The sequence below is a fragment of the Phenylobacterium sp. genome, from assembly GCF_035569475.1.
Classification (GTDB): domain Bacteria; phylum Pseudomonadota; class Alphaproteobacteria; order Caulobacterales; family Caulobacteraceae; genus Phenylobacterium.
In genome coordinates this window covers 1-40,454 of sequence record NZ_DATMNA010000066.1, presented here as the reverse complement: position 1 = coordinate 40,454, position 40,454 = coordinate 1, and the positions used below count along the sequence as shown (strand labels likewise).

Annotated in this window: 38 protein-coding genes and 1 pseudogene; 25 read left to right on the top strand and 14 right to left on the bottom strand. The window is 69.3% G+C overall.

Features of this window, described 5'->3' with window-relative positions:
- Positions 1 to 139, top strand: a pseudogene (locus tag VNW53_RS10255) (IS5/IS1182 family transposase); the annotation flags it as partial.
- Here the strand turns inward: VNW53_RS10255 and VNW53_RS10250 are convergent.
- A complete protein-coding gene (locus VNW53_RS10250; RefSeq protein ID WP_325555499.1) occupies positions 136 to 537 on the bottom strand; it encodes a heavy metal-binding domain-containing protein in 402 nt (133 codons plus the stop codon). The pseudogene VNW53_RS10255 and the gene VNW53_RS10250 overlap by 4 nt on opposite strands.
- A 436-nt stretch (positions 538 to 973) precedes the next feature.
- On the opposite strand from VNW53_RS10250, the gene VNW53_RS10245 reads away from it, so the two are divergent.
- From VNW53_RS10245 to VNW53_RS10225, 5 genes are all read left to right on the top strand, one after another.
- A complete protein-coding gene (locus tag VNW53_RS10245; RefSeq protein WP_325555497.1) occupies positions 974 to 2,716 on the top strand; it encodes an outer membrane beta-barrel protein in 1,743 nt (580 codons plus the stop codon).
- A 139-nt stretch (positions 2,717 to 2,855) separates the two neighbouring features.
- On the top strand, positions 2,856 to 3,509 hold the full coding sequence (locus tag VNW53_RS10240) for a TetR-like C-terminal domain-containing protein (protein ID WP_325555496.1): 654 nt from the start codon (positions 2,856 to 2,858) through the stop codon (positions 3,507 to 3,509).
- Positions 3,510 to 3,665: 156 nt separating this feature from the next.
- Positions 3,666 to 4,136, top strand: coding sequence for a hypothetical protein (locus tag VNW53_RS10235; RefSeq protein WP_325555494.1), 471 nt, complete (start codon positions 3,666 to 3,668; stop codon positions 4,134 to 4,136).
- Positions 4,137 to 4,215: 79 nt separating this feature from the next.
- Positions 4,216 to 4,437 carry a hypothetical protein gene (locus VNW53_RS10230; protein ID WP_325555493.1) on the top strand — a complete coding sequence of 74 codons (222 nt, stop codon included), beginning with the start codon at positions 4,216 to 4,218 and terminating at the stop codon, positions 4,435 to 4,437.
- A gap of 169 nt (positions 4,438 to 4,606) precedes the next feature.
- On the top strand, positions 4,607 to 5,863 hold the full coding sequence (locus VNW53_RS10225; protein WP_325555491.1) for an NADH:flavin oxidoreductase/NADH oxidase family protein: 1,257 nt from the start codon (positions 4,607 to 4,609) through the stop codon (positions 5,861 to 5,863).
- 53 nt (positions 5,864 to 5,916) lie between these two features.
- Here VNW53_RS10225 and VNW53_RS10220 read toward each other — a convergent pair whose 3' ends face one another.
- Entirely contained in the window at positions 5,917 to 6,321 is a 405-nt protein-coding gene (locus VNW53_RS10220; protein ID WP_325555490.1) for a MerR family transcriptional regulator, read from the bottom strand.
- A 189-nt stretch (positions 6,322 to 6,510) separates the two neighbouring features.
- Here VNW53_RS10220 and VNW53_RS10215 point away from each other — a divergent pair, with 189 nt between their 5' ends.
- The 4 genes from VNW53_RS10215 (at position 6,511) to VNW53_RS10200 (ending at position 12,513) form a co-directional block, all read left to right on the top strand.
- Positions 6,511 to 7,329, top strand: coding sequence for a response regulator transcription factor (locus VNW53_RS10215; protein ID WP_325555489.1), 819 nt, complete (start codon positions 6,511 to 6,513; stop codon positions 7,327 to 7,329).
- A 296-nt stretch (positions 7,330 to 7,625) separates the two neighbouring features.
- Positions 7,626 to 9,287: a ShlB/FhaC/HecB family hemolysin secretion/activation protein gene (locus VNW53_RS10210; protein ID WP_325555488.1), complete on the top strand. Its 1,662-nt coding sequence runs from the start codon at positions 7,626 to 7,628 to the stop codon at positions 9,285 to 9,287.
- Between the two features lie 149 nt (positions 9,288 to 9,436).
- Positions 9,437 to 11,830 (top strand): filamentous hemagglutinin N-terminal domain-containing protein, encoded by a 2,394-nt coding sequence (locus VNW53_RS10205; protein ID WP_325555487.1) that lies wholly within the window; start codon positions 9,437 to 9,439, stop codon positions 11,828 to 11,830.
- A 23-nt stretch (positions 11,831 to 11,853) separates the two neighbouring features.
- The gene (locus VNW53_RS10200; protein WP_325555486.1) at positions 11,854 to 12,513 is read left to right on the top strand and encodes a L,D-transpeptidase; all 660 of its coding nucleotides are present in this window, start codon (positions 11,854 to 11,856) and stop codon (positions 12,511 to 12,513) included.
- A gap of 82 nt (positions 12,514 to 12,595) precedes the next feature.
- Here the strand turns inward: VNW53_RS10200 and VNW53_RS10195 are convergent, their stop codons facing one another.
- The 4 genes from VNW53_RS10195 to VNW53_RS10180 form a co-directional block, all read right to left on the bottom strand.
- The gene (locus VNW53_RS10195; RefSeq protein WP_325555484.1) at positions 12,596 to 14,041 is read right to left on the bottom strand and encodes an efflux transporter outer membrane subunit; all 1,446 of its coding nucleotides are present in this window, start codon (positions 14,039 to 14,041) and stop codon (positions 12,596 to 12,598) included.
- A complete protein-coding gene (locus VNW53_RS10190) occupies positions 14,038 to 17,208 on the bottom strand; it encodes an efflux RND transporter permease subunit (RefSeq protein ID WP_325555483.1) in 3,171 nt (1,056 codons plus the stop codon). Before VNW53_RS10190 ends, VNW53_RS10195 begins: the two co-directional genes overlap by 4 nt.
- The gene (locus VNW53_RS10185; RefSeq protein WP_325555482.1) at positions 17,205 to 18,488 is read right to left on the bottom strand and encodes an efflux RND transporter periplasmic adaptor subunit; all 1,284 of its coding nucleotides are present in this window, start codon (positions 18,486 to 18,488) and stop codon (positions 17,205 to 17,207) included. Before VNW53_RS10185 ends, VNW53_RS10190 begins: the two co-directional genes overlap by 4 nt.
- A gap of 251 nt (positions 18,489 to 18,739) precedes the next feature.
- Positions 18,740 to 19,810, bottom strand: a complete 1,071-nt coding sequence (locus VNW53_RS10180; RefSeq protein ID WP_325555480.1) for a hypothetical protein — start codon at positions 19,808 to 19,810, stop codon at positions 18,740 to 18,742.
- 85 nt (positions 19,811 to 19,895) lie between these two features.
- Between VNW53_RS10180 and VNW53_RS10175 the strand changes: the two genes are divergently transcribed.
- The 13 genes from VNW53_RS10175 to der all read left to right on the top strand — a co-directional run bounded on the left by VNW53_RS10175 (position 19,896) and on the right by der (position 29,541).
- Positions 19,896 to 20,546, top strand: a complete 651-nt coding sequence (locus VNW53_RS10175; RefSeq protein WP_325555479.1) for a 2'-5' RNA ligase family protein — start codon at positions 19,896 to 19,898, stop codon at positions 20,544 to 20,546.
- 75 nt (positions 20,547 to 20,621) lie between these two features.
- Positions 20,622 to 21,110 carry a hypothetical protein gene (locus tag VNW53_RS10170; RefSeq protein WP_325555477.1) on the top strand — a complete coding sequence of 163 codons (489 nt, stop codon included), beginning with the start codon at positions 20,622 to 20,624 and terminating at the stop codon, positions 21,108 to 21,110.
- A 14-nt stretch (positions 21,111 to 21,124) separates the two neighbouring features.
- On the top strand, positions 21,125 to 21,505 hold the full coding sequence (locus tag VNW53_RS10165; protein WP_325555475.1) for an arsenate reductase: 381 nt from the start codon (positions 21,125 to 21,127) through the stop codon (positions 21,503 to 21,505).
- A 162-nt stretch (positions 21,506 to 21,667) separates the two neighbouring features.
- Positions 21,668 to 22,720 (top strand): nucleotidyltransferase domain-containing protein, encoded by a 1,053-nt coding sequence (locus tag VNW53_RS10160; protein WP_325555473.1) that lies wholly within the window; start codon positions 21,668 to 21,670, stop codon positions 22,718 to 22,720.
- 119 nt (positions 22,721 to 22,839) lie between these two features.
- Positions 22,840 to 23,328, top strand: a complete 489-nt coding sequence (locus VNW53_RS10155) for a hypothetical protein (RefSeq protein ID WP_325555471.1) — start codon at positions 22,840 to 22,842, stop codon at positions 23,326 to 23,328.
- A gap of 10 nt (positions 23,329 to 23,338) precedes the next feature.
- Positions 23,339 to 23,878, top strand: coding sequence for an RNA polymerase sigma factor (locus VNW53_RS10150; RefSeq protein ID WP_325555469.1), 540 nt, complete (start codon positions 23,339 to 23,341; stop codon positions 23,876 to 23,878).
- Positions 23,865 to 24,173 carry a hypothetical protein gene (locus VNW53_RS10145; protein ID WP_325555468.1) on the top strand — a complete coding sequence of 103 codons (309 nt, stop codon included), beginning with the start codon at positions 23,865 to 23,867 and terminating at the stop codon, positions 24,171 to 24,173. The genes VNW53_RS10150 and VNW53_RS10145 overlap by 14 nt, the downstream gene beginning before the upstream one ends.
- Positions 24,174 to 24,280: 107 nt before the next feature.
- The gene (locus VNW53_RS10140) at positions 24,281 to 24,661 is read left to right on the top strand and encodes a DUF6249 domain-containing protein (protein ID WP_325555466.1); all 381 of its coding nucleotides are present in this window, start codon (positions 24,281 to 24,283) and stop codon (positions 24,659 to 24,661) included.
- 27 nt (positions 24,662 to 24,688) lie between these two features.
- Positions 24,689 to 25,273, top strand: coding sequence for an RNA polymerase sigma factor (locus tag VNW53_RS10135; protein WP_325555464.1), 585 nt, complete (start codon positions 24,689 to 24,691; stop codon positions 25,271 to 25,273).
- Positions 25,266 to 25,643 carry a hypothetical protein gene (locus VNW53_RS10130; protein WP_325555463.1) on the top strand — a complete coding sequence of 126 codons (378 nt, stop codon included), beginning with the start codon at positions 25,266 to 25,268 and terminating at the stop codon, positions 25,641 to 25,643. Before VNW53_RS10135 ends, VNW53_RS10130 begins: the two co-directional genes overlap by 8 nt.
- A gap of 124 nt (positions 25,644 to 25,767) precedes the next feature.
- Positions 25,768 to 26,547 carry a tetratricopeptide repeat protein gene (locus VNW53_RS10125; RefSeq protein WP_325555462.1) on the top strand — a complete coding sequence of 260 codons (780 nt, stop codon included), beginning with the start codon at positions 25,768 to 25,770 and terminating at the stop codon, positions 26,545 to 26,547.
- Complete coding sequence (locus VNW53_RS10120; protein ID WP_325555460.1) at positions 26,544 to 27,929, top strand: PQQ-like beta-propeller repeat protein; 1,386 nt, start codon at positions 26,544 to 26,546, stop codon at positions 27,927 to 27,929. Before VNW53_RS10125 ends, VNW53_RS10120 begins: the two co-directional genes overlap by 4 nt.
- Positions 27,930 to 27,951: 22 nt before the next feature.
- A complete protein-coding gene (gene der / locus VNW53_RS10115; protein ID WP_325555459.1) occupies positions 27,952 to 29,541 on the top strand; it encodes a ribosome biogenesis GTPase Der in 1,590 nt (529 codons plus the stop codon).
- Here the strand turns inward: der and VNW53_RS10110 are convergent.
- On the bottom strand, positions 29,489 to 30,241 hold the full coding sequence (locus tag VNW53_RS10110; protein ID WP_325555458.1) for an SDR family NAD(P)-dependent oxidoreductase: 753 nt from the start codon (positions 30,239 to 30,241) through the stop codon (positions 29,489 to 29,491). The genes der and VNW53_RS10110 overlap by 53 nt on opposite strands.
- 134 nt (positions 30,242 to 30,375) lie before the next feature.
- Here VNW53_RS10110 and VNW53_RS10105 point away from each other — a divergent pair, with 134 nt between their 5' ends.
- Positions 30,376 to 31,470 carry a hypothetical protein gene (locus VNW53_RS10105; RefSeq protein WP_325555457.1) on the top strand — a complete coding sequence of 365 codons (1,095 nt, stop codon included), beginning with the start codon at positions 30,376 to 30,378 and terminating at the stop codon, positions 31,468 to 31,470.
- Here the strand turns inward: VNW53_RS10105 and VNW53_RS10100 are convergent.
- From VNW53_RS10100 to radA, 4 genes are all read right to left on the bottom strand, one after another.
- Complete coding sequence (locus tag VNW53_RS10100; RefSeq protein ID WP_325555456.1) at positions 31,467 to 32,453, bottom strand: bile acid:sodium symporter family protein; 987 nt, start codon at positions 32,451 to 32,453, stop codon at positions 31,467 to 31,469. The two genes, VNW53_RS10105 and VNW53_RS10100, sit on opposite strands and share 4 nt — an antisense overlap.
- Positions 32,454 to 32,649: 196 nt before the next feature.
- Positions 32,650 to 34,137 (bottom strand): amidophosphoribosyltransferase, encoded by a 1,488-nt coding sequence (gene purF, locus VNW53_RS10095; RefSeq protein WP_325555454.1) that lies wholly within the window; start codon positions 34,135 to 34,137, stop codon positions 32,650 to 32,652.
- Positions 34,134 to 34,766 carry a CvpA family protein gene (locus VNW53_RS10090; RefSeq protein ID WP_325555452.1) on the bottom strand — a complete coding sequence of 211 codons (633 nt, stop codon included), beginning with the start codon at positions 34,764 to 34,766 and terminating at the stop codon, positions 34,134 to 34,136. The genes purF and VNW53_RS10090 overlap by 4 nt, the downstream gene beginning before the upstream one ends.
- Complete coding sequence (gene radA / locus VNW53_RS10085) at positions 34,757 to 36,124, bottom strand: DNA repair protein RadA (protein WP_325555451.1); 1,368 nt, start codon at positions 36,122 to 36,124, stop codon at positions 34,757 to 34,759. The genes VNW53_RS10090 and radA overlap by 10 nt, the downstream gene beginning before the upstream one ends.
- A 141-nt stretch (positions 36,125 to 36,265) precedes the next feature.
- On the opposite strand from radA, the gene VNW53_RS10080 reads away from it, so the two are divergent.
- Positions 36,266 to 36,895 carry a Yip1 family protein gene (locus tag VNW53_RS10080; protein ID WP_325555450.1) on the top strand — a complete coding sequence of 210 codons (630 nt, stop codon included), beginning with the start codon at positions 36,266 to 36,268 and terminating at the stop codon, positions 36,893 to 36,895.
- A 134-nt stretch (positions 36,896 to 37,029) separates the two neighbouring features.
- On the opposite strand, the gene VNW53_RS10075 is transcribed toward VNW53_RS10080, so the two are convergent.
- The 3 genes from VNW53_RS10075 to VNW53_RS10065 all read right to left on the bottom strand — a co-directional run.
- Positions 37,030 to 37,773: a PEPxxWA-CTERM sorting domain-containing protein gene (locus tag VNW53_RS10075; RefSeq protein WP_325555448.1), complete on the bottom strand. Its 744-nt coding sequence runs from the start codon at positions 37,771 to 37,773 to the stop codon at positions 37,030 to 37,032.
- A 269-nt stretch (positions 37,774 to 38,042) separates the two neighbouring features.
- Complete coding sequence (gene alr / locus VNW53_RS10070; RefSeq protein WP_325555447.1) at positions 38,043 to 39,149, bottom strand: alanine racemase; 1,107 nt, start codon at positions 39,147 to 39,149, stop codon at positions 38,043 to 38,045.
- 7 nt (positions 39,150 to 39,156) lie between these two features.
- Positions 39,157 to 40,454, bottom strand: a 1,298-nt coding sequence (locus tag VNW53_RS10065; protein ID WP_325555446.1) for a replicative DNA helicase, incomplete at its 5' end; no start/stop codon positions are given.

Here is a 40,454-nt window from a genome sequence, read left to right as displayed (position 1 = left end):
CGTCGAGCGCTACTTCTGCAAACTCAAGCACTTCCGCCGTGTCGCCACGCGCTTCGACAAGCTCGCCAGGAACTTCCTTGCCGCCGTGCTCCTCGCCTCAACTCGACTCTGGCTCAGAGCTTATGAGTCCACGACCTAGTTCGGAGCGACTGCGACCTGAGGGGCGCCAGGCCCCGAGCCGCTCAGCACCGCAGCATCGCCCCTGGCCACCGTCTGATAGAGGCAGGGGTTGGGCATCCCGTTCTTGATGGTCCGCTGGTAAGCCTCGGCCACCTCCACCCGGACATGCACCAGTCCGTTGGCGCCCAGGGAGGACGCCTTCTGGCTCAGCCGGGCGAGCGCGGCCGAGCGCGCATCGGTGGCGTCCGTCCGGCATTCCCGCACCCGGACCTGACTGATGACCCGATCCACCGGCGGCGAGGCGGAGGCGACCTCATAGACGGGGAGGCTGCCGGCCTGCGCGGCGCTCGCTCCGAGCGGTGCGGTGACGCTGAACAGGGCAGCAATGGCGGCGCACGGCCGCATATAGAAACGCACGACCTATTTCCTTCTGGCTTGCGGAACGCCCTCGAATTTCGGGGTTCGCTTGTAACCCCATAATGGGTAACAGATACCCATATTGCAACATTTCGAAGCCGAGCTTCCGCCGCGTCGACGTGTTTGGTGCGGTTCATTAACATATTGAAATAACAGAAAAAATTGTACGACATTTATGGCATCCTTACGATGAACCCCCAAAGCCCTCATTGTTCCTTGATGGGGCGTGAACCTATCTAGCGAACACCAAAATGGGCTGAGTAATTTGGTGGCGCCTGAGCGCTCGCGGACTTCATCGCCGCAGGGCTGAGGAGACCAAGTTCAAGGGATTGGGTCCCGATCGGATGGATCAGGAAGGCGCTGGGGGATGCCCGCCCCCGGCTCAACCAACGTCGCCGGTGTCTTCGGCGGCGCAAATGCAAAGGCGTGAATCTCCATGTTGAAACTGAAGGACGAGCCGAGGTCGCGGGCGAAGATCGGCCGCGGCTATCGCGGCGCGACCAGCCTGGTCGCCTTGGCCACGGGGCTTGCTGCGGGCGCCGTTGCGCATGCCGCCTGGGCGGATCCGGCCACGCCGACCAGCGCCGGCTCCGCGGCCGTCGTCGCGGAGGCGGCCCCCGCGGCCACATCGCACGCCGTCGACTCCGACGCCGCCATGCCGTCGACCTACACGGTCGATGCGGTGAACATCGCGATCGGCTCCAATCCGCTGGAACGCTTCATCAAATACTACGCCGCCGAATGGGGTCAGGCCGCGCCCCCGGCGGATCCGAACGCGCCGTCCGCAACGCGGCCGGGTTGGACGCCCCCGCCGCAAAGCGCCCCGCCCATGCCGTTCACCGACTGGCCCTACGGGGCCGCCACCCTCCTCGGCAACAACCGCACCGCCTCCGTCGACAGCCCGCTGATGGTGGCCATCGCGCCTACAGGCCTCGGCAAGGCCATGGCGAACGCGGGCATCCAGGCCTACGGCTGGGTGGACGTCGGCGGCAACCTCAGCACCAGCACCCGCAAGTTCGGCAACGCGCCCGCGGCCTACGACTTCAATCCGAACAAAATCCAACTGGACCAAGCGGTGATCTATGTGGAGCGGACGCCTGACACCGTTCAAACCGATCACGTCGATTGGGGCTTCAGGGTCTCGGCCATCTACGGGACCGACTATCGCTACACAACGTCCTATGGTCTCGCGAGCTACCAGTTGCTCAAGAAAAACAACACGGCGGGCTATGACTTCCCGATGATCTATGGGGAGCTCTACTTTCCCCAGGTCGCCGACGGCTTGATGCTTCGGGTCGGGCGATTCATCTCCGTGCCGGACATCGAGGCGCAACTCGCGCCGAACAACTACATGTACTCGCACTCCATGGCTTACACCTTCGACAACTACACCAACGAAGGAATCCAGGGGACGCTGGCGGTCAACAAGAACGTCATGCTGCAACTCGGAGTGAATGTCGGCACCGAGTCGACGCTCTGGCACGTCGGCAAGAAGATCCCGAACCCGGATCCCAATCCGCTGTTTCCCGAGAGCACGATGCTGAAAGATCCGGGCGCGACGCCTTCGGTGACCGCCTGCGCCCGCTTGCAGAGCGACTCAGGACACGACGCCGCCTATTTCTGCGCCGACGCGATCAACAAAGCCGTCTGGGGATACAATAATCTGCAATGGTATGGGTTCACCTACTACCATAAATTCAACGACAAGTTCCACGTGTCCTTCGAGGCTTACAACACCTTCGAAGACAAAGTGCCGAACCTCAACAATCCAACGGCGGCTGCCGCCATCGCCAACGGCGGCACGCCCTTCTCGCCGCAATATGTCCCGTTCAACGCCCCCGGCGGGGCGCTCTGCAAGAGCGCGACACCCCTGACCTGCCGGTCGAACACCTATGCGGTGCTCGCCTATTGGAACTACCAGCCGACCCCCCGCGACAACATCTCGCTGCGGACGGAGTGGTTCGACGACACGGTCGGGCAGCGCACCGGGACGGCGGCCGTCTACGAAGATCTCGGGATCGGCCTGCAGCATTGGCTGAGCCCGCAGATCGAGCTGCGGCCCGAGGTCACCTACTACTGGGCGAGCAAGGCGGCGTTCAACGGCGACGCGTTCGCGGGCATCCCGGCGAACAAGAAGACCGAGGCCGTGCTCTCCGGGGACATCATTTTCCACTTCTAGTCCCGCCGCAGCCTTCCTCCGCCCACGGCCTCGCCGCGGGCGGACCTGCGGCCCGGTGGGCTTCGCCGCCAAGCGCGAGGCCGCCGGGCGATCCGAAAGGACGTCGCGGCCAGGGCGAAGACGGGCGAACGGAGGAACCATGCGCGTGGATGGACGGCGGCGGAACAGCCGCCCCGGCGGCGATCTGCTCCGCGAGCGGATCCTTGGCGTTGCGACGGAGATCGTGCGCCGGGACGGCCTTTCCGCCCTCACCCTGCCGGCGATCGGCCGCGTCCTGCACATGCGCCCGGAGACGATCCAACGCTTTGTCCGCGACCTCGACGAGGTCCGCGACGTGGTCACGGCCAGCGCCCAGGCCGAGCTGGCCGAACTGGTGGACGGCGCCATCGGCGGCCGGCGCGGCCGTCCGGCGCTCGAGGCCCTGTTCGAATCCCAGCGGCTCTACGCCCAGGCGCAGCCCGGCATGTACGAGGCCGCCCTGCTGCGTCCGCCCGGCGCGAGAGGGGCCGGCGTGTCGGAGCAGGACGCCCTGACCCGGGCGGAGTGCGCGGCCCTGCGCGCGTGCGGCGTGTCCGAGGCCCACGCGGAGGGGCTGGCCTGGTGCTGCCGCGCCGCGGTTCATGGCGCCATCAGCCTCGAGGCGAGCGACCGACGCAGCCGCCAGCAGCAGATCGACGAGAATTTCGATCGTCTGGTGAGCATCCTGGACGCGGCGGCGCGGTCGACGGCGCAAGGCGCCGCGGGCCCGCCGCCGTGGGTCGTTTCCGAGGCGCGGGCGCCTGGCCGGAACTAGGGCGGGCCGCCCCGGATCGCCAAATCCGCCGGCCAATCCGGGCAAGGTCGCCCGCGCAAGGATGCGCGCGCGCCGGGGGTGTGCGCCCTAGTCATGTCGGCAGTCGTCTGCAAGATGTCCGTGCGACTCGACGACGGTTGCCCGGCTAGGTGTGGAATGGACGACCCCAACGCAGACATCGCGGTGCTCGCGCGCCTTGAGCTGTATTTTGCAATTCGTCAGTTCACGCGGACAACCCGCCGGTTCGCCGAGATCTTCTCCTACGACTACGAGATGGTGATGATCTTCTTCGTCGTGGTGGAAGCCTGTTTCCAGGCCATCCTGAATCTCGGAGGCGCCTCGTCGGATCGGGAAGCGATCGAGCAAATCTACCTCGATTCCGCCACCATCGGCGTCTCGGTCTTCGGCATTGCAGATGCGTCGGGCATTCCGCGCGAGACCGTGCGCCGCAAGGTCAAGGCCTTGACCGATCTCGGCTATCTGGCGGTCTCCGAGAAGAGCAAGAACATCTACATTCCGATATCCGCCTTCTTCGACCTGAACATCTTCGACGCCTTCCGGCTCTACGTCGCCGACATCGACCAGTTCGTTCGAACCCTGCAGTTCTACGGCAAGGACGCGCGGTGACGCCTGGCGTGCGGATGTCTCTTGCGGCGCGGGCGCGAAGGCTCCCGCCACCCCGGTGTCACCGCGGAGGCCGCTCCTTTTGGACGCCCTGACCGCCTTCGGCCTCTTCGCCGTGACCGCAATGCTGGTCTGCTACGCCCTGGACGCGCGCTCCCACTGGTGGGGCCTGGGTTTCGCGGGGGCGTGCCTGCTGGGCTCAGCCTACGGCTTCATGCAGGGCGCATGGCCCTTCGGCCTGGTTGAAGGGATCTGGTCGGCCATCGCCCTGCGGCGATGGTGGAAGGGTCGGGCGTCGACCTGACGACGGCGATGCGGCCGTCGCGAAAGCCGCGCCGCCGGCGCCTCCAGCGCAGTCGACCCGATGGCGATCTCCTGGCGCCGAGCCGCCCTTGGCCGGCAGAGGCCGGTGCTTGACCTTAAACTCAGCTTTAACGTTAGGCCCGGCTGGACATCCTCCCGGAACCGCCGCCATGAGCCTCTTCGATCCCCTGGTGCTGCCGAATGGCGCCGTCCTTCCCAACCGCCTCGCCAAGGCGGCGATGGAAGAGAGCATGAGCGATTCCGAGCACCTGCCGTCCCCGGCGCTGCACAGGCTGTACCGGGCGTGGGCCGAAGGCGGCGCAGGCTTGCTGCTGAGCGGCAACGTGATGATCGACCGGCGGGCCCTCACCGGCCCCGGCGGCGTCGTCCTCGAATCCGACCACGGCCTCGACAGATTCCGGGAATGGGCGCGGATCGGGCGCAGCGGCGGCGCGCATTTCTGGCTGCAGATCAATCATCCCGGCCGTCAGGCGCCGGCGAGCCTCGGGCAGCAGACGGTCGCCCCGTCGGCGGTGCCGCTGAAGATGGGCGTCCTGTCGCGGATGTTTCCGATTCCCTGGGAAATGACCGAGGTGGAGATCGCCGACGTGGTGCGCCGGTTCGCGACGGCTGCGGCCCTGGCGGAGCGGGCCGGCTTCACCGGCGTGCAGGTGCACGCGGCTCACGGCTACCTGCTGAGCCAGTTCCTGTCGCCGCTGACCAATCGCCGGACCGACCGATGGGGCGGCCCTCTGGAGAATCGCGCACGGCTGTTGACGAGCATCATCGAGGCCGTGCGCGCCGAGGTGCGTCCGCAGTTCTGCGTGTCGGTCAAGCTCAACTCCGCCGATTTCCAGCGCGGAGGGTTCGACACGGCGGATGCGTTCGGCGTCCTTGAGATGCTCAACGATCTGCCGGTGGACCTCGTGGAAATCTCCGGCGGCAGCTACGAAGCGCCGGCGATGCAGGGGGACGCGCGCGATGGCCGCACGCTCGCGCGAGAGGCCTATTTTCTCGAGTTCGCCGAGGAGATGCTCGCCGGCGCCCGCATGCCGCTGATGGTGACCGGAGGCATCCGCAGGCGAGCGGTCGCCGAGCGGGTCGTCGCGAGCGGCGTCTCGGTCGCCGGGATGGCGTCCGCCCTGGCCCTGGAGCCCGCGCTGCCGGCGCTGTGGCGGCGGGGCAGGGATGTGGAGGCGAAGCTCCGGCCGATCGCCTGGGGCCACAAGCTCCTGGCGGCGAGGGCCTATATGGCCAGCATCAAGTATCAGATGGGCGCGATAAGCCGCGGACGGCCCACGAGGCCGGACGTTTCGCCCCTCCTGGCCTTCGTCATCGAGCAGATCGAGGCGGGCCGCCGCGCCGGCGAATACCGCAAATGGATCGATGCGCGCGAACAGGCGGCGGATGTCGGGTCGCTGGCTTGATCAGGCCGCTCGCGGGGCTTGGGAGGCTGCCATCCTATTCCGCGCCGGGGTCATCACTGGCGCAAGGCCTCCAGCACCTGCTCGGCGTTGTCCGCGCAAGAGAGTTCGGGCGGAACCTCTTCGGTCCGCCTGATGATGCACAGGAGCTTGGCCTTGTTCTCCCGCAACCGCCTCTGAAGCTGGTCGATCTCCACGACCTTCTGCCGGAGCGTCGCGAGAAACGCCGGGGTGTCCCAGACCCCGAGGCCGTCCTGCGGCAAGAGGTGGCGGATCTCGCCCAGCGAGAATCCGCCCTTTTGCGCGATCGTGATGATTTCCAGAATCTGCAAGGTTTCGGGCCGGTATTCGCGATAGCCGTTGGTCCGTCGCTCGACCTTGGAGATCAGCCCTTGCGCTTCGTAGAACCGGATCTTTGACGGGGCCAGACCGCTGTGTTGCGACAATTCACCGATCTTCAAAACTCGGCTCCTTTCCGCCCATTGACCTTCAAGTTTACTTTAAGGTTATGACGGGGCCTGCCCCTCGCAGGGACGCCCTTCTGCACCGATGTCGCCATCGTGGACCTCCAGGTCCCGGCTCGCCCATGGCGTCGCTGGCAGGATCGCGCCGCCGGCAGGCGAGGCCGCTGAGCAAGATCGGGAATATCTATGACGGACACGCGTTTCGGTAAAGCGGCGCGGCTCGAATTCGGGCCGATCTGGTTCGCAGGCGCCGGCTGGCGACCCGCGGGCCCGCCGTCCGCCGGGCCGCGCCAGGAGCGCAGGCCGGCCGCGGGGCCGCCGCTGCTCCAGCCCCGCGCCCCGGAAGGCGCGCCGCCGCCTCTGAGGCTCGCGGATCCGGGCTCCGCCGTCGAGGGAAAGGTTTTCGTCGTCGACGCCGACGCTTCGGCCCGGGAGGCCGTCGAGGCGCTGGTCCGCGCGGCCGGCGCGCGCGCGGTCGGCTATGCTTCGGCCGAAGCCCTTGTCGGCGCGTCGGCCGAAGCGGGCCCCTGTTGCCTGGTTCTCGAACTGACGCCGCCAGACCTCGGCGGACTGGATGTCCAGCGGCGGATCGCCCGCGAGCGGCCCGACATGCCCGTGATCTTCATCAGCGACGGCCTGGACCTGCGTGACGCCGTCGAGGCCATGAAGCGCGGCGCCATCGAGCTGCTGTCCAAGCCGGTGGACGGCGACGCCCTGCTGGCGGCGGTGCGGCGCGGCCTCGAGACCAGCCGCGAGGTCCTGGCCGAGACGGCGGAGATGCGGGCCCTGCAGGCGCGCTACGCCTCGCTCACCCCGCGCGAACGCGAGGTCATGGGGCTCGTGGTCAAGGGCCTCATGAACAAGCAGGTGGCCGGTCAGCTCGGCGTCAGCGAGGTCATGGTGAAGGTGCATAGAGGCAAGATCATGCGCAAGATGCAGGTCCGGACGCTGGCCGGCCTCGTGCTCATGTCGGTGCGGCTGCAGGAGAAGCCTTCAAAAGCGTAGAGCGCGCCGGACGGCGGGTGAGGCTGCGCGCCTGCGCCTCCTTTGCCGAGGTCGGGGCCAATTCGACGGCCGTAATACTCTGAGGAAGGATCGGAAGGCACGTATTCAGGTCGCGTCCTGACGCCGAGTTTCTAATTAACGCAATGTGAACAATCTGAACGTTCGCAAATATATTTGAAATTGATACAGATATTACTATAATTCATGGAACATAAAGCCGATGGTTGCATTGTGGTTTAGGTCAGCCGCTAGGAAATCTTTCGATCTCTGAAGGCGACCACCGGTAAAACTTCATGATGAAACTGCCCCTCCTCACGATCGCCTTGCTGGCGGTCGGCCAGGGCGCGCTCGCCCAGCCTGTCGGTGGCGGGAGCCAGCTTCAGCAGATTCCGCCGGCCCCGGCGCAGCCGAAGTCTATCCCGGACATCCGCATCGAGCGAGGCTCGCCGCCCAAGCGATCGCCCCCCGTGGGGCCCAAGATCCTGGTGCAAACCCTGCATGTGACCGGCCAGACCCGGTTCACGGAGGCCGAGTTGATCGCCGCCGCGAATTTCCGGCCAGGGACCGAGTTGGATCTCGCCGGCCTGCGGGCGATGGCGGCGAGGATTTCGGACTTCTACAACCGGCGCGGATATTTCGTGGCCCAGGCTTACCTGCCGGCGCAGGACATCCACGACGGGGCGGTCACCATCGCGGTGGTCGAGGGCCACTACGGCAAGGTGGCGCTCGCCAATCAGGCCCGGGTTTCGAGTGGCCTGGCGCGAAGCATCCTGGCCGGCCTCGACACCGGCGACATCGTCACGACCGCCCCGCTGGAGCGCCGGTTGCTGTTGCTCTCCGATCTGCCTGGCGTGACGGTGAAATCCACGCTCAGACCAGGCGAGACGGAAGGGACTTCCGACCTGCTCGTCGATCTGACGCCGGGCCGGCGGATCACCGGCAGTCTGGAAGCCGACAACGCCGGCAACCGGTACACCGGCGAGTACCGGGGCGGCGGCACGGTGAATTTCAACGAGGTCACCGGTCACGGGGATGTGGCCAGCCTGCGTCTCCTCACCGCGGGCTCGGGCCTCAACTACGTGCGCGGCGCCTACCAAGCCCAGATCCAGGACGCCACCGTGGGCGTGGCCTACGCCCATCTGGACTACCGGCTCGGGCGGGAATTCGCGCCGCTCCATGCGCGCGGCACGGTGGACATCGCCAGCGTCTACGGCAGCTATCCGCTGATACGGTCGTACGACACCAACCTCTACGCCCTGGCGGACTTCGACGTCCGGACCCTGAAGGACCGGGTGGGCGCCACCTCCGCCGTGAGCGACAGGTCGGCAAAGGTGATGAGCGTCGGCCTGTCGGGGGACCATCACGACCGCCTCTGGGGCGGCGGATGGAATTCCTACCTGGTCAACGCGTCGTTCGGCGACCTGGACATCAGGACGCCGGCGGTGCGGGCCATCGACGCGGCCACGGCTCGCGCCAACGGCTCCTATCAGAAACTCTCTTTCGAAGGCGCGCGCCTGCAGGAGCTCAGCGGGCCGTTCTCGCTGTATGGCGAGGTTCGCGGGCAACTGGCGTCCAAGAACCTCGACTCCTCGGAGAAGATGGAACTCGGAGGCGCCTATGGCGTCCGGGCCTATCCGGAAGGCGAGGCTTACGGCGACCAGGGCTACATCCTCACGGCGGAGGCCCGCATGCGGCTCGCCAAGCCCTCGGAGTGGACCGGCGGGCAGATGCAGGCGGCGGTCTTCGTGGACACCGGCTCGGTCACGCTGAACAAGTCCGCTTGGGTGGCCGGTCCCAATGACCGCACCTTGAGCGCGGTGGGCGTGGGCCTCACCTGGTCGGACGCCCACAACCTGGTCGTGAAAGCCTCCTACGCCACGAAGCTCGGCAATGAACGGGCCACTTCGGCCCCCGATCGCTCCGGGCGCGTCTGGGTCCAGATCTCGAAATTCTTCTGATGGCGGCGTCAGCACGCACCGCAGTCTCGCCTTCAGTTACAAGGATCCGTCCCATGGACATCTCCATCCGCGCCTGCGGCTCTCGCCCCCGCGGAGCGGCCCGCTCGCGGCTTGCCGCGTCGTCTGCCCTAGCCGGCTCGCTGGCCCTCATGCTGGTTTCCAGCGCCCACGCCCTGCCGTCAGCGGGCGTGGTGGCCGCCGGGCAGGCGACCATCACCGCGGGCCCCGGCGCCTTGACGATCAACCAGTCGAGCCAGAACGCGGTGCTCAACTGGCAGAGCTTCAGTATCGGACAGGGCGAGACGGTTCGCTTCGTGCAACCCGACGCCAGTTCGGTGGCGCTCAATCGGGTGCTGGGCTCCGATCCCTCCGCCATCCTCGGCAAGCTGTCGGCCAACGGACAGGTATTCCTCGTCAATCCCAACGGCGTGCTGTTTGGAACGGGCGCCCAGGTGAACGTCGGCGGCCTTGTCGCCTCGACGCTGCAGATCCAGGACGCGGACTTCATGTCCGGTCGGTACCGGTTTTCCGACGCGGGTCCGGGCTCCGTGGTCAACCAGGGCGCGATCACCGCCGACGGCGGCTCGGTGGTCCTTCTGGGCGGCAAAGTCAGCAACCAGGGCGTCATTTCGGCCCGGCTGGGCGCGGTGTCACTGGCCGCCGGCGCCGCCATGACGCTGGACGTGGCGGGCGACGGCCTGCTGAACGTGACCGTCGATACAGGCGCGGTAGGCGCCCTGGCCGAGAACGGCGGACTGATCCGCGCGGACGGGGGCAGGGTCATGCTGACCGCGCGCTCGGCCGGCGCGCTTCTGCGGACGGCGGTCAACAACACCGGCGTGATCGAGGCCCGCACGCTGGAGAGCCGCAATGGCGTGATCAGCCTTCTGGGCGACCCGCAAAGCGGCGCGGTGAACGTCAGCGGGACCCTCGACGCCAGCGCGCCGCAGGGAGGCAATGGGGGCTTCATCGAAACCTCCGCCGCCAGCGTGAACATCGCCGATGGGGCGAACATCACCACCGCGGCCTCCGCCGGGGTCACGGGCACATGGCTGATCGATCCCCAGGACTTCACCATCGGCGCGGGCGGCAACATCTCCGGCGCGACCCTCTCGGCCCAGCTTGTGACCAACAGCGTCACCATCAGCACCTCGACCGGCCCGGACGCCACCGTGGCGGGGACGCCGCCGGTGACCACCCTGCACACCGCAAGTCCCGGTAACGGCGACATCAACGTGAACGAGGCCGTCAGTTGGACGGCCACGCCCAGCACCACCACCCTGAGGCTGATCGCGAACCGGGACGTGAACGTGAACAAGGCGGTCACGGCCACCAACGGCAATTTCGTGATCTGTTGCGGACGCGATGCCAACCTCAATGCGGCCGTCACCACGACCAACGGCAGCTTCCTGGTGAGCGCCGGACACAACGTCACCCTGGCGGCCGTCGCGGCGATCACGGTGACCGACGGCAACGTCACCATCTGCGCCGGCCACGACATCGGCATCCTCGGCGCCGTGACCCTGACCCGCGGCAGCAGCATTCCTGCCCAGAGCCTCGGGCTGACGCTCGGCATGTTGCTCGTCGCCGGCTATGACGGAACCGGTCCGGGGGTTGGCGGCGGCACGCTGGTCTTCGGGGCAGGGGCCCCGCCGGTCACCGTCACCGGACCGAACGCGCCGGTCACCATCAACTACAATCCGCCGTCCTATTCCGCCCCGGCGGACTATCTGCCCAAGTTCACCTTGACCCTCGGCGCCGCGCTTACCCAGCACATGCTGCTGTTCCCCGCAGCCAACAAGAGCTTCGACGGCGGCGACACGGCCACGCTCGCGGGCTTCAACACGACGGCGGGCAGCGGCCTGCCAGTCGGCGTAACCCTGATTTCCGGACCGGGCGCCACCGCGGTCTTCGATACGGCCGGCCCCGGATCGAACATTGGCGTCACCTACAGCGGCTACAGCCTGGGCGGACCCAATGCGGCGCAATACGCCCTGGCGGTCGCGTGCTGCACTCCGGTGCTCAGGACCACAGGCACGATTTCGGCGCTTCCGACCCCGCCGACGCCCCCGCCGACGCCCACGCCCACGCCAGCGCCGACACCCACGCCGACCCCCACGCCGGTGCCGACGCCCACTCCCATTCCCACCCCGACTCCCGTTCCCGTTCCCGTTCCCGTTCCCGTCCCGACTCCGGTTCCCACCCCGACTCCGGTTCCGACACCCATTCCGGTTCCGACACCCGTTCCCGTTCCGACACCCGTTCCCGTTCCGGTTCCGGCGCCAGCTCCGACCCCCAGCGTCGCGCCGATCGCGCCGCCGCAGGTCTCGTCCTTGCCGGTCGTGGTCGCCGGGACGCCGGCGGTCTTCACCCTGGCGGTGCTGGGCGGCGGTGTGCGGATGCCGCTCATCCGCGTGGCCGAGACGCAGCCCGCGCCGATGGTCGTGACGCCGGCGGCGCCCGCGCCGGTGGCCGAGGTCCGAGCGCCCGCGCCAGTTGCCTACGTGGCCCCCGTCCACCCCCGCAAACAGGACCGGAACTAGGCCGGCGAAGTTCGGAGTTCGAAATGCGTCGTTCCGCGATAGCGAGGCTGAAGGCCGTGGCGCTTTGCCTCGCGGTGATGGGCGCGGGCCGGGCGGACGCCACGCCGTCGCCAGGCCACCGCGCGGCGGTCCACGCGAGGACGCCTTCGACGGACACCCGGCAATTCGCGGCCTGGGTGATCGCGTCGGGCGACAGCGGTGGTTTGCCCTTTGTCGTCATCGACAAGCGGAACGCCGAGGTCTCGGTCTTCTACCCGGATGGGCGGCTTCGAGGCGTGACGCCGGCGCTCCTGGGGCTGGCCCGAGGCGACGAGTCCGTGCCCGGCATCGGCCAACGCAAACTTGCGAGCATACGCCCCGAGGAGCGCACCACCCCGGCGGGCCGCTTTGTCGCCTCGCTGGGCAACGACCTCGGCCAGAAGAACGTCCTGTGGGTGGACTATGACGCCGCCATTTCCCTGCATCGGGTGGTGACCAGCAAGCCCAAGGAGCGGCGCCTGCAGCGTCTGGCGACGGCCTCTACGCGAGACAACCGCATTTCCTATGGCTGCATCAATGTCCCGACGGCCTTCTATGACACCGTGGTCGAGCCGAGTTTCACCGGCGCCAACGGGATCGTCTACATCCTGCCGGAGGTCCGTTCGCTCCGCGCGGTGTTCCCGACCTATGACGCCGACATGTGAGGCGGCGACCCTCGCGTTCGCTCCGCGATGGGGCGGCTGGGGCGAGCCCGGAGGCTCTCGGTGAAGGACCGCTTGGCGGCGCTCAACTGCGCGGCAGGTCCGCCGTCGTCCATCCGCCGCCCAGGTTCTCGACCAGCAGCACGCTGGCGTTCAGGCGGTTCTCGATCACGATCAGAACATTGAGGGAAGTGGCCAGCAGGCTGGCCTGGGCGGCGATCACGGTGGTGTAGTCGACGGTCCCTTCGCGGTATTCATCGAGGTCAAGCTTGACCGTCTGCTGGGCCGCCTGCTCGGTGAGCAGCAGCGTCGCCTGCTCCTGCTGGTAGATGCGCAGGGCCGCCAGTTCGTCCTCGACGCCCTGGAAGGCCGTAAGCACCGTCTGCCTGTAGGCGGCGACGTTCTGGTCGTAGGCGGCCCTGGCCGCGCGGACCTGGGCCCGGCGAAGCCCGAAGTCCAGGAGGGTCTCGGCCCCGTCGGCGCCGAAGGACCACAGGGTGCTGGACGCCTTGAACAGTTGGCCAAGGCTGCTGGCCGCCGACCCGTAGTCGCCCGACAGCGTCACGTTCGGGAAGTAGGACGCCACCGCCACGCCGATCAGCGCGTTGCCCGACGCCATCCGGCGTTCCGCCGCGGCGATATCGGGGCGCCGTTCGAGCAGGGTCGAAGGGACCGCGAGCGGCGGCGTCGGCACCTCGCGGCGGAAGGGGGTCGGCGCGATCGTCAGGTCCGCGGGCGCGACGCCGACCAGGATCGCGATGGCGTGCTCCATCTGGGCGCGCGTCACGCCGACCGCGGTCTGCGCGGCCTGGGCGCCATAGAGCTGGGCCTCCGCCGTCAGCACCGCCGATTGCGGCTGGGTGCCCTCGCGCACCTGGTCCTGGGTGAGCTTCAGGAGCCGCTGATAGCCGGCGACGGTGTCGCCATAGAGCCGCGTCTCCTCGTCCAGCACGCGGAGCAGGAAGTAGTCCTGGGCGAGGGCGGCCTGGGCGGAAAGCCTGGCGTTGGCCAGATCGGCGGCGCTGGCCTGGGCGAGGGCCTTGTTGCTCTCCACCGTCCGCCGGATGCGGCCCCACAGATCGGGGACCCAGGTGGCGTCCAGCGCCGCCTCGTAGCTCCTCGTGGCGCGTGTTCCGCCGCTGGCGACGCCGCCGGCCGTGGTCGCGGTGGTCGCGGCCGCGCCCTTGGACTGGCCCGCCTGGGCGACGGCGCCGATGGTCGGGAAGTAGGACGCCCGCGCCTCGGCGACGATTTCGTGGGCCTGGCGGTAGGCGGCCTCGAACTGCTTGACGGTCTGGTTGGAGACCGCGACCCGCCGCTCCAGCGCGTCCAGCTCCGGGTCGTTGAACATCGACCACCACGCGCCCTTGTCGAGCGCGTCGACCGGATGGCTGGGGGTCCAGCCCTCGGCCTCCTTGAAGGCGGCCGAGACGGGGGCGGACGGCCGGTGGTAGTTCGGCCCGACCGCGCAACCGCCGAGCGCCACCGCCAGGACGGCGGCCCTCCAGGGGCTGGTGACGCCGCGGGTCATGGCCGGCCGGCCTCCGGCTCCGGACCGCCGGGCGAGCCGGATTGGGCTTCCGGCTCCGTGGTCTTCCGATCCGGGGTCCGCCGCCAGTTCCGGAGCTTGTCGAGGTAGATGTAGATCACCGGGGTCGTGAACAGGGTGAGCACCTGGGAGACCAGGAGGCCGCCGACGATGGCGTAGCCGAGCGGCTGGCGGAACTCCGACCCCGTCCCCTTCATCAGGATCATCGGGACGCCGCTGAGGGCGGCGCAGGCGGTGGTCATCAGGATCGGCCGGAAGCGTTGGCGGGACGCCTCGCGCGCGGCCTCCTCGGCGGTGAGGTCCCTGTCGCGCTCGAGCCGCAGGGCGACGTCGACGATCATGATGCCGTTCTTCTTCACGATGCCGATCAGCAGGATGATGGCGATGATGCCGATCACATTGAGGTCCTGGCCGGCCAGCTTGAGCGCCAGCAACGCGCCGAGCCCCGCGGAGGGCAGGGTGGAGAGAATGGTCAGGGGGTGGACAAAGCTCTCGTAGAGCACCCCCAGGATCACATAGACGGCGATCAGCGCCGCGAGGATCAGGATCGGCTCGCTGGAGAGGGATTGCTGGAAGGCCTGGGCGGTGCCCTGGAACGCCCCGTTCAGGGTCGCCGGCGCGCCAAGCTTGTCACGGGCGGCCGCGATCGCCTGGGTCGCCTGGCTGAGCGAGGCGCCGGGCGACAGGTTGAAACTCAGTGTGGCCGAAGGGAACTCGCTCTGGTGGTTGACGGTGAGGCTGTTGGTTCCGAGCGGATCGACCTTCACGAACTGCGACAGCGGCACCGTCTTTCCGGTGGTCGGCGAGAGCACATAGACGGTGTTGAACAGGTCCGGCGTCGCCTGCAGGTCGGGCGGCCCTTCGACGACGACGTGGTAGCTGTTCTGCTGGGTGAAATACTGCGTGACCTCGGCCTGGCCGATCAGTTCGTAGATGGCCGTGTCCACATCGGTGGGCGCCAGTCCGAAGCGGGCGGCGGCCTGCCGGTCGATGGTGAGGTTGACGGCCCGGCCGTTGGATTGCTGGTCGGAACTCACGTCCTTCAGCACCGGCAGGGTCTTCAACTGGGCCAGCATCCTGGGCGCCCAGGCGTTGAGTTCGGCGAGGTTGGAATCCGAAAGGGTGTACTGGTACTGCGCCTGGCCGGCGCGGCCTCCGATGTTGATGTCCTGCGCCGCCTGCAGGAAGGCCTGGACGCCGATCAGGTCGGCGAGCTTGGGGCGCAGGCGGGCGATGATCTGGTCCGCATTGACCGTGCGCCCGCTGGTCTTGGGCTGGAGCGCGATGAACAGGTTCGCCTGGTTCACCCCGCCGTTGCCGACGAACATGCCCACGCCGGTCACCGCGGGATCCGCCGCCACCGTGCTGCCCACCGCCTGGATCTTGTCCTTGGCCTTGGTGAAGGAGGAATCCTGCGACGTCAGCATGACGCCGGTCAGGAAGCCGGTGTCCTGCTGCGGGAAGAAGCCGGTCTTGGCGGTGGCGTAGAAATAGCCGGCGAGGGCCATCGTGCCGGCGAAGACCAGCAGGGTGAGGAGCTTGTGCTCGAGAACCCCGTCGAGCGCCCGGCTGTAGCGCGCCTCCAGCCATCTGAACCCGTGCTCAAGGCCGCGGATGACGGGGTTCTCCGACTCCTTCGGCCGCTTGAGGAACTGGCTGCAAAACATCGGCGTCACGGTCAGCGTCAGCACCATCGAGATCACCACGGCGGCGCTGAGTGTGACGGCGAACTCGCGCATCAGGAGGCCCACCACGCCGCCCATGAACATCAGGGGCGTGAAGACCGCGACCAGCGAAATGGAGATCGACAGGATGGTGAAGCTGACTTCGGCGGAGCCCTTCATGGCCGCCTCTAGCGGCCCTTCGCCCTTTTCCAGGTGCTGCCAGATCACCTCCACCATGACGATGGCGTCGTCGACGACGAAGCCGACGGCGATGCTCAGGGCCATCAGCGACAGGTTGTCGAGGCTGTACTTGGCCGGCAGCATGAAGGCCGCGGCGCCCAGCAGGGCCAGGGGGATGATCGCGCTTGGGATCAGGGTGGCGCGGACGTTCAGCAGGAACAGGTAGATGACGATCACCACCAGCGCGACGGTGATCACCAGGGTGGTCTCGACGTCCTTGACCGCGGCGCGGATGGTCTGGGTGCGGTCCATGAGGACATGCACCTTGATCCCCGGCGGAATGTTGGCCTCCAGCTTGGGGAGCTGTTTGCGGATGTCGTCGACCGTGGTGATCACGTTCGCGCCGGGCGCCTTGAAGATCACCAGCATGATCGCCTGGCCGGCGGGGAGGGACCGATCGGTGTTCGCCTTGCCGGGGAAGACGAAGGCGCCGACCTGGTTGTTCTCCACGCTCTGCGAGATCGTACCGACGTCCCTGAGCTGGACGGGCGCGCCGTTGCTGTAGCCGACGACGATGTCGTTCCACGGCGTGGCGTCCAGGATCTGGTCGTTGGCGTAGACCGTGAGGTTCTGATTGGCGCCGGTGATCGCGCCCTTGGGCGCATTGGTGGTGGCCGAGGTGATCTTGGCCCGGACCGCGTCCATCTGCAGGCCGCGTGCGGCGACCTTGCGCGGATCGAGCTGGATGCGCACCGCCGGCTTCTGCTGCCCGCCGATGTTGACGAGGCCGACGCCGTTGATCGAGGAAATCTGCTGGGAAAAGATCACGTCGGCGTAGTTGTCGACCTGATCGAGCGGCAGGGTGTCGGAGGTCAGCGCCAGGATCATGATCGGCGCGTCGGCCGGGTTGACCTGACGGATGGTGGGCTGCGCCGGCAGGTTGGTCGGGAGCTGGGCGCTGGCCGCGTTGATCGCCGCCTGGACCTGCTGGAACTCGGACGTGAGGCTCTGGCCGAGCTGGAACTGGATGGTGACGTTGGTTGACCCGAGCGAGCTGGCCGAGGTCATCTGGCTGATCCCGGGGATCAGCGAGAACTGGCGCTCGAGCGGCGTGGCGACGTTGGACGCCATCGTCTCGGGGCTGGCGCCGGGCAGGCTGGCGCTGACCTGCAGCGTCGGGAAGTCCACGTTCGGCAGGGCGGACACCGGCAGGATGAAGAAGGCCACGATGCCCACCAGCAGCACCGCCGCGGCCATCAGGGTGGTGGCCACGGGCCGTCTGATAAAGGGCGCGGAGAGGTTCAAGGGCCAGGACTCCCGGCCGGGGCAAGGTGCGCCACGCGCACCAGGGAGCCGTTGCTCAGCACCATCTGCCCGTCGGTGACGATGACGTCTCCGGCCTTGACGCCGGACTTGACCACCGCCACCGCGCCCTGGACGGCGACGAGGGCGATCGGGCGCATGGTCGCCTTGTTGTCAGCGCCGACCAGGAAGACGAACTGGCCGTTCGGCCCGCGGTTGACCGCCGAGAGCGGGATGACGATGGCGCTGGGCAGGTCCTGAACGCCCAGGCTCACATTGACGAACTGGCCCGGCCAAAGCCGCTTGCCGGGATTCGCGAAGCGGGCCTTCAGCTCCACCGTGCCGGTGCCCTGGTCGACGCGGTTGTCGGCGGCGCTGAGCACGCCGGTGTCCAGGACCTCGCCCGTCTCCTGGCTTGACGCCCGCACGGGGAGCGGCCGGCTGAACCCGCCCGAGGCGTCAATCAGCCGCCGGAATTCGCCCTCGGGCACGGAGAAGGTGACGGCGATAGGCTGCACCTGGTTGACGACGACGATGCCCGCGCCGCCGCTGGAACCGGTGTTCGAGGACGGGCCTGTGGACGCCGAGGAGCTCGATCCGGCCGAGGATCCCGTCGGCGCGGCGGAGCTGGCGGCCGAGGAGGTGTTGGCGACGCTGCTGACGGACCCGTTTGCGCTGACGAGGTTGCCGGGGTCGACGAGGCGCACGCCGGCCCGCCCGTTGATCGGCGACAGGATGCGGCAGAACTCGAGGTTGAGCTTGGCCGCCGCAACGGCGCCGCGGTCGAATTCCACGGCGCCCTCGTCCTGGCCGACGATCGCCTCCTCGTCTTCGAGCTGCTGGCGCGAGGCGCCGCCTTCGGCCTGCAGATTCTGGTAGCGGACCAGGTCCCGGCGCGCGCCGGCCAGGGCGGCTTCGTCGCGCTTGAGCGTACCCTCGGCCTGCGCCAGCACGGCCTGGTAGGGGCGCGGGTCGACCTCGGCCAGAACCTGTCCGGCCTTGACCTCGCTGCCCTCCTTGAAGTTGACGCGGATCAGCTTGCCGCTGACCTGGGCGAAGATCATGTCGCTGGTCCAGGCCTGGGCGGCGCCCAGGGCGGTGACGGCGAGCTGGAAATCCTGAGCCTGCGCCCTGACGGCGCTCACCGGGATCGGATGCGGCGGCGGCGGCTTCTGCGGCGGCTTGCGCAGGATCGCCCAGGCGGCGAGGGCGATCGCCAGGGCGCCGAGGCCCGCCAGCACGAAGTTGCGTCGCCGACGGTGGGCAGGCTCGGTGCGGGTCATCCTAGGCGCGCCCGGCCGTCCCGGCCGCGAGGCGTCCTCGGAGCGCTGGCGGCCTTGGCGGCGGCGCGCAGGGCGAATTTCCGACGGACACGACAGCGGACAGGAGCTCGCGCACGCGCTACCTCATGGTCTTCGCTCCCGATGTACTTTCAGTATTCACCCATTTTTTCGCATTTTTGTCCACCGGACTACGGCAGCCGAACGGCTCAGACACGCTGGCGAAACATAGGGGCCGGCGCGGCGGCCGCGCCTCAGTTCCCGCCTTCTTCCTTCACCTGCCCGCGCGCGCCCTCGACCGCCTTGCCTTCCTTTTCGGCCTGGCGGGCCCCGGCGAGGATGCCGGTCATGGCGTAATTGCCCTCATGGCAGGCGTATTCGTAGATCTTGTCCTTGGTGAAGTTCAGCGCCTCTTCGCCCTTCACAGGCGCCGCGAAGGCGAGGGGATCGACCACCTCGAACTGGTAGAGGATCTGCTGGGGCGAGACGCGGGTGAAGCGTTCGACCACCTTCATGTTCTCCTGCGGCCCGCGCAGCCCCTGTTCACGCCGCAGGTTGGTGGTCTCCACCACCAGGGTGTCGCCCTCCCAGCGGCCGATGGAATCGCCCATCCAGGTGCGGACCTCCGCCGGCGGGTGGGCGCCGCCGATGCGGATGATGCGGGCGTCGTGGACCATCTCGACCAGGACCACGACCGCGTCCCTGGTCTGCTGGATCTGATAGTGGTTGTTGTAGAGCACCGGCAGCATGGGCGGGCCGGAGGTGCCGCCGAAGCCCACGATGCATCGCTCGCCGAGCGCGCGGCGCTCCGGGCCGTCGAAATTGCCGCCGAGCTGGGTGCGGGCGCGGCCCGCGGCGGCGGCCGGCGCGGTGGGCAGGCGGCCGTTGGCCGGCGCGGTGAGGATCGAGGTCCGCGCCTCGCCGCCGATGCGGATCAGCCGCGTCCCCGGGTCGGTCCAGAAGGCGTTGTAGCCGCAGGCCGGTCCCTGCGCCCCGCTCTGGCATTCCGGCAGGTCGTCGACCTTTTTGATCGAGGTGTCGGTGTTGGCGCGCAGGCGGGCGTTGCGTTTGTCGCTGGCGCCCTCGATGGCGTCGGCTTCCGCCGGCGTCAGCGCCAGCCGCTCGCCATATTTCGGGTCGCGCTCCAGGCGGGTGATGGTGGCGTTGCTCCAGACGCCGGAAAGGTCGGGTTGGCCGAAGGCGTTGCGCGGGGCCTTGTAGCCCTTGGCGACGACGGCGGGATCGGTCTGGGCGGCGGCGGGGAGCGCCGCGGAACCCGCGAGCGCCACCGTCGCCAGGGCGATCACCAGAAGCCGGCTGTCCATCTCGTTCCATCCTCCCGAAGCCGCCGTTCTCGCGACGGCGTGCGTTCCGGCCAGGGGAGGCCGCCCAGGCGCGCGCGTCAAGTCCGTGGGCGCCGGCGCCTACCGCCTGTGCGGAGCGGGTCGAGTCCGCGGCCGCCTTCATGTAGAGGTCACGCTCGCCCGTCGCGGGCCGAATTGGGAGTGCGCCGCCTCGCCGGAACACCGGGTCTTCTTTGCACTTCAGCCGGACGCCGAGGCGGCCGCGCGAATCGCCGGCCTGGCCGAGGATCTGCGCCGCCGGCATGGGCTGAAAGGGCGCCCGACGCCGGCGCCGCGCCTGCATCTGTCGCTAAACTTCGTCGGGACCTTCCGTGGGCCGCCGACCCGGGCGGTGATGGAGAAGGCCGCCACGCTCGCTGACAAGGTCTCGGCGGCGCCGTTCCGGGTGACGCTGAACCAGGTGCAGAGCTGGAAGGGCGACCCGCACCCGCTGGTCTTGCTGGGCGACGAAGGCGTGATCGGCGTCGAGCTGCTGCACGGGGCGCTCCACAGGGCGCTGGCGGCCGGAACCATGGCCCCGCGCCGCCAGCCGGAGTTCTGGCCGCATGTCAGCCTGCTCCGGGACAAGGCCGAGGCGCCGCGGCAATTCGTCGAGCCGGTGAGCTGGATGGTGCGGGAGTTCGTCCTGCTGGACAGCGTCCAGGGCGAGGGCCGGCATGAGGTCCTGGGGCGCTGGCCGCTGTTGAAGCAAGCGTGACTGTAAACCATGCCGCCCCGCTGCTAGCCTCTGCCACCGCTTCATAGAGGGCGGGGCAATGTCTAGGGGCGAAACATGATCCTCGGACTGTCGGTCGGGGCGTTCACCACGCTCCATGTCATCATCAGCATCATCGCCATCCTGTCGGGCGTGGTCGTGCTTCTGGCCATGGACGCCAACCGGCGCCTGCCGGCGCTGACGGCGCTCTTCCTGGTCACCACGGTGCTCACCAGCCTGGGCGGCTTCTTCTTCCATTCGAAGATGATCGGGCCGCCGCATATCGTCGGCGTGATCTCGCTGGTCGACCTGGCGATCGCGCTCTGGGCGCTCTACCAGGGCAGGCTCGCGGGCGTCTGGCGGCCGGTCTATGTGGTCACCGCGACCGTCGCGCTCTACCTGAACTTCTTCGTCCTGGTGGTGCAGGCCTTCGACAAGGTCGCGGCGCTGCACGCGCTGGCGCCCACCGGCAAGGAGCCGCCGTTCGCCGCGGCTCAAGGGCTGACCTTGGTGGTGTTTGTGATCCTGGGGTATCTGGCCGTGCGGAAGTACCGCCCAACGAGCTGATCCCCGGGGAGCGCATGACGACGACGATCTACGGCATCAAGGCCTGCGACACGATGCAGAAGGCCCGGGCCTGGCTGGCCGATCACGGCGTCGACCATGGGTTTCACGACTACAAGACCGCGGGCGTCGAGCGCGCCCGGCTGGAAGGCTGGGCCAAGGCGGTGGGCTGGGAGGTGCTGCTCAACCGCTCGGGCACGACCTTCCGCAAGCTGCCGGAGGCCGACAAGGTCGACCTGCACGAGGCCAAGGCCATCGGCCTGATGCTGGCCCAGCCGTCGATGATCAGGCGGCCGGTGCTGGAGACCGGCGGCGGCGACCTGATCGTCGGGTTCAAGCCGGAGATCTACGCCGCGCGTCTGGGCGAGTTGCGCGCGGCGCGACGTGGCGCTACCTAGCCGTCCTCACCTGGGGGCCTGAGAGCCGTGATTACAATCCGTCGTTTGAGGAAGTAGGCCGGCCGGGCGCATCGCCCGCCAGCGCCTGCTGACCGTCCGCCTACGCCCTCCTACCGAGATGTTGGGCGCGAGGCGGCGCACACTCTTCCGCACGGATTTCTGATGCCCAAATCGCAAGACCCGCGCGCGGCTGCGCGCCAACCCACGCCCTATTCGGACCTGAACGCCGTCCTCGCCTGCCTGGTGGAGGGCGCGCAGCGCCTGCTGGGCGACAACTTCGTCGGCGCCTACCTGCAGGGTTCGTTCGCCGTCGGCGACGCCACCGAGTTCAGCGACTGCGACTTCATCGTCGTGACCGCTCGCGACCTGACGCCGGACGAACTGCCGCCCCTGCAGGCCCTGCACGCGGCGATCCACGAGCTGCCCTACGCCTATTGGCGGACCGGGCTGGAGGGCTCCTACGTCCCGGCGCCGATCCTGCGGCGCTGGGCGACGGAGCCGCGCGACCCGCCGGGCGAGGCGAGGGGCCTCGATTGGCGCGACCCCGGCCTGTCCGGCGCGCCGCCCCGCGCCTATCCCTTCTGGTACCTGGATCACGGCGCCAAGGCCCTGGTCCGTTCCGAGCACGACAACAGCCAGGTGGTGCGCTGGTCCTTGCGGGAGAGGGGCGTGACCTTGGCCGGGCCGCCACCGCGCGAACTGGTCGCGCCCGTGCCGCCGGCGGCGCTTCGGGCGGAGATCCGCCACACCCTGGACCTGGCGCTGAAGCTGAACCTGGAGCCGATGGGGCTGGTCGCCTGGCAGGCTTTCTGGGTGGGGCTGTTCTGCCGGATGCTGCACACGCTTGCGACCGGCGCGGTGTGGTCGAAGACGGCCAGCATGGCCTGGGCGGCGGGCGCGCTCGACCCGGGCTGGCGAGGGCTCATCGAGCGGGCCGCGACGGTGCGCAAGGGCGACGCCGCCCAGGCGGGACAACCGGCCTATCCGGCCGAGGTCGAGGCCACCCGCGCCTTCGCCCTCTACGCCCGCGACCACGCCGACAAGGCCGACCGGGCGCGGGAGATCCTGGAGCGCAAGCTCGCCGAGAAACGGTCCGCGCCCGGAGGATTCCGGCCCGTCCGGCCCGGCGGCCACAACGGCGGCGCCGGCCGTCCAGGCGGCGGCCAGTTCACGCCCAGGCCCGTGCGGCCCGGCAGCCGCCGGGGCCGTGGCTGACGCGCGGGTAAGGGGCTAGGCTCGGCCCTGCATCCGATCGGGGAATCGGCGGCGACTAGGGGGCAAAGGGTGGTCCGCATAGGGTTTGGGCCGCCGCATGGATCAAGGAGCGCAAGCTCATGGAAGACTTCTTCCGCAGCTATTGGTGGCTGCTCTTTCCGATCGGCGCCTTCGTGTTCGGCGCCTGGGACCGTTGGTTGGCCTACAAGCGCAGCCGCGACCACCTGGACCTGCTGAAGCACTACGCCGCGCAGGGCAAGGAGCCGCCGCCCGAACTGGTGCGCGGGGTCGGGGACGACATGAGCGGCGAGGCGCCGGGGGCCTATCCGCCCGGCGGCCCCTACGGGCCCTACGGCTACGGCGGCTATTGGGGCGGACCCCGCCACATGCGGCGCATGTACCGCAACTACTACCGCTGGGGCCCCTATTGGCAGTGGCGCAGCGTGTTCGTGACCGGCGCGGTGGCGGCGGGCTTCTGGTTCGCCTCGGAGTGGTCCGACTGGCCGGGGACCTACGGGCCGTTCCGGCTCGTGGCGATCATCCTGACCATCGTGGCCTGCGGCAACCTGGTCTTCGCGCTTCTCGGCTCCAACTTCCGGAACAAATGAGTTCGCCCTGATGAGCCCGGCGAGCCTCGACGAAGCGCTGGTCGCCGCCGCCCAGGGCGGATCGGCCGAAGCCTTCTCGCGGCTGGTCGAGCGCCACCAGCAGGCCGTGCGCGCCTTCCTGCGCCGCGCCTGCGGCGACTGGGCGGCCGCCGACGACCTGGCGCAGGAAACCTTCCTGGCCGCCTGGTCGCGGATCGGGCGGCTGAAGGCCGGCGCCAGCGTCAGGGCCTGGCTGTGCGGCATCGGCTACAACAAGCACCTTACGGCGGTCCGTTCCGCCAGCCGCGAGCGGGCGCGGGCGCAGGCCTATGAGGGCGACCGGGACGCGACCGTCGACGCCCTGCCGGAAGACAAGCTGGCCCTGGAGCGGGCGATGGCGGAGTTGCCGGCGGAACAACGGGCCTGCGTGGCGCTTTGCCTGGCGGCCGATTTCAGCCACGCCGAGGCGGCGGAAGCGCTCGACATGCCGCTGGGAACCGTGAAAAGCCATGTATCGCGAGGCCGCGCGCGGCTCTTGCAAGCGTTGGGAGTATGCGATGACGCAAGCTGACGATCGTCTGAAGGCCTTGTTCGCGCTGGACGAACCGGCGGCCCGCGACGCGGCCTTCTCCACCGCGGTGATGGAGCAGGTCATGCGCCAGCGCTTCCGCGAGGACGTGGCGATGCTGTCGGGGGTCAGCGTCGTCGGCGCGGGCGCGCTGTGGCTGGTGTGGCCGACGCTGCAGGCCGCGCTGGTGACGCTTTCTCAGGGGCTGGCGCCGGCGCTGGGCGCCATCGCGCTGGCGTTCTGCGCCGCCGTGATCCTCGGCGGACGCCCCGCGGCGACACTGGGCCTTGGATCATGACCAAGGTTTCACGTTACAGATTGCATCCGATGGCCGCGGCCTAGGTCTCTTTCCCAGCAGAGACAGGCCGGATCGGTCCGTCATGAGGGACAATAGAGAGACCTAAAATGGAAGCGATCTTCATCATCGGGATCATCTTCGGATCGATCTCTGCCGTCATTATCGTGCCCTTCTGGCTGCGTTCGCAGGAGCGGATGCGGGTTCAGGAAACCCTGCGGGCCGCCATCGAGAGCGGTCAGCCCATGCCCACCGAGGTCATGGAAAACGCCGCGCGCAACATCAACATCCGCCCGGTTCCCTCCGCGAGCCGCGACCTGCGCACCGGCATCATCTGGCTGGGCGTCGGCCTGGGCTTCGTGGCCATGGGCATAGCGCTCGGCTACGAGGAGCCGGAATCCACCATCCCCATGATCGCCGTTGCGGCGTTCCCCGTGTTCATCGGCCTGGCGTTCATCGCGCTCGCCCTGATCAACCGCACCAAGAGCTAGGCGCTGACTTAGCCGGGGGAGCAGCCCATGCCGGGCTCAAGACATTCCAGGTTCGCCAGCGCCCATGACGTGGAGCTTTGCGGCTTCGCGGCGACGGGAGAGCGGCGCGCCTTCGGGGAGCTGGTGCGGCGCCACGGATCGGCGGTGCGCGGCGTGCTGCGCCGGATGGGCGCGCAAACGGCCGAGGCCGACGACGTGGCCCAGGACGCCTTCCTGACCGCCTTCGAGCGGATCGCGGAATTCCGCGGCGAGGGGACCTTCGCGGCCTGGGTGAAGAAGATCGCGGCCAGGATCTACCTGCGCCGCCTGCAGCGTGACCGGCGGCTCACCCTGATGACCGCCGAGGCGATCGAGGACGAGGCCGATCCTCCGCGCGGCGACGCCGACGCGAACATCGACCTCGAAGAGGCCCTGAAGGCGCTGGGCGAGGCCGAACGCCTCTGCGTCAGCATGTGCTTCGGGGCCGGACTTTCTCATACGGAGGCGGCGGAGGCCTTGAACCTGCCACTCGGAACGGTCAAATCCCATGTCAAACGTGGTCTGGAAAAACTCAGAACGCGACTGGCGCCGGAAGACGGCGTCGTTCTTGAAGGGAGGCGTGGCAATGGCTGAACTCGAATTCGAGCGGCGCCTCGAGCGCCTCTTCGCCGAAGCCCCGGAACTGGCCGACGCGGGCGCCTTCGCCGAGCGCGTGGAGCGCCGCCTCGACGCCGGCTGGACCGCGCGGCGCTGGCTGATCGGCGCGGCGGGCGTGGTGGGCGGGGTGATCGGCGCCAGCCAACTGATGGTCTCCGGCCTCTTCCAGCGGGTGGAGACCGCCGGCGATTCCGCGCGCCTGCTGTCCACCAGCCTCAATCACCTCTCGACCAGCACCGACTGGATCACCGCCATCTCCAGCGGCGGGGCGGTGGTGTGGGTGGCCGCGGGCCTGGCGGTGATCATGATGGGCTTCGTCCTGACCCGGGTGATCGGCGAGATCTGAAGCCCAGCTCGACAGTTTGGAGCCGTCCGCCGAGCGCGCGGGCGGATCGGTTGCGGCGCGGGGCCGCGCGCTATAGGTTCCCGGCCTCTGAAACGCCGCGCTGAAATTCTGTCCGGAGTCCCCATTGACCGATCTGTTTGAAGAGGTCGAGGAGCAGCTACGCTCCGACCGCTACCGGACGCTTGCGCGCAAGGCCGCCCCGTGGGTGATCGCCGTCGCCGCGGCCGCCCTCGTGGCCTGGCTGGCCGTGTGGGGTTGGAACCAATACAACCAGCAGGTCACCGACAAGGCTTCGGAGCAGTACGCCGCCGCGCTCGGCGCCGCCGCGCAGGGCGACGGGGCCAAGGCCCAGAAGATCTGGGGCGACCTCGCCAAGTCTCCGGCCAAGGCCTATCGGACGCTGGCGCTGATGCAGCTTGGCGGCGTCAAGCTCGCCGGCGGCAAGCCGGAGGACGTCAAGGCCGCGGTGGCGCTGTTCGATCAGGCCGCCAGCGGCGCGCCGGACGACATACTGGGCGACGCCGCGCGCCTCAAATCCGCCTTCGCCATACTCGACACCGCTCCTTTCTCGGAAGTGGAGGGGCGTTTGGCGGGGCTGATGAAGGACGGGCATCCCTATCGGGTGCAGGCGCGCGAGGCCCTGGCCTTCGCCAAGCTGCTGAAGGGCGACACCGCCGGCGCGAAGGGCGACTTCGTCGTCATCTCGCAGTCCCTCGACGCCCCCGAAGGCGCGCGCCAACGGGCCAAGGCCGCCATGGACCTGATCGACACCGGCTCGGCCAAGGTCGTGCCGGCCGCGGTGAAGGCCGCGCTGGCCATGCCGCCGCCGATGCTTGTCGGCCCGGGCGGCGTGCCGATGGGCCTGGCGCCGCCGGAACAAGACCAGGCGACCGCCCCGCAATGACCTTCCGCCATAAGACTTTGCCCGCCGTCCTGCTGGTGGCCGCGCTGGGCGTGGCCGGCTGTTCGACGGTCAGCCGCCTGAACCCCTTCCACGGCTCGACGCCGAAGGAAACGGCCACCGAGGGCGATCGCATCTCGATCGTCGCGGCCGACCAGAAGCTGGAGCCGGCCGAGGCCCTGAAGGGCGTCGACTTCGCCCTGCCGCCGGTCGAGGCCGTGGCCGCCTGGCCGCTGCCGGGCGGCACGCCCGAGCAGTCGATGGGCAACGCCAACGCCGCTCCGAACCTGGCCATCGCCTGGCGCAAGGGCATTGGCCGGGGCTCCAAAGACGGGGAGCTGATCATCGCCCCGCCGGTGGAAGCCGCCGGCAAGGTGTTCACCATGGACGCCGAGGCCGGCGTCAGCGCCCACGACGCCCTGACCGGCGCCGAGGTCTGGCGCATCAACATGCGGCCCAACGACAACAAGCGTGACCGCGAAGGGTTCGGCGGCGGCGTCGCCTTCGCCGACGGCAAGCTCTATGTGACCTCCGGCTTCCGCCTGGTGGCGCAGCTCGACGCCGCCACGGGCCGGGTCGGCTGGCGCACCCGCACCGAGCAGCCGATCCACGGCGCGCCGACCGTGTTCGGCGGCCGGGTGATGACCGTGGCGCTGGACAACACCCTCCTGACCTTCGACGCGGCCACCGGCGCGCCGGGCTGGACCTACCAGGCCCTCTCGGAATCGGCCCGCATCCTCGCCGCCTCGAGCCCGGCGGTGGCCGGCGACACGGTGGTGGCGTCGTTCGGTTCGGGCGAGCTGATCGCCCTTCGCACGGCCAACGGCAACGACCTGTGGAACAACGCGCTTTCGCGGGCGAGCCGCACCAGCGCGCTGTCGGAGATCCGGGACATTCCGGGCCGCCCGGTGATCTACGGCGGCGACGTCTTCGCGGTGAGCCATTCCGGCGTGTTCGCGGCCACCGACCTGCGCACCGGCCAGGCGCGCTGGAGCCTGCCGGTGGTGGGAATCACCTCACCGCTGCCGGCGGGCGACGTGGTCTATGTGGTGGGCGTGGACGGCAAGCTGATCTGCGCGGCCCGCGAGAGCGGCCAGATCTACTGGGTCCACGACATGAACGCCGGCTATGTGGTCAAGAAGACGGGCGGCCTCTGGGGCATCGGGGCGCACGTCATCCCCAAGGCGCTCTGGACCAACCCGATCCTGGTCAACAACCGGCTGATCATGGGCTCTTCCGACGGGGTGGTCGCGGCGGTGAACGCCAAGACCGGCGAGGTCGAGCGCAAGGTCGCCGTCGGGTCGCCGGTGCTGATCGGGCCGATCACGGCGGGCAATCTGGTCTATGTGGTCACCGACAACGGCCAGCTCGTCGCGCTGCGCTGACCAATAGGTCTATGCTGACGCCATGGCGCTGAAACTCGCGATCGTCGGGCGTCCCAACGTCGGCAAATCCACGCTGTTCAACCGGCTGGCGGGGCGCAAGCTCGCCATCGTCGACGACCAGCCGGGGGTGACCCGCGACCGCCGCTTCGGCACAGGTCGGATCGGCGACCTGGACCTCGAGCTGATCGACACCGCCGGGTTCGAGGACCTGACCGACGACAGCCTGGAAGCGCGGATGCGCATCCAGACCGAGCTCGCCATCGACGAGGCCGACGTGGCGCTGTTCGTCATCGACAGCCGCGACGGCGTCACCCCCATCGACGAGGTGTTCGCCGAGATTCTGCGCCGCCGCGACATGCCCGTCGTGCTGGCCGCCAACAAGGCCGAGGGCAAGGCCGGCGACCAGGGCATCCTGGAGGCCTTCGGCCTGGGGCTCGGCGAGCCGGTGCCGATCTCCGCCGAGCACGGCGAGGGCATGGCCGACCTCTATGCGGCCCTGATCGCCGTGGCCCCGGACCAGAGCGATCACGAGGACGAGGACGGCGACAAGGCGGTGAAGATCGCCATCGTCGGTCGCCCCAACGCCGGCAAGTCGACCCTGGTCAACAAGCTGATCGGCGAGGACCGGATGCTGGTGGGTCCCGAGGCCGGCATCACCCGCGACGCCATTCCTGTGGACTGGACCTGGGGCGACCGCTCGATCCGGCTGGTGGACACCGCGGGCCTGCGCCGCAAGGCCCGCGTGCAGGAGAAGCTGGAGAAGCTTTCCACCCACGATTCCATCCGCGCCATCACCTTCGCCGAGGTGGTCATCCTGGTGATGGACGCCACCCATCCCTTCGAGATTCAGGATCTGCAGATCGCCGACCTCGTCGAGCGCGAGGGCCGGGGCCTGGTCTTCGTGCTGGCCAAGTGGGACCTGGTCGAGGACCCCCAGGCCAAGCTCGCCGCCTTCATCGAGGAGGCGCAGCGGCAACTGCCCCAGGTGCGCGGCACGCCGGTCGTGGCGTTGTCGGCCGAGACCGGCCGCGGCCTCGAAAAGCTGATGCCGGCGGTCTTCAAGGTGCACAACGACTGGTCGACCAAGGTCAAGACCCGCGACCTCAACGACTGGCTGCGCATGGCCACGGAGCGCCACCCGCCCCCGGCGGTGAACGGCCGGCGGATCAAGCCCAAGTACATGGCCCAGACCAAGTCGCGGCCGCCGACCTTCGTGCTGTTCGCCAGCCGCGCCGACCAGCTGCCGGAAAGCTATCGCCGCTACCTGATCAATTCGATCCGCGAGAGCTTCGACCTGCCGGGCGTGCCGATCCGGGTGACCGTGAAGTCGAACAAGAACCCCTACGCCGAGGGCGAGGAGAAGTCCGGCCAGGGCTCGGCGCGGGCGCCGTTCGGCGAGTCGCTGCCGACCACGGGGCTGAAGGCCAAGACCCGGATCGCCGCCTCCGCCAGGTCCAAGGCCGGGGCGAGCGGCAAGCCGAAGCCCAAGTCGCACGCCAAGCCGAAGCCGAAGGCCGGCGCTCCGCGCGGCCGGGCCGCCAAGCTCGCCCGGCCCGGGACTAAGCCGAAACGAGCGTCCCGTCCGCCTTCCAGCGGGCGAAGACCACGTTAGCGTGCGGCAGGCCCAGGTCGGCCTGCGCCAGCTCCACGATCAACGGCCCGATCTCCTCCGGCGGCGTCACCGTCTCCGGGTCCTCGCCCGGCATGGCCTCGGCGCGCATCTTGGTGCGCATGGTGTTGGGGTCGAGCAGGACCGCGCGGACGGAGGTCTGCTCCAGCTCGTCGGCCCAGGTGCGCACCATGTGCTCGAGGCCGGCCTTGGTGATCCCGTAGGGGCCCCAGAAGGCCTTGGGACGGGCCGCGCGGCCGGTGGTCAGGAAGATCGCCCGCCCGGCCTCGGAAGCGCGCAGCAGCGGATCCATGCTGCGGATCAGCCGGTAGGAGGCGGTCAGGTTTACGGCCACCACCTTGTCCCAGTGGTTCGGCTCAAGGTGCGCGACAGGCGTCATGGGCCCGAGGATGGCGGCGGCGTGGACCAGGACGTCCAGCCGCCCGAACCGCTGATGCAGGGCCAGGCCCAGTTGGTCGAGGCCGTTGCCCTCGGCGATGTCCAGCGGGACCAGGGTGGCCGGCTGGCCGGTGGCTTGCCGGATCTCGTCGTCGAGTTCGGTCAGGCCGCCTTCGGTGCGGGCGACAGCCACCACATGGGCGCCGGCCTTGGCGAGGGCGAGGGCCGAGGCGCGGCCGATGCCGCGGCTGGCGCCGGTGACGAGGGCGATCTTGTCGGCGAGGGGAAGGTTCGTATCGGACATGGGCGGTGTCCTAGACTGTCGCGGTGGCCGTGTCAGGCCCGAGACAGCTCCTTCGGGCCCTTGCGTTGATGACGGCGCAGGTGTGAGCCTGGGGCGTGACGAGTCGTGTCCGAATAGCTCTGCTGGCCCTGCTCATGTCCGTCACCGGCCTTGCCGCGGCGCGGGCCGATCAGTCGTTGCCCAAGGCCGATCTGGTCTGCAGCGCGAGGTCTAACACCGCGCTCGTCCGCTTCGGCATGGCGGACGAGGGCGACACGCTGCCGATCCGCAGGCTGCCCGCCGCCATTGATGATGGGCTGTCCGCGCGAAGGGCCGGGGAACGCACGGATTGCCGGCTTCCCAACGGCCACGCGGTGCGGATCCGGATGGGCGTAGGGCAATCGTTCGCCTATGGCATGGGCGGGGCAGATTCGCCGGCTTTCTTCAGCCTCTGGATCGACGGGCGCGTCGTGCTTTCGCGGAAGCAGTGGAAGCCAGGCTACGAGAAAGACTTCGATCCCTGGACCGCCGCTGTCGTGATCCGCGACAGCAGCCTGACGTTCTGCACCGCCACCGACGACGAGGGGCCGCTTCGCTGCCGCGCGACGAAGTTCGATCTCGCCGCCAAGCGTCGCGATCTCGTGGAATATCCGGCCGATGGCCGCAAGCCGCTGCCGGCAGGGACCTGGCTCCTCGCGGCCAGTGCGCCGGACCCGAAGCTCTGCCGCCATTTCCTGGACGGCGCGCGGCCGAAGCTCGACAAGATCATGGCCGGCTGGGACGACGAGGCCATTTTCGACGCCAAGCTCGACTTCAAGGCCATCCCGGCCGGACCAAACCCCTTCGCGCCCCGGGTGGCCTTGGCGTCGATCGAGCGGGGCGGGCGGACCTATCGGTTGGCGATGTTCAGCGCCGAGACCCACTACTTCGACGGGGATATCGCAGTGATCGCACCCGCAGCAGCGACCGACCCCGAACTCACGGCGCTGAGCGCGCACGACGAAGACAAGGCCTTGGCGCCCTGGCCCGCCGGCTGGATCGTCATCTCAGGCGGGCAACCGGGCCTCTATCCCAAGGTCTCCTCGCGCTACGTCCACCTGACCCCGTTGCGCATTGATGGCCGCCTCTATTTCCTGGCACACCCGACCAATAAGTTGGAGACGCCACCCGCGCAGCTGGTCGGGGTGGGGGCGGACCTCAAGCCGCGGGTGGTCTGCGTATTCAACCAGGTCGAGGCCAACTTCGGCTAGGCTAGATTGACGGGCTCCAAGTCTGCCCGCTTTGCGTACTGCTGGGCGATCACCGCGCAGGCCATGAGCTGGATCTGGTGGAACAACATCAGCGGCAGCAGCGCCAGGCCCGCCGTGGCGGCCGGGAACAGCACGCCGGCCATGGGCACCCCGCTCGCCAGGCTCTTCTTCGAGCCGCAGAAGACGATGGCGATCTCGTCGGGCTTGGAGAAGCCGAGAGCGCGGGCCGTGAAATAGGTGGCGGCCAGGACGGCGGCGAGCAAGGCCGCGCAGACGACCAGCAGCCGCACCAGGTCGAGCGCGCTGATCTGCGACCAGACGCCTTCGACCACGGCGCCGGAGAAGGCCGTGTAGACCACCAGCAGGATCGAGCCGCGGTCGACGACCTGCACCAGCCGGGCGTGGCGGGTGGCCCAGCCGCCGACCCAGCGCCTCAGCACCTGGCCGGCCACGAAAGGGGCGAGGAGTTGCAGGACGATGGCCCAGGCCGAACTCGGCGAGATGGCGCTCTTGGCGTGCAGCAGCAGGCCGACCAGGATCGGGGTGAGCAGGATGCCCAGCAGGTTCGACGCCGAGGCCGCCGCGATGGCCGCCGGAACATTGCCCCTGGCGATCACCGTGAAGCCGATCGAGGACTGGATCGTCGAGGGCAGGCAGCCCAGGAAGACCACGCCGCCGGCCAGCGCCGAGGGCATGATCCAGGCGGGCAGGGCGGCGAGGCCCAGGCAGAGCAGGGGGAAAAGCGCGAAGGTCGCGCCCATGACCACCAGGTGCAGCCGCCAGTGCGTCAGGCCGCCGATCACCGCCTCGCGGCTGAGGCGCGCCCCGTGGAGGAAGAAGACGAGGCCGATGGCGACCTTGGTGGCCCAGCCGAAGGCCACGGAGGCCTCGCCCCGCGCCGGCAGGAACGAGGCGGCGACCACCATGGAGATGATCAGCAGGAGGTACTTGTCGACCTTCAGGCGGCCGAGAATGGCGGGCATGCCTTGGACTACCTCCCCCGCGAAGCGGCGGGAGGGGGACCATCGGCCAGAGAGCCGATGATGGAGGGGGCGAGCGTCAGGCGCAGTGCTTCGCCCGGCAATCGAACCGCCGAGCTTGCAGCTTGCCCCCTCCGCCACCCGCTCTGCGGCGGGCGGTCCCCCTCCCGCCATTGCTGCCGCAACGGGGGAGGTCGAATCACGCGTCGACCAGGAAGGAGAGCTGCCGTTCCGAGAGTTCGTTGCGGCCCTCGGCGATCTCGCGGTCCAGCAGGCGCGTGGGATAGTCGCCGGTGAAGTAGTGGTCGGTGAACTGCGGGCAGGCCGGGTCGCGCGGCGCGGCGTCCATCGACCAGTAGAGCCCGTCCACCGATAGATAGCCCATGGAGTCGACGCCCAGGATCTTGGCGATCTCCTCGACCGAGTGATTGGCGGCCAGCAGCTTCTCGCGGTCCGGCATGTCGATGCCGTAGTAGTCCGGCCACATGATCGGCGGCGAGGCCGAGCGCAGGTGCACCTCCGCGGCGCCGGCCTCGCGCACCATCTGCACCACGCGCACCGAGTTGGTCCCGCGCACGATCGAATCGTCCACCAGGATCACCCGTTTGCCGGCCAGGACCGAGCGGTTGGGCGACAGCTTCATGCGCACGCTCGACTCCCGCGTCGCCTGAGTCGGCTGGATGAAGGAGCGGCCCACATAGTGGTTGCGGATGATGCCCATCTCGAAGGGCAGGCCCGCCTCCTGGGCGAAGCCGAGGGCCGCGGGGACGCCGGAATCCGGCACCGGCACCACCACGTCGGCGGGGACCAGGCTCTCCTGGGCCAGCCTGCGGCCCATGCGCTTGCGGACGTCGTAGACGGAGCGGCCGTTCACCACGGAGTCGGGCCGGGCGAAGTAGACGTACTCGAAGATGCAGGGCCGCGCCTGTTTGGCCGGGAAGGGCTTGAGGCTGGTGACGCCGTCGGCGTCGATCACCACCATCTCGCCGTGCTCGACGTCGCGGACGAACTTGGCGCCGATGATGTCCAGCGCGCAGGTCTCCGAGGCTAGGATCGCCTTGCCGTCCAGCTCGCCGAGCACCAGGGGGCGGATGCCCAGCGGGTCGCGCACCCCGATCAGCTTCTTGTTGGTCAGCGCCACCAGGGCGTAGCCGCCCTCGATCTGCGACAGGGCGTCGATGAAGCGGTCGACGAAGCGCGATTTCCGCGAGCGGGCGATCAGGTGGAGGATCACCTCGCTGTCCGAGGTCGACTGGAAAATCACCCCGTTGGCGACGAGCTGCTCGCGGAGCGTCAGGAAGTTGGTCAGGTTGCCGTTGTGGGCGAGTGCGACGCCGCCGGCTTCCATGTCGGCGAACATCGGCTGGACGTTGCGGATCACCGAGCCGCCGGCCGTCGAATAGCGGGTGTGGCCGATGGCGAAGCGGCCGGGCAGGCGCTCGGTCAGGTCCGCGCCGCCGAAGGCCTCGCCCACGTGGCCCATGTGCCGCTCGGTGTGGAACCGCTGGCCGTCGAAGCAGGCGATGCCGCAGGCCTCCTGGCCGCGGTGCTGCAGGGCGTGCAGGCCGATTGCGGTCAGCCCGGCGGCCTCATGGGTGTCGAAGACCCCGAACACGCCGCACTCGAGACGCGGCGTGTCGTCGAGCGGGTCCCTGTAGGGTGGCGACCAGCGCTCGTCCGATTTCATCGGGATTTCTCCACCAAGTCTTCGATCTCGCTGCGTTGCCGCGCGTCGTAGCCTTCTGACTTCAATCTGTCATCTATGGCGTCGTGCTTGGCGTCGTGCCAGGCCCGGTCGAACGCGGGTTTCAATCGCCCGGCGATGTCCATGCCTTTCGGCGCCGTCGCCGTGAGGAAGCGGCCCATGTTCTGGGCCAGCGGCCAGGTGGTCGAGCCGACGATCCAGTGCGGCTGCATGTCCTTGGGCGTGGCGGCGTTGAACATCAGGTTGAGCGCGCCCAGCACGATGAGGCCGCGGGCGAGGCCGAGCGCCAGGCCCAGGCTGCGGTCCAGGACGCCCATGAACTCGGCCTCCTGGAGCTGGCGCACGATCATCGCGCCCACCATGCGCAGCAGCAGGTAGACGATCACGAACACGCCCACGAGGGCGGCGGCCGTTCCCAGCCAGTCCGGATGGATGATCCTGCGGACCACGGGCGCGGAGGCGTGCAGGCCGAACACCGCGACGGCCGCGGCCGCGACCAGGGCGAACAGCGAGACGATCTCCAGCATGGCGCCGCGCGCGAAGCCGATGGCCGCGGAGATTCCCAGCAGCACCAGGACGATCATGTCGAACTGGGTGAGGTTCAGTCCCACGAGGCCTCCCCGATGCGGCGCACTGCGTCACTGAGACGCGCTGTCCCGGTCGCCGCCATCGCCGCGCCGCCGTCCATTTCGGCGGGCCCGAGCGCGCGGCGGAAGCCGAGCTTGGCGGCCTCCTTCAGGCGGCTTTCCATGCGGCTCACCGAGCGCACCTCGCCGGAGAGGCTGATCTCGCCGAACACCACGCAGTCCTGCGGCAGGGCCTGGTCGAGGGCCGAGGAGGCGAGCGCCGCCGCCGCCGCCAGGTCCGCCGCCGGCTCGGTGATGCGCAGGCCCCCGGCCACGTTCAGATAGACGTCCCGGTCGCCGAGGCTGAGGCCGCAGCGCGCCTCCAGCACCGCCAGCACCATGGCCAGCCGGCCGGAATCCCAGCCCACCACCGCGCGGCGCGGCGTGCCGTAGGCGCTGGGCGCCACGAGGGCCTGGAACTCCACCAGCACCGGGCGCGAGCCCTCGATCCCGGCGAACACCGCCGCGCCCGCCGCCCGCTCGCCGGAGGTGTTGAGGAACAGGGCCGAGGGGTTCTTCACCTCGGCGAGGCCCGCGTCGCCCATCTCGAAGACGCCGATCTCGTCGGTGGCGCCGAAGCGGTTCTTGGCGCCGCGCAGGATGCGGAACGGATAGCCCCGCTCGCCTTCGAAGGAGAGCACCGCGTCGACCATGTGCTCGATCACCCGGGGCCCCGCGATGGTCCCTTCCTTGGTGACGTGGCCCACCAGGATGATCGCCACGCCGCGGCTCTTGGCCAGGCGCACCAGCTCTCCGGCCGCGGCGCGGACCTGGGTCACCGAGCCGGGCCCCGCCTCGTGGGCGTCGCTCCACAGGGTCTGGATCGAGTCGATCACCACCAGGTCGAAGGCCTCGCGCTTCAGCCCGTCGGAGATGGCGCGCAGGGCGGTCTCGGCGGCCAGTTTCACCGGCGCGTCGGCCAGGCCCATGCGCTGGGCCCGCGCGCGGACCTGCTCGACGGCCTCCTCGCCGGAAATGTAGGCGCAGCGCGCCCCGCGCAGGGCGGCCTGGGCCGCCACCTGCAGCAGCAGGGTCGACTTGCCGACCCCCGGGTCGCCGCCCAGCAGGATCGCCGAGCCCGGCACCACGCCGCCGCCGCAGACCCGGTCGAACTCGTCGACCCCAGTGGCGATGCGCGGCGGAGCCGGGGTGCGGTCGGTCAGGCCCTCGAAGGCGAGGCCCCGGACCTTGCTGGCCTTGGAGGGCGCCATGGCCCCCGGCGGGCGGGCCTGCAGCTCCTCCACCAGGGTGTTCCACGCGCCGCACGCGGGGCACTGGCCCGCCCACTTGGTCTGGACGGCCCCGCAGGACTGACAGGCATAGACGGCGCCGTCACGGGCCATGGACTTGTCGCAAGCTCCTGATTCGATTTGGCGGCCAGTCTATCCGACCTGCCGCCGCCTTCCGCCTGCGCACATTCGGGGCGGTTGCCGCCGCGCGCCATTGGGCTAGGCTGCAGATGGGCAGGCTGGGAGAGGGTTGCAATGAGCGACGTCGAACCGAAAGCGCCGGCGGATGGGCTGATCGGGCGCATCCTGAACCTGTTGCTGCACCCCATCGAGACCTGGGACGTGATCGACGCGGAGGACGCGACGATCGAGGGCCTCTACCGCGGCTGGGTTCTGCCGCTGGCCGCGATCCCCGCCGTGGGCCGGGCCATCGGCCTGTTCTCGTTCCGCGGGGTGGAGCTGTTCGGCATCCGCCTGGGGCCGCCGGGGTTCGTCTCGATCCTGGGCGACGCGGTGGCGAGCTACGCCCTGACCCTGATCTCGGTCTACCTGCTGGCTTTGCTGATCGACCAGTTCGCGCCGCAGTTCGGCGGCGAGCGCAGCCGCACCCAGGCCTTCAAGGTGGCGGCCTATTCGGGGACCGCCTTCTGGATCGCCGGGGTCTTCATGCTGCTGCCCAATGTGGGCGGCCTCTTCGCCCTGCTGGGCGCGCTCTACAGCCTCTACCTGCTCTACCTGGGCCTGCCGAAGCTGATGCGCTCGGATCCGATCTTCAACCTCAACTACTTCGGCCTGACGGTGCTGATGGCGGTGATCATGGCGGTGGTGATCGGCTCGGTCACCAGCCGGGTGATCGGCTACGGCGGCCCGATCCACATCGACTAGGTCGACACGGCGTTCTTGGCGCCCTTGGTGGTCGAAAGACTTGGCGCGCCGCCGCGCGCCCTCAGCCGGTGATGGAGTCACCGACCCAGGAGCGATCGGGTCCAACGGCGGGGCGTCGAAGTGATCTGTGTCGTTCAGGCCGCAACGACCGTGCGGCGGCGGCGCAGGGCCGCGCCGGTCGCCCCGAAGCCCAGGATCATCAGCGCCCAGCCGGCGGGTTCTGGGACGCCGCCGCCGGTCACGTCGACGCTGACATTGTCGAGCAGAGGGCCGACGCCATCGGTGCTGAAGCTGCGGAAATGGGCCTTGATCGTCCCGACATCCGTGGCGGTGAAGCTGATGGTGTGGGTTGTCCACGGGTCGTTGAACGGGAGTGGGAAGCCGGTTCCGAACAGGTCGATGCCCGTTGAAACGACGGTAGGCCCGACGTCGATGCCGTCGAGCGTCACGTCGTTGATCGTCTCGCCGATGTTGGAGAATACGAAGCCGGCTTCGTATTCGTCGTCCGTGGCGCACGCCGGGCAATCGTGGTTATTGCCGGCGATGTCATAGGTGAGCGTGACCACGCTGCCGACGCCGTAGTTGAGGCCGTTGCTCATCTCGAACTCGGTCCCGCCGCCGCCGCCTCGCCCGTCGAGGCCTACGCAGCCGCCCGCGCCGCCGTCGCAGCGCGCGCCCTCGTTAAGGGTGACGGCGCCGCTGAGGACGGTGAAGTTGGCGAAGCCGGTGTAGGGGTCCGCGGCGACGCCGCCGTTCTCGCCGTTGAAATTGTCGCTGAACACCTGGGTGGCCTGGGCGGCGCCTGCACCGAGGGCCGTCACGGCGAGGGTGGCGGCGGCGAGCGCTGCGGCGCGCAGACGCGGGGTTTTGCGGATCATCTGGTGGTCCTCCGGTCAGGCCGCGCGAAGGGATCGGCGGATTACGGGCGGGACGCTAGGTGCGCCGCCCGCTCCGGCACAAGCGCTCGCACCGAAGACGAGAACTCCTCGCCTGAGCCTTGAAAAACTCGCGGCGGGTGCGAGGCGCCGGCGCCTGCCAGGGGACGTCCTCAAGCGAGCCGAATCTACCGGAACATGTTCCACCCTGCGGCCGCCAATCGGCGACCCTGCGGCCGTGCGCTCGGCCTCGGAATGGAAGTCGATCCGGCCTAAACCTCGCCCAGATACAGCCGTTCGGCGCGGCGGCTGAGGCGGACCAGGATCTCGTGCGCCACGGTGCCGCCGGCCGCGGCCAGGTCGTCGACCGGCGCATTGGGGCCGATCAGCTCGACGGGCTCGCCCATCTCGGCCGGCGCGTCGCCGAGCTCCATCACCAGGATGTCCATGTTGATGATCAGGATCCGGCGCGGCGCACCGGCGAACCAGGCGTTGGCGCCGCCCCGGGCCGCGCGGATGACGCCGTCGGTGTAGCCCGCCCCGACCACGGCGACCCGCGTGGGCGTTTCGATCCGCACGCTCTCGCCGTAGCCGACCACGTCGCCGGGCCGCAGGTTTCGCACGTCGAGGATCGGGGCGGTGAGGGTCGCGACCGCCTTCAGGCGAGGATCGGGCCGTTCGCGCGGGCCGCCGCCGAACAGGCTGACGCCCGGCCGCACGAGGTCGAAGCGATAGTCCGCGCCCAGGAACACGCCCGCCGACGCCGACAGGCTGGCGCAGGCCTGCGGGAACAGGGCCCTCGCTTCAAGAAACCTTGCCAACTGTGCGGCATTGCGAGGGTTTCCGGGCTCGCCCGCCGAACCCAGGTGGCTCATCACCAGGCCCACGTCCAGGCCGCGCAGGCGGTCGAGGGATTGCACGACCGCGCGGGTCTCCTCCGCCGTCAGGCCCTGGCGGCTCATGCCGGTGTCGATGTTGAGCGCGACGGGCAGGGGCCGGCCGTCGCGGGCGCCCCGGGCGGCGGCCAGGGCCATCTGCGACAGGCTGGAGATCACCGGCGTGAGGGCGGCGGCGGCGAGGCGGTCTTCCGCGCCCTCGGTCAGGCCGTCGAGGACATAGATCGCCGCCGGCCGGCCGGGCGTCAGGGCGGCGCGAAGCGCCTCGCCCTCGGTCAGCCGGGCGACGAAGAAGCTGCGCGCGCCCTCGGCCCAGAGGCGCCGCCCCACGGGTCCGGCGCCCAGGCCGTAGGCGTCGGACTTCAGGACCGGGGCCACCTCGGCGCCCGCCGCCTCGCTGCGCAGCAGGGCGTGGTTGTGGGCCAGGGCGTCGAGGTCGATCGTCAGCCGCGCCCCGGAAGGCGCTATTAGCGGGCCGGACATCGCCAAGTCAGTGGGAGTCGTAGCGGCTGTGGTCGCGCGCCAGGTTGCCGAACTTGGTCAGGTCTTCGTTGTAGGAGAGCTTCACGTTGCCGATCGGGCCGTGACGCTGCTTGCCGATGATGATCTCCGCCAGGCCGCGGACCTGGTCCATGTTCTCCTGCCACTTGAAGTGCTCTTCGGTGCCTTCCCGCGGTTCCAGGCGGCTGAGGTAGTAGGCCTCGCGGTAGATGAACATCACCATGTCGGCGTCCTGCTCGATGGAGCCGGATTCCCGCAGGTCGGAGAGCTGGGGCTTCTTGTCCTCGCGGTTCTCCACCTGGCGGGAGAGCTGCGCGAGCGCGATGACCGGGATGGAGAGCTCCTTGGCCAGGGACTTCAGGCTCTGGGTGATCATCGAGACTTCCTGCACCCGGTTGTCGTTGCGCCCCATGCCGTCGCCGCCGGTGATGAGCTGCAGGTAGTCGACGATCAGGAGGTCGAGGCCCACCATCCGCTTCAGCCGCCGCGCGCGGGCGGCGAGCTTGGCCATGGAGATGCCGCCGGTGGCGTCGATGTAGAGGGGCGCCTCCTGGATCTCCAGCGCCGCGTCGCGCACCCGCCCGAACTCGCTGGCGTCGATCTCGCCCTTGCGCAGCCGGTCGCCGGAGACGCCGGAGGCTTCGGCCAACAGGCGCATGGCCAACTGCTCGGCGGCCATTTCCAGGGAGAAGAAGGCCACGACCCCGCCGCGCACGGTCTTCTTCGACCCGTCCGGCTGCGGCTCCCAGGCGTAGTTGCGGGCCACGTCGAAGGCGATGTTGCAGGCGAGCGACGACTTCCCCATCGAGGGGCGCGCCGCCAGGATCACCAGGTCGGAGGGGTGCAGGCCGCCGATCTTGGAATCCAGGTCGATAAGGCCGGTCGACAGGCCCGCCAGGCCCCCGTCGCGGCTGTGCGCCTCGGCGGCCATGGTCACCGCGCCGTGCAGGGCGTCGGCGAAGGTGACGAAGCCGGAGGAGACGCCGCCGGTCTCGGCGAGGCTGTAGAGCTGCTGCTCGGCGGCCTCGATCTGGTCGCGGGCCGAAAGCTCGGCGTCGCCCTGGCCGGCGAGGGTCGCAATGTCGCCGCCGATGCGGATCAGGTCGCGGCGCAGGGCCAGGTCGTAGATCGCGCGCGCATAGTCCGGCGCATTGGCCGCCGGCGGGGCGCGGTCGACCAGGTCGGCCAGGTAGCGCACGCCGCCCAACTCCTCGAAGCCCACGTCGCGGGCGAACTGCTCGGCCAGCAGGATCGGCTCGGCGAGCTGGCCCTTGCGGATATTGCTCT

Excerpts from the sequence above, each read along its gene's own strand:
- radA (WP_325555451.1), bottom strand. The coding sequence starts at position 36,124 with ATGGCCCGTGACGGCGCCGTCTATGCCTGTCAGTCCTGCGGGGCCGTC.
- VNW53_RS10195 (WP_325555484.1), bottom strand. The coding sequence starts at position 14,041 with ATGACCCGCGGCGTCACCAGCCCCTGGAGGGCCGCCGTCCTGGCGGTG.
- VNW53_RS10210 (WP_325555488.1), top strand. The coding sequence starts at position 7,626 with ATGAAACTGCCCCTCCTCACGATCGCCTTGCTGGCGGTCGGCCAGGGC.
- VNW53_RS10135 (WP_325555464.1), top strand. The coding sequence starts at position 24,689 with ATGCCGGGCTCAAGACATTCCAGGTTCGCCAGCGCCCATGACGTGGAG.
- VNW53_RS10120 (WP_325555460.1), top strand. The coding sequence starts at position 26,544 with ATGACCTTCCGCCATAAGACTTTGCCCGCCGTCCTGCTGGTGGCCGCG.
- VNW53_RS10200 (WP_325555486.1), top strand. The coding sequence starts at position 11,854 with ATGCGTCGTTCCGCGATAGCGAGGCTGAAGGCCGTGGCGCTTTGCCTC.
- VNW53_RS10075 (WP_325555448.1), bottom strand. The coding sequence starts at position 37,773 with ATGATCCGCAAAACCCCGCGTCTGCGCGCCGCAGCGCTCGCCGCCGCC.
- VNW53_RS10235 (WP_325555494.1), top strand. The coding sequence starts at position 3,666 with ATGGACGACCCCAACGCAGACATCGCGGTGCTCGCGCGCCTTGAGCTG.
- VNW53_RS10155 (WP_325555471.1), top strand. The coding sequence starts at position 22,840 with ATGGAAGACTTCTTCCGCAGCTATTGGTGGCTGCTCTTTCCGATCGGC.
- VNW53_RS10240 (WP_325555496.1), top strand. The coding sequence starts at position 2,856 with ATGCGCGTGGATGGACGGCGGCGGAACAGCCGCCCCGGCGGCGATCTG.
- VNW53_RS10130 (WP_325555463.1), top strand. The coding sequence starts at position 25,266 with ATGGCTGAACTCGAATTCGAGCGGCGCCTCGAGCGCCTCTTCGCCGAA.
- alr (WP_325555447.1), bottom strand. The coding sequence starts at position 39,149 with ATGTCCGGCCCGCTAATAGCGCCTTCCGGGGCGCGGCTGACGATCGAC.
- VNW53_RS10160 (WP_325555473.1), top strand. The coding sequence starts at position 21,668 with ATGCCCAAATCGCAAGACCCGCGCGCGGCTGCGCGCCAACCCACGCCC.
- VNW53_RS10105 (WP_325555457.1), top strand. The coding sequence starts at position 30,376 with ATGTCCGTCACCGGCCTTGCCGCGGCGCGGGCCGATCAGTCGTTGCCC.
- VNW53_RS10150 (WP_325555469.1), top strand. The coding sequence starts at position 23,339 with ATGAGCCCGGCGAGCCTCGACGAAGCGCTGGTCGCCGCCGCCCAGGGC.
- VNW53_RS10215 (WP_325555489.1), top strand. The coding sequence starts at position 6,511 with ATGACGGACACGCGTTTCGGTAAAGCGGCGCGGCTCGAATTCGGGCCG.
- VNW53_RS10180 (WP_325555480.1), bottom strand. The coding sequence starts at position 19,810 with ATGGACAGCCGGCTTCTGGTGATCGCCCTGGCGACGGTGGCGCTCGCG.
- purF (WP_325555454.1), bottom strand. The coding sequence starts at position 34,137 with ATGAAATCGGACGAGCGCTGGTCGCCACCCTACAGGGACCCGCTCGAC.
- VNW53_RS10080 (WP_325555450.1), top strand. The coding sequence starts at position 36,266 with ATGAGCGACGTCGAACCGAAAGCGCCGGCGGATGGGCTGATCGGGCGC.
- VNW53_RS10245 (WP_325555497.1), top strand. The coding sequence starts at position 974 with ATGTTGAAACTGAAGGACGAGCCGAGGTCGCGGGCGAAGATCGGCCGC.
- VNW53_RS10185 (WP_325555482.1), bottom strand. The coding sequence starts at position 18,488 with ATGACCCGCACCGAGCCTGCCCACCGTCGGCGACGCAACTTCGTGCTG.
- VNW53_RS10145 (WP_325555468.1), top strand. The coding sequence starts at position 23,865 with ATGACGCAAGCTGACGATCGTCTGAAGGCCTTGTTCGCGCTGGACGAA.
- der (WP_325555459.1), top strand. The coding sequence starts at position 27,952 with ATGGCGCTGAAACTCGCGATCGTCGGGCGTCCCAACGTCGGCAAATCC.
- VNW53_RS10110 (WP_325555458.1), bottom strand. The coding sequence starts at position 30,241 with ATGTCCGATACGAACCTTCCCCTCGCCGACAAGATCGCCCTCGTCACC.
- VNW53_RS10140 (WP_325555466.1), top strand. The coding sequence starts at position 24,281 with ATGGAAGCGATCTTCATCATCGGGATCATCTTCGGATCGATCTCTGCC.
- VNW53_RS10165 (WP_325555475.1), top strand. The coding sequence starts at position 21,125 with ATGACGACGACGATCTACGGCATCAAGGCCTGCGACACGATGCAGAAG.
- VNW53_RS10100 (WP_325555456.1), bottom strand. The coding sequence starts at position 32,453 with ATGCCCGCCATTCTCGGCCGCCTGAAGGTCGACAAGTACCTCCTGCTG.
- VNW53_RS10170 (WP_325555477.1), top strand. The coding sequence starts at position 20,622 with ATGATCCTCGGACTGTCGGTCGGGGCGTTCACCACGCTCCATGTCATC.
- VNW53_RS10225 (WP_325555491.1), top strand. The coding sequence starts at position 4,607 with ATGAGCCTCTTCGATCCCCTGGTGCTGCCGAATGGCGCCGTCCTTCCC.
- VNW53_RS10205 (WP_325555487.1), top strand. The coding sequence starts at position 9,437 with ATGCTGGTTTCCAGCGCCCACGCCCTGCCGTCAGCGGGCGTGGTGGCC.